Origin of the sequence: Gimesia fumaroli, from assembly GCF_007754425.1 — a bacterium.
Classification (GTDB): Bacteria; Planctomycetota; Planctomycetia; order Planctomycetales; family Planctomycetaceae; genus Gimesia; species Gimesia fumaroli.
The window spans coordinates 5,165,719-5,223,389 of record NZ_CP037452.1 but is presented as its reverse complement, the minus strand read 5'-3'; the positions used below and the strand labels follow the sequence as shown (position 1 = coordinate 5,223,389).

Annotated in this window: 51 protein-coding genes (2 of these 51 only partly in view); 24 read left to right on the top strand and 27 right to left on the bottom strand. The window is 49.5% G+C overall.

All coding sequences use genetic code 11. From position 1 onward, the window contains the following. The 6 genes from Enr17x_RS19795 to Enr17x_RS19770 form a co-directional block, all read right to left on the bottom strand. Window positions 1-465: the 5' portion of a hypothetical protein gene (locus Enr17x_RS19795; RefSeq protein ID WP_145311449.1), read on the bottom strand. The gene continues 195 nt to the left of window position 1, outside the view; the window shows 465 of its 660 coding nt (coding positions 1-465); it begins with the start codon at window positions 463-465; the stop codon falls past the left edge of the window. A 10-nt stretch (window positions 466-475) separates the two neighbouring features. Next, entirely contained in the window at window positions 476-1,456 is a 981-nt protein-coding gene (trpS, locus tag Enr17x_RS19790; protein WP_145311448.1) for a tryptophan--tRNA ligase, read from the bottom strand. Between the two features lie 81 nt (window positions 1,457-1,537). Beyond that, a complete protein-coding gene (locus tag Enr17x_RS19785; RefSeq protein WP_145311447.1) occupies window positions 1,538-2,476 on the bottom strand; it encodes a dihydroorotate dehydrogenase in 939 nt (312 codons plus the stop codon). 332 nt (window positions 2,477-2,808) lie between these two features. Continuing rightward, window positions 2,809-3,027, bottom strand: coding sequence for a hypothetical protein (locus Enr17x_RS19780; RefSeq protein ID WP_081459548.1), 219 nt, complete (start codon window positions 3,025-3,027; stop codon window positions 2,809-2,811). 532 nt (window positions 3,028-3,559) lie between these two features. Next, window positions 3,560-4,018 (bottom strand): HU family DNA-binding protein, encoded by a 459-nt coding sequence (locus Enr17x_RS19775; RefSeq protein ID WP_145311446.1) that lies wholly within the window; start codon window positions 4,016-4,018, stop codon window positions 3,560-3,562. Window positions 4,019-4,636: 618 nt separating this feature from the next. Then, a complete protein-coding gene (locus Enr17x_RS19770; protein WP_145311445.1) occupies window positions 4,637-5,068 on the bottom strand; it encodes a YkgJ family cysteine cluster protein in 432 nt (143 codons plus the stop codon). Between the two features lie 72 nt (window positions 5,069-5,140). Between Enr17x_RS19770 and Enr17x_RS19765 the strand changes: the two genes are divergently transcribed. Further along, on the top strand, window positions 5,141-5,788 hold the full coding sequence (locus Enr17x_RS19765) for a molybdenum cofactor guanylyltransferase (RefSeq protein ID WP_145311444.1): 648 nt from the start codon (window positions 5,141-5,143) through the stop codon (window positions 5,786-5,788). Window positions 5,789-5,802: 14 nt separating this feature from the next. Here the strand turns inward: Enr17x_RS19765 and Enr17x_RS19760 are convergent, their stop codons facing one another. The 4 genes from Enr17x_RS19760 to Enr17x_RS19745 all read right to left on the bottom strand — a co-directional run bounded on the left by Enr17x_RS19760 (window position 5,803) and on the right by Enr17x_RS19745 (window position 12,125). Then, window positions 5,803-7,554 (bottom strand): ArnT family glycosyltransferase, encoded by a 1,752-nt coding sequence (locus Enr17x_RS19760; protein WP_145311443.1) that lies wholly within the window; start codon window positions 7,552-7,554, stop codon window positions 5,803-5,805. A 450-nt stretch (window positions 7,555-8,004) separates the two neighbouring features. Then, window positions 8,005-8,466 (bottom strand): hypothetical protein, encoded by a 462-nt coding sequence (locus tag Enr17x_RS19755; RefSeq protein WP_145311442.1) that lies wholly within the window; start codon window positions 8,464-8,466, stop codon window positions 8,005-8,007. Window positions 8,467-8,498: 32 nt separating this feature from the next. Next, window positions 8,499-10,022: a 2-isopropylmalate synthase gene (locus Enr17x_RS19750; protein WP_145311441.1), complete on the bottom strand. Its 1,524-nt coding sequence runs from the start codon at window positions 10,020-10,022 to the stop codon at window positions 8,499-8,501. Between the two features lie 381 nt (window positions 10,023-10,403). After that, complete coding sequence (locus Enr17x_RS19745; protein ID WP_145311440.1) at window positions 10,404-12,125, bottom strand: NADPH-dependent assimilatory sulfite reductase hemoprotein subunit; 1,722 nt, start codon at window positions 12,123-12,125, stop codon at window positions 10,404-10,406. Between the two features lie 323 nt (window positions 12,126-12,448). Between Enr17x_RS19745 and Enr17x_RS19740 the strand changes: the two genes are divergently transcribed. Continuing rightward, window positions 12,449-12,940, top strand: coding sequence for a phosphatidylglycerophosphatase A family protein (locus Enr17x_RS19740; protein ID WP_145311439.1), 492 nt, complete (start codon window positions 12,449-12,451; stop codon window positions 12,938-12,940). 70 nt (window positions 12,941-13,010) lie between these two features. Continuing rightward, a complete protein-coding gene (folD, locus tag Enr17x_RS19735) occupies window positions 13,011-13,886 on the top strand; it encodes a bifunctional methylenetetrahydrofolate dehydrogenase/methenyltetrahydrofolate cyclohydrolase FolD (protein ID WP_145311438.1) in 876 nt (291 codons plus the stop codon). A gap of 122 nt (window positions 13,887-14,008) precedes the next feature. Here the strand turns inward: folD and Enr17x_RS19730 are convergent, their stop codons facing one another. Further along, complete coding sequence (locus tag Enr17x_RS19730; protein ID WP_145311437.1) at window positions 14,009-14,269, bottom strand: hypothetical protein; 261 nt, start codon at window positions 14,267-14,269, stop codon at window positions 14,009-14,011. Window positions 14,270-14,739: 470 nt separating this feature from the next. Between Enr17x_RS19730 and Enr17x_RS19725 the strand changes: the two genes are divergently transcribed. Further along, window positions 14,740-15,675 (top strand): YybH family protein, encoded by a 936-nt coding sequence (locus Enr17x_RS19725; protein WP_198000684.1) that lies wholly within the window; start codon window positions 14,740-14,742, stop codon window positions 15,673-15,675. Window positions 15,676-15,794: 119 nt separating this feature from the next. On the opposite strand, the gene Enr17x_RS19720 is transcribed toward Enr17x_RS19725, so the two are convergent. Continuing rightward, window positions 15,795-16,157 (bottom strand): hypothetical protein, encoded by a 363-nt coding sequence (locus Enr17x_RS19720; protein WP_145311435.1) that lies wholly within the window; start codon window positions 16,155-16,157, stop codon window positions 15,795-15,797. Between the two features lie 29 nt (window positions 16,158-16,186). Here Enr17x_RS19720 and Enr17x_RS19715 point away from each other — a divergent pair, with 29 nt between their 5' ends. Next, a complete protein-coding gene (locus Enr17x_RS19715; protein ID WP_145311434.1) occupies window positions 16,187-16,387 on the top strand; it encodes a hypothetical protein in 201 nt (66 codons plus the stop codon). Continuing rightward, entirely contained in the window at window positions 16,384-17,388 is a 1,005-nt protein-coding gene (locus tag Enr17x_RS19710; protein ID WP_145311433.1) for a hypothetical protein, read from the top strand. The genes Enr17x_RS19715 and Enr17x_RS19710 overlap by 4 nt, the downstream gene beginning before the upstream one ends. A 741-nt stretch (window positions 17,389-18,129) precedes the next feature. On the opposite strand, the gene Enr17x_RS19705 is transcribed toward Enr17x_RS19710, so the two are convergent. Further along, window positions 18,130-18,969, bottom strand: a complete 840-nt coding sequence (locus tag Enr17x_RS19705; protein ID WP_145311432.1) for a hypothetical protein — start codon at window positions 18,967-18,969, stop codon at window positions 18,130-18,132. A 7-nt stretch (window positions 18,970-18,976) separates the two neighbouring features. Between Enr17x_RS19705 and Enr17x_RS19700 the strand changes: the two genes are divergently transcribed. Continuing rightward, window positions 18,977-20,212: a hypothetical protein gene (locus Enr17x_RS19700; protein ID WP_145311431.1), complete on the top strand. Its 1,236-nt coding sequence runs from the start codon at window positions 18,977-18,979 to the stop codon at window positions 20,210-20,212. Between the two features lie 588 nt (window positions 20,213-20,800). Here Enr17x_RS19700 and Enr17x_RS19695 read toward each other — a convergent pair. Beyond that, window positions 20,801-22,018 (bottom strand): dipeptidase, encoded by a 1,218-nt coding sequence (locus tag Enr17x_RS19695; protein ID WP_145311430.1) that lies wholly within the window; start codon window positions 22,016-22,018, stop codon window positions 20,801-20,803. 307 nt (window positions 22,019-22,325) lie between these two features. Here Enr17x_RS19695 and Enr17x_RS19690 point away from each other — a divergent pair, with 307 nt between their 5' ends. Beyond that, a complete protein-coding gene (locus Enr17x_RS19690; RefSeq protein ID WP_145311429.1) occupies window positions 22,326-22,568 on the top strand; it encodes a putative signal transducing protein in 243 nt (80 codons plus the stop codon). Between the two features lie 10 nt (window positions 22,569-22,578). Here Enr17x_RS19690 and Enr17x_RS19685 read toward each other — a convergent pair whose 3' ends face one another. From Enr17x_RS19685 to Enr17x_RS19665, 5 genes are all read right to left on the bottom strand, one after another. Beyond that, complete coding sequence (locus Enr17x_RS19685; protein ID WP_145311428.1) at window positions 22,579-23,148, bottom strand: class I SAM-dependent methyltransferase; 570 nt, start codon at window positions 23,146-23,148, stop codon at window positions 22,579-22,581. Next, entirely contained in the window at window positions 23,145-24,218 is a 1,074-nt protein-coding gene (locus Enr17x_RS19680) for an NAD(P)/FAD-dependent oxidoreductase (protein WP_198000683.1), read from the bottom strand. The genes Enr17x_RS19685 and Enr17x_RS19680 overlap by 4 nt, the downstream gene beginning before the upstream one ends. Window positions 24,219-24,288: 70 nt before the next feature. Next, window positions 24,289-24,492 carry a hypothetical protein gene (locus Enr17x_RS30105; protein ID WP_145311426.1) on the bottom strand — a complete coding sequence of 68 codons (204 nt, stop codon included), beginning with the start codon at window positions 24,490-24,492 and terminating at the stop codon, window positions 24,289-24,291. 14 nt (window positions 24,493-24,506) lie between these two features. Beyond that, a complete protein-coding gene (locus tag Enr17x_RS19670) occupies window positions 24,507-25,886 on the bottom strand; it encodes a hypothetical protein (RefSeq protein WP_145311425.1) in 1,380 nt (459 codons plus the stop codon). Window positions 25,887-25,928: 42 nt separating this feature from the next. Continuing rightward, a complete protein-coding gene (locus Enr17x_RS19665; protein WP_145311424.1) occupies window positions 25,929-27,185 on the bottom strand; it encodes an outer membrane protein assembly factor BamB family protein in 1,257 nt (418 codons plus the stop codon). Window positions 27,186-27,629: 444 nt separating this feature from the next. Here Enr17x_RS19665 and Enr17x_RS19660 point away from each other — a divergent pair, with 444 nt between their 5' ends. The 3 genes from Enr17x_RS19660 to Enr17x_RS19650 all read left to right on the top strand — a co-directional run bounded on the left by Enr17x_RS19660 (window position 27,630) and on the right by Enr17x_RS19650 (window position 32,337). Further along, the gene (locus Enr17x_RS19660) at window positions 27,630-28,406 is read left to right on the top strand and encodes an ABC transporter ATP-binding protein (RefSeq protein ID WP_145311423.1); all 777 of its coding nucleotides are present in this window, start codon (window positions 27,630-27,632) and stop codon (window positions 28,404-28,406) included. Beyond that, window positions 28,406-30,637: an ABC transporter permease subunit/CPBP intramembrane protease gene (locus tag Enr17x_RS19655; RefSeq protein WP_145311422.1), complete on the top strand. Its 2,232-nt coding sequence runs from the start codon at window positions 28,406-28,408 to the stop codon at window positions 30,635-30,637. Before Enr17x_RS19660 ends, Enr17x_RS19655 begins: the two co-directional genes overlap by 1 nt. A gap of 143 nt (window positions 30,638-30,780) precedes the next feature. After that, on the top strand, window positions 30,781-32,337 hold the full coding sequence (locus tag Enr17x_RS19650; protein ID WP_145311421.1) for a sulfatase family protein: 1,557 nt from the start codon (window positions 30,781-30,783) through the stop codon (window positions 32,335-32,337). 17 nt (window positions 32,338-32,354) lie between these two features. Here the strand turns inward: Enr17x_RS19650 and dinB are convergent, their stop codons facing one another. Further along, the gene (gene dinB, locus Enr17x_RS19645; RefSeq protein ID WP_145311420.1) at window positions 32,355-33,554 is read right to left on the bottom strand and encodes a DNA polymerase IV; all 1,200 of its coding nucleotides are present in this window, start codon (window positions 33,552-33,554) and stop codon (window positions 32,355-32,357) included. Between the two features lie 326 nt (window positions 33,555-33,880). Here dinB and Enr17x_RS19640 point away from each other — a divergent pair, with 326 nt between their 5' ends. Beyond that, window positions 33,881-35,254 (top strand): Gfo/Idh/MocA family oxidoreductase, encoded by a 1,374-nt coding sequence (locus tag Enr17x_RS19640; RefSeq protein ID WP_145311419.1) that lies wholly within the window; start codon window positions 33,881-33,883, stop codon window positions 35,252-35,254. Window positions 35,255-35,378: 124 nt separating this feature from the next. Here the strand turns inward: Enr17x_RS19640 and Enr17x_RS19635 are convergent, their stop codons facing one another. The 4 genes from Enr17x_RS19635 to Enr17x_RS19620 all read right to left on the bottom strand — a co-directional run bounded on the left by Enr17x_RS19635 (window position 35,379) and on the right by Enr17x_RS19620 (window position 39,206). Beyond that, entirely contained in the window at window positions 35,379-35,747 is a 369-nt protein-coding gene (locus Enr17x_RS19635; RefSeq protein ID WP_232100785.1) for a hypothetical protein, read from the bottom strand. Between the two features lie 145 nt (window positions 35,748-35,892). Then, window positions 35,893-36,822, bottom strand: coding sequence for a DUF1559 domain-containing protein (locus Enr17x_RS19630; RefSeq protein ID WP_145311417.1), 930 nt, complete (start codon window positions 36,820-36,822; stop codon window positions 35,893-35,895). Window positions 36,823-37,050: 228 nt separating this feature from the next. Further along, window positions 37,051-37,890, bottom strand: a complete 840-nt coding sequence (locus tag Enr17x_RS19625; RefSeq protein WP_145311416.1) for an MBL fold metallo-hydrolase — start codon at window positions 37,888-37,890, stop codon at window positions 37,051-37,053. 254 nt (window positions 37,891-38,144) lie between these two features. Next, window positions 38,145-39,206, bottom strand: a complete 1,062-nt coding sequence (locus tag Enr17x_RS19620) for a Gfo/Idh/MocA family protein (RefSeq protein ID WP_145311415.1) — start codon at window positions 39,204-39,206, stop codon at window positions 38,145-38,147. A gap of 743 nt (window positions 39,207-39,949) precedes the next feature. Between Enr17x_RS19620 and Enr17x_RS19615 the strand changes: the two genes are divergently transcribed. From Enr17x_RS19615 to Enr17x_RS19590, 6 genes are all read left to right on the top strand, one after another. After that, on the top strand, window positions 39,950-40,153 hold the full coding sequence (locus Enr17x_RS19615; protein WP_145311414.1) for a carbon storage regulator: 204 nt from the start codon (window positions 39,950-39,952) through the stop codon (window positions 40,151-40,153). A gap of 103 nt (window positions 40,154-40,256) precedes the next feature. Further along, window positions 40,257-40,568: an acylphosphatase gene (locus Enr17x_RS19610; protein WP_145311413.1), complete on the top strand. Its 312-nt coding sequence runs from the start codon at window positions 40,257-40,259 to the stop codon at window positions 40,566-40,568. Between the two features lie 335 nt (window positions 40,569-40,903). After that, on the top strand, window positions 40,904-41,818 hold the full coding sequence (locus tag Enr17x_RS19605; RefSeq protein WP_232100784.1) for an ABC transporter permease: 915 nt from the start codon (window positions 40,904-40,906) through the stop codon (window positions 41,816-41,818). A gap of 56 nt (window positions 41,819-41,874) precedes the next feature. Beyond that, window positions 41,875-43,971, top strand: a complete 2,097-nt coding sequence (locus tag Enr17x_RS19600) for an ABC transporter ATP-binding protein (protein ID WP_145311411.1) — start codon at window positions 41,875-41,877, stop codon at window positions 43,969-43,971. A 17-nt stretch (window positions 43,972-43,988) separates the two neighbouring features. Beyond that, window positions 43,989-44,591, top strand: coding sequence for an HD domain-containing protein (locus Enr17x_RS19595; RefSeq protein ID WP_145311410.1), 603 nt, complete (start codon window positions 43,989-43,991; stop codon window positions 44,589-44,591). Window positions 44,592-44,728: 137 nt separating this feature from the next. Beyond that, a complete protein-coding gene (locus Enr17x_RS19590; RefSeq protein ID WP_145311409.1) occupies window positions 44,729-45,367 on the top strand; it encodes a DUF3124 domain-containing protein in 639 nt (212 codons plus the stop codon). A 60-nt stretch (window positions 45,368-45,427) separates the two neighbouring features. On the opposite strand, the gene Enr17x_RS19585 is transcribed toward Enr17x_RS19590, so the two are convergent. Next, window positions 45,428-47,122: a hypothetical protein gene (locus Enr17x_RS19585; protein WP_145311408.1), complete on the bottom strand. Its 1,695-nt coding sequence runs from the start codon at window positions 47,120-47,122 to the stop codon at window positions 45,428-45,430. A 284-nt stretch (window positions 47,123-47,406) separates the two neighbouring features. On the opposite strand from Enr17x_RS19585, the gene Enr17x_RS19580 reads away from it, so the two are divergent. The 3 genes from Enr17x_RS19580 to Enr17x_RS19570 all read left to right on the top strand — a co-directional run bounded on the left by Enr17x_RS19580 (window position 47,407) and on the right by Enr17x_RS19570 (window position 51,044). Further along, window positions 47,407-48,693 (top strand): glycosyltransferase family 2 protein, encoded by a 1,287-nt coding sequence (locus Enr17x_RS19580; RefSeq protein WP_145311407.1) that lies wholly within the window; start codon window positions 47,407-47,409, stop codon window positions 48,691-48,693. Then, window positions 48,690-49,391, top strand: coding sequence for a class I SAM-dependent methyltransferase (locus Enr17x_RS19575; RefSeq protein ID WP_145311406.1), 702 nt, complete (start codon window positions 48,690-48,692; stop codon window positions 49,389-49,391). Before Enr17x_RS19580 ends, Enr17x_RS19575 begins: the two co-directional genes overlap by 4 nt. A gap of 90 nt (window positions 49,392-49,481) precedes the next feature. Further along, on the top strand, window positions 49,482-51,044 hold the full coding sequence (locus Enr17x_RS19570) for a sulfatase family protein (protein ID WP_145311405.1): 1,563 nt from the start codon (window positions 49,482-49,484) through the stop codon (window positions 51,042-51,044). Window positions 51,045-51,052: 8 nt separating this feature from the next. Here Enr17x_RS19570 and Enr17x_RS19565 read toward each other — a convergent pair whose 3' ends face one another. Beyond that, window positions 51,053-52,474: a sulfatase gene (locus Enr17x_RS19565; RefSeq protein ID WP_145311404.1), complete on the bottom strand. Its 1,422-nt coding sequence runs from the start codon at window positions 52,472-52,474 to the stop codon at window positions 51,053-51,055. Between the two features lie 246 nt (window positions 52,475-52,720). On the opposite strand from Enr17x_RS19565, the gene Enr17x_RS19560 reads away from it, so the two are divergent. Beyond that, window positions 52,721-53,578, top strand: coding sequence for a deoxyribonuclease IV (locus tag Enr17x_RS19560; protein WP_145311403.1), 858 nt, complete (start codon window positions 52,721-52,723; stop codon window positions 53,576-53,578). Between the two features lie 110 nt (window positions 53,579-53,688). Next, a complete protein-coding gene (locus tag Enr17x_RS19555) occupies window positions 53,689-55,701 on the top strand; it encodes a hypothetical protein (protein ID WP_145311402.1) in 2,013 nt (670 codons plus the stop codon). Window positions 55,702-55,728: 27 nt separating this feature from the next. On the opposite strand, the gene Enr17x_RS19550 is transcribed toward Enr17x_RS19555, so the two are convergent. Beyond that, window positions 55,729-56,079, bottom strand: coding sequence for a PilZ domain-containing protein (locus tag Enr17x_RS19550; protein ID WP_145311401.1), 351 nt, complete (start codon window positions 56,077-56,079; stop codon window positions 55,729-55,731). Window positions 56,080-56,640: 561 nt separating this feature from the next. Between Enr17x_RS19550 and Enr17x_RS19545 the strand changes: the two genes are divergently transcribed. Further along, on the top strand, window positions 56,641-57,671 hold the start of the coding sequence (locus tag Enr17x_RS19545) for an efflux RND transporter permease subunit (RefSeq protein WP_145311400.1). 1,198 nt of this gene lie beyond the right edge of the window; only the first 1,031 of its 2,229 coding nucleotides appear in the window; the start codon lies at window positions 56,641-56,643; the stop codon falls past the right edge of the window.

Sequence of the window (57,671 nt, the reverse complement as noted above, 5' to 3'; positions counted from 1 at the left end):
CTGTTCTTTCTCTCTACGTTCTTTTTTCGCCTTCTCAAATTGTTCGATGACCTGTTCGTACTCTTTGCGTGCCTCAGGATCTTCCGGCGGTTCGCCACTTCGTAACATACGGTCAATGACAATCGATGTCTTATCTGTTTTAAACTGTTTTAGGGTAGCTTCCTGATAACGCTGATGGGATAAATACAGAATCAGCGATTGTCCCAAAATGGTCAGTAAGACAATGGATAGAATGAGTGTCCGTTTGACAGGCACTCCCAGTTTGATGGCGAGGGTCGTCAATGCACCGCCGGAGATCAGTCCGTACACGACCGCATAAACCAGCAGCAGCTTCAATCGCTCCGGGAGATGGACCGCGAGCAGAGACAGAGCCGTGATCAAAATCAATGAGACGATGAGCCATTGAATGAAGCTGGCATTAGAATGCCGCTGAGCAGGCTGTGATTCTGAAGGCTGATCCGGCATAAGTTGTATTTCATTTTGATATATAAGTTGATCCCAGGCCGCAGGCTGCTTGAACCCGGTCTAAAACTTCCTTGCCTTTTTCCCTGGCTTGTCGGGCTCCCTCAGCCAGAATATCGTTAAGAGTATCCGTATCGGCTGCCAGTTGTTCCCGGCGTTCGCGGGCTTCTCCGAAGTATTCAAGGGCCGCATCATGTACCGACTGTTTGGCATCTCCGTAGCCCATGCCACCCGCTCGATAGCGTTTTGCCAGCTCTGCCTGCTGAGTTTCGTCGGCAAACAGCTTATATAAGGCAAACACAGCGCAGTTGTCCGGGTCCTTCGGATCTTCCAGCGTTGCCGAATCGGTTTTAATCGACATCACTTTTTTACGTTGTTTTTTCGGAGTCTCAAAAATCTCAATCACATTTTTATAGCTTTTGGACATTTTCTCGCCATCGATACCCGGTACTTTGGCCGACGTATCCAGGACACGAGATTCCGGCAGTGTTAGTGTTTCACCAAAGAGAGTATTAAAGCGTTGTGCCAGATCCCGAGTGACTTCGACGTGTTGAATCTGATCCTGTCCGACAGGAACCAGGTCACTGTCATACAGCAGAATGTCGGCTGCCATCAAAACCGGATAAGTAAACAGCCCTGCATCCGCGGCGATCCCTTTTGCCTTCTTATCCTTGTAGGCATGGCATTTTTCCAGCAGACTCATTTGTGTAATCGTCATCAGAATCCAGGTGAGACTGGTGACCTCAGGAACGTCTGACTGGCGGAAGAGTGTTGCCCGCTTGGGGTCCAGACCCAGCGCCAGCAGATCGATGGCAGCCTCTTGGGAATTCTGTCTCAGTCGCTTTGCATCGCGGATTGTCGTCAGTGCGTGTAAATCAGCGATGAAGTAGAATGCCTGCTCATTATCCTGCAGGTCGATGTACTGCTTGATCGCCCCGAAATAATTGCCCCAATGAAAACGGCCCGTTGGCTGGATCCCCGATAACACTCGCATGTACTGTTTCTCTTTATTATTTTTTAAAATCTGTAGGATGTTGAAATTGAGTCTCTGAACGGAGCTGGATTTACTGGTAAACTATCTTTCTGGATACACAAGAGAGCCCACAAGTTCACTCATATGGGCACATTTTTCTTCGAGAACAATCTGCTCCAATTCTCCGACAAGCTGGGTTGCCAGACCGGGATTGTAAAAGTTCGCAGTCCCGATTTGAACAGCAGAAGCACCTGCGACAATGAATTCCATTACGTCGTCGATATTGGAAATACCGCCGACACCGATAATCGGAATTTCAACAGCACGTGCTACCTGGCAGACCACTCGCAAGGCGACCGGTTTAATGGCAGGGCCGCTGAGACCTCCAAAGACGCCTCCCAGAATGGGTTTTCTGCGACGCCAGTCGATAGCGGTTCCCTGTACTGTATTGATCAGCGAGACAGCATCAGCTCCGCCTGCAGCAGCCGCTTGGGCAATGTCCACGACGCTGGTGACATTCGGCGTCAGTTTGGCAATGATCGGTAGCTGGCAGCTTTCAGTGACCTGTTTGAGCATCTTTTCTGTCATCTCGGGTTGAGTGCCATAATCAACACCACCGCTGACATTCGGACAGGAGATATTCAACTCCAGTGCAGCGATTTGATCTCCAAACGCATCCAGCCGGGATGCCATCACTGCCATCTCATCGATGCTGCGTCCTGCGATATTGACGATCAGAGCAGTCTCCAGCGAAGATAGATAATTCAGATGCTTTTCCAGAAACAGATTGATCCCATCATTATCCAGTCCAATCGAATTCAGGAGGCCGGCACTGGTTTCGATCGTGCGTGGCGGAGGGTTTCCGATCCGTGGTTCTGTGGTGATTGTTTTCGGGATAATGCCACCCAACTTTGAGAAGTCGAGAAAGGGCTGCATTTCACGCGCGTAACCAAATGTTCCCGATGCGACCAGAATCGGGTTCTTTAGTGTGAGGCGGTTCAGGGTGACTGATAAGAGATCCGTTTGGGTCGGGGCGTTCATCGTCTGTTTATCCGCGTTGCAGTTTAAGGCTGCATGATCGAGCTTTTGAGTTTGGATAGTGAAGAAGTGCTATGCCAACCATCGTGTCATGAGATTGATGACGAATCACAGCACTGTGAAGGGGGCTAACGACCCACAGAAGCTCATCTTAGCGTTCTCACTGTGAGAGGACCAGTTAGTCTACCCCTGAAAAGAGAATCCTTAAACGCAGAACAGCTGCCAAAAACAATTTTATGGCAGCTGTGAATATTTTATTGGATTATGATTGTTCAATTGATACGGAACCAGGTTGAACAGAGCGGTAATATCATGCGTTTAGCCAGAAGCGTGAATTAAATCACGCCGCCGTGAGTTCGATAAGGTGTTGCCACATCGGGCATATCCAACCCCCAGATCCGTTCCCAGATCTTTGGTATATGTCGCATACTTTCTGACTGGAAAATTAATTGACGAGCACGATCATCTCGTGAGGATGAGTAGATAGGAACCACACATCCGACCTGAGTGAGAGAAACTGCAATTAACATGCTGGCCAATAGGAACTTACGCATTTTTTTCTCCATGATATGGTCGTGCCATATTTGTGCTGGTCTTGATCCCAGGCAACGATCCCTTAATTCAAACCATTGAATGAAAGGCATCAAACCAATATCGAAGGGGTTAAAGTGCTGAAATGTTACTCGAGGAGAGGGGCAGGAATTATAAATACCACCTTTAATTTCCTCTAGTTCGTTTTATCGACAATCAGATCAGGAGACTTTGGTAAAAAATACGGATTATTCCAATTATTGTAGTAAATCGGTTTATCTGGCGAAAAACAGGAGGCGAGAGCTGTAAATCAAAGCAATTTACGGAACAACTATTCATTATTGCCGCTGCATATTTGGTGTAAGTGGAGTCATTTTCGTTTGATAGGACTCACTATGACGGGGAGGGATCGTGAGGTTTTGAGGCAATTCTCGTTGTGAACAATACGGAACTGAAGCAATAAAAAAACCGGACTGTTTCGGTACTTTCAAAACAGGCCGGTTATGAAAAAGCTCATACCAGTTCTTTCAGCAGTAAAGTCTTGAGGATGCAGGCTTAAGGTGTATGCTGAGTTCCCGAAGGGTATGAACCGTTATTATAAGTTCCTACCTGTGGGGTTCCCGGAGCTGAACCTGGAGATTGTGGTGCCGCCGGTGGTGTCTGCTGAGGCTGTGAAGCCGCAGGAGCACTCGCCTGTGGTTGTGAAGCAGCTGCCTTAAGTCTTGCTGCTTCTTCTTCCAGATTCCGCACACGCTTTTCCATTTCCTTGCCAGGTTTAAATGTTACGACGTATTTCTCTTCAACGTCGACACGATCACCTGTGCGAGGATTCCTGGCCTTTCGCGCTGCCCGCTTTTTGACTTCAAATACGCCAAAGTTACGGAGCTCAATGCGCTTGTCGGTGACAAGAGTGTCAACAATCGCATCAAACGTTTTTTGCACGATCTCTTTTGTCTTGAGTTGCGTCAGACCAATCTCTTCCGAAATTACTTTGACTATCTCTTTTTTCGTCACGACTGGGTTCTCCCAATTTTGAGAAGCCGTCGGACAGCTACGCCCTTCCGCTGGGCACTCATGAGCCGTCTCAACTGTAATGGGTTACACGACTTAGTGTCATAATAGATTATTTCCCACAATTGAACAGTAAGTCAAGACCGATCTTTGGCAGGGGAAGGGAATCAGAGCGATATTATACAAAGTATCACTGAGCGGCGGTAATTCTTACACAAGTGTTTTGAGACTGTTCCAGAAGGTTATCAACAGATATGATGTTGTGTAACTCATTTATCAGCAGTTAGATAGGGGGTTTGGTATTCCTCGTATAATGAGTTCATCCAAGTATTCGCAAACTTGTCAGAATCCCCAGTTGTTGCTGCGAGGTTTTTTTTACAAAGTTCTCACTAAATTTGAAAAAAGTGGGATGGAGAGTGACTTTCACAGTAATTGAGAGATACAAAGCCTTTATGAATCGATACTTATTAAATCGCAAATGCTCATCCACTTCCTGTGCCTCAGGAAAGTCAAAACAATCTTTTCGCATCGAAAGCTGAATTTATAGGAAGTAGACGGAGGCTCGTTTAAACGTGTTACCACAAAGTGACTGGTTTGACTGTAAGCATAAAAAGCCAGAGATTATAAGTCTGTTTGTGCGGCACGCTTTTGGATTTCTTCAAAGCTGACAAACGCGCCTTTACCTGCACCCGGACAGCCTGGTGCGAGTGAGTCCCAACTTGCTTTACTCTCAAGGTTTGAGTTCCAGAACGGCCAGGTTCGGCACTGAGTGGGGCGGGCTTCATAAATAGTGCAACCTCGTTTTTCCGGATCGAAGAACGTACAGTCGCCGTTCGCAAATTCCGTTAATGAACGCCGCCCTGCGTAAAGGCGGGTATGCATTAACAATATTTCTCCCTTTGTTTTACCCGTTAGTTCTGCAATTGCCTCTATTTCTGAATCATCGACCCATACAACACCGGGATCTCCTGTGCAACAATTGCCGCATTGCGTACACGTAAATTGTAATCCATCTCGATACCAGGGGGCTTGTTCAGAATTCTGATCACTCATTTTTCAGATCGTTTCTCTGTTTTGTGTTAAACTGCATTTTTCGAATTCTTTTTGTAAGTTACCTGCAAGAATATGTCAAACTCAAACCAGCAAATGAAGATCGGCGGGATCATTCTCTGTGGAGGAGAAAGTTCGCGTATGAATTATCCCAAGGCGTTGTTGCCTGTGGGAAATGAATTCATGTTACAGCGAGTGGTGCGAATCGTTTCTTCCGTTGTTTCCCCAGTGATTGTAATGTCCTCGCAAGCTCAGGAACTTCCTGAGCTGCCTGAGTCCGTGTCGATCGCGCATGATCGGGAACCAGGAGCAGGGCCCTTGTCCGTCATTGGACACGGGCTGGAAGTCCTGAAAGATGAGTGTGATGCCGCCTATGTTTCAGGCTGCGATACTCCCTTGATTCATTCCGAGTTTATTGAAATGATCATTTCCCGTTTGGAAGAAAATCAACTGGCTATGGTTCGTGAAGGAAAATGGTTTCACCCTCTGGCAGCCGTCTATCGGACATCGCTGATCGGACCGATTCACCGCTTGTTAAGCGAAAATAAACGACGCCCCCTCGATCTCGCAGAGACAGAGAAAACCAGTTTTCTGGATGTCGAGGATCTGCGCGAAGTTGACCCGCATTTACAGGGACTGAAAAATATTAATACACGCGAGCAATATCTGAATCTGTTGCGAGAGATGGGGCTGGATACAATCACACGCGTCCCCTTTGTGTAATTTCCTATCACTAATCAGTTGATAGGAAGCCCCCGCTGGACGCGGCTCACCGCTGTTTGCCAGCGAATCACATCTTCCGGCGTCAGTTCATAAACATTGATCGAATATCCCAGACGCGCCTTGGGTTTGAAGAAACGGAGATAACCCAGAGCATCGTTCCCCAGATTATGACGGCTCCCGTCCTGTTTGCGAATGGAATAAGGGCGCCCTTGTAACAGGCTGGCACTAATGGCATAAGTTCCCGGTTCAGGATGAAATTCGGGTGGCAGGCGATAGGGAACGCCCAGAGTAGAGGGAGGAACTGTCCCGAAGTAGGCCAGACCAAGGTCGTTTACTGTGTGCTGTTGCAGGTACTCTTTCAGCCGGTACAGATCCTGCCCCCAATCGAGATTCGAGTCGATCAGATGGATGCCACCGTTTTCCGGTCCGCCAGAAAGTTCATTGAAATAGGCAATATGATCCGGAGCAAATCGGAGCGAGAAAGGCAGTGTCAGCGCAGCGACAATGATCGCATAGGTATAGAGTTTTTTCTTCTCAAGATCCAGTTGTTCCGCTAATGGAGCGATCAATAAAAACAGGAATGGGAAGACGGGGAGAATGTATCTCAGGCCCAGTTGGTTGTTCGACAGACTCGCGATACTAATTAATAAAACGACCGGTGTCAGCAGCATACCCAGCGTGCGGAGTGACATGCAGCCTGGCTGGTTTCGCTGTTTAAACCATTGAAAAGCAGCCAGCAGAAGCAAAAACTGAACGCCGTGAGGCAGCTTATAAACCAGGGTGTAAAAGTAATAGCTGCGAAACCCGGTCAGCGTCCATTCGGAATCCAGAAAGGTGGGATGCGATTGCTGCATGATAAAACGTTGTAAGTCAAAGCCCAGAAGATAATCGCGAGGGAGCGGCAAAGGGATGCTTTGCAGCAGTGAAGGGAACTGATTCAAAACTTTGAGCTCGGAACTCTGAAACTGATAGGCACTGATCGGCTGAAAACTGCCCTGAAACAAGTAGCCGGTGTTCAACACAAAACAACTCGTCAGCAGGATTGCCCCCCATCGGGCGAGGATTATTTTTCGGGGGATGTCACGGTTGACGTCAGTATTTTTCACCCGTAGCAGAAACCATTGGATGATCAGAATCGGCACCAGCAGGATTGCCGTGTATTTGGTGATTTGTGCCAGCCCCAGAATCAAGCCGGTGATCAGAGCCCATTTCCAGGAAACCTGCTTTGCAAACTTCCAGCCGCAGTAAACCGTCGCGAGGAAGAAGCCCGCGATCGCCAGATCCTGTGTCCCTAGTGCTGCGTTGGCCAGAATATTAGGGCTCATCGTCCAGAGCAGAACTGCCAGGCAGGCTGAGGGAGTTCCAAACAGTTCCCGCGCCCATACTGCCAGCAGCAGACCTGATGCGACTGAAAGCAGGAGAATCGGAATCCGTCCCAGCGCATAATACTGATGGTAGTTTTCCGGGTTTGCCTGGAGAAAAGCATCTCCATAATCCGCGGGATCCGAGGAGTGTTCTGGGTTCCCCATTTGGGCTGAAGTGAATAACAGAGGCACTGCAGCCCAGGTTCGAATCAGAGGAGGGTTCAGACGATCGTAGTCAAAACGTCCTGTTTCCCAGCCAAGTAAACCAACGGGCATATGCCAATACTCGTCATGAGTGACCGTCAATTTTTGAGAGGAATACAGACCCAGGCAGAATTGAAATAGCAGGAGAATGCTAACTACAGACCAGAATCCTTTACTTGTTCGTAATTGATTCTGCATGAGATTGATCGCTGTCCGTGCTCAGATTGAAAAAACAGGGTGTCTTGTCTGGTATGCTGATTTGATGATAGCCGGAGTATCTGAGACGCGAAAGAGAGATTTGGAGGGAGAAGTGATCAGTTCGCTGGAAATTGGCACCAGGACGAGCCCGGTTTCAGTGTAAGAGAACTTTCCGGGGGCGGCTATCCCTCCAGCCAATTTAAGACGGGCGTCATCACTTTGGCTGGAGGGAAGCCTACTTGTTCTTTTCAGAACGCATATGATGACAGGCTTGATTTCAATCGCAGCAATGTGTGTGCCAGTGATGACTTAACCGGTGGATTCCTGAAAATTCGCGTCGGGAAACGGGAAAACAGGACCTGAGACAATACAGGAAAGGGCAGGTACAAATTCAAATGAATTACAGGTGTCGTATGAAACGACATGACTGTCGTTGGCTTCGACGCGTGGTCAGCGAGGAATCGAATTCAGAGTTCGTTGATTCAGCCACATTTTGAGATCGCGTTTGACATCCCGCATGATGATAGTTTGTTCTGGAACCGCCTGATAAAAATGGAGCTCTGCCTGCTCATATTGGGTCAGGTCCATGTTCTCTGAGGCAATTTCCAGAATCCGATCAGTCATCTGTTGAATGGCGGCATTATCCTCATTCGGATTAAAGGGAACTGCCAGTGTAACGCGAAAGGTGAGTGGGTTTTCCGGTTTGCCTTTGAGCCGACCCCCTTCCACGCGTGGACGGGCATCGGGGAATTCTCTCGCCAGAGCATTTTGAGTATCTGCAAAATGAAACGTATTCACGGCCTGAAACAGATACAGCGAACCTGACATCAGCAGACCAAAAATCAACAGGCTCAGAACAATCGTTCTGCCGTTGAAGCTTTTGGTCTGTGACTCAGGATCGTCGGTTGTCATTTCTGACTCGTGTTCGCGTGAAGAGATAATTCTCAGTTTTCCAGTTTGGCAGCTGCCTTGTTGATTGCCTGCAGATACGCTTTCGCACTCGACTCAATAATATCAGTGCTCACACTGCGGCCAGTAAACAATTCTCCGTTAATGCGGACTTCCACACGCACTTCCCCTTGTGCATCCTTTCCGCTGGAAACGCTGCCCACATGGTATTGCTCCAGAACAGCGGTGATTCCCGAAATCCGTTCCAGTGCTCGAAACACCGCATCTACCGGGCCATCGCCGGTCGCGGCATCGCAGTGAATTTTTCCGTTTTCATCCGCCAACTCAATCGTCGCTGTGGCGATCGTACCTGTTCCAGCAGAGGTGTGGAAGCGGGCGATTTTCCATTTTTCCGGCGCGTCTGTCACCTGGTTCTCAATCAAAGCGACAATGTCGGAATCATAGATTTCCTTTTTCTTATCCGCGAGAACGATGAATTCTTTGAAGATCCGTTCGAAGGTTTCATCGTCCAATGTGTGTCCCAATGACTGGATCCGGTCACGGAATGCATGACGTCCACTATGTTTGCCGAGTACGAGGTTCGAGCCGACGTAACCGACATCATCCGGATGCATGATTTCGTAAGTCGTTCGTTCCTGAAGGATGCCGTGCTGATGGATACCGGCCTCATGGGCAAACGCATTTTTTCCTACGATGGCTTTATTTCGTTGAACCGTCATTCCGGTGACTGTCGAAACAAGGTGGCTGATCGGATACAGCCGCTTCGTGTTGATATTCGTATGCACGCCGTAATAGTCGGCACGTGTTTTCAATGCCATTACGACTTCTTCCAGTGCACAGTTACCGGCTCGCTCGCCTAATCCATTGATCGTACATTCAATCTGTCGTGCGCCGGCTTCGACAGCGGCCAGACTGTTCGCAACCGCGAGTCCGAGGTCGTTATGACAGTGGGTGCTGATCACAGCCCGATCGATATTCGGCACATTCTTCTTCAGTGTTGTGATCACATCGTGAAAATGAGCCGGCGTTGCGTAGCCAACAGTATCCGGGATATTAACGGTCGTCGCCCCGGCGTCAATTGCTTTTTCGACGACTTCACACAGGAAGTCTTTCTCGGTACGGGCGGCATCTTCAGGTGAGAATTCGATATCAGGGCAATAATCGCGAGCTCGCTTCACCATTTCGACAGCGGTCTCAACGATCTGTTCCTTGTTCATTTTCAATTTATGTTCGCGATGAATAGAGCTGGTCGCGAGAAATACGTGAATACGGGATTTTTCGGCGTCTTTCAAAGCTTCCCAGGCCCGGTCGATATCGTCTTTCCGGCAGCGGGCCAATCCGCAGATCGTTGTCTGGCTGCCGAATTCATTGGCAATTTTACGAACCGCTTCGAAATCGCCTGGCGAGGCAATCGGGAAGCCGGCTTCAATGATATCCACGCCCAGTTTCACGAGTTCCTTAGCCACTTTCATCTTTTCGGCGGTTGTCATACTGCAACCGGGCGATTGTTCACCGTCTCTCAAGGTGGTGTCAAAAATCTTTACTGTGTCATCGGACATTGGTTTTCTCCATGAATCAATTTCTGCTCCCGATCAAGGGAGCTAATGAGAGACCAGAATAGTACCAGTGGGTAAAATAAAAAACCCTGAGGCCAATCTGGTCTCAGGGTTTCGCTGTTTTGATTAACAATCGTACAAAGAACCTAGGACCTGGCTTGGAATAGCAGGTTTAGTAGTAGGTTCAGGTTTAGCAGATTGTGAATTTGCATTTGTTTTCAACTCAATTGATCGTTGGTCTCGGCAGCAGGACTGCCTTCTTGTGCAGATAATCTACCTGCTGAATCACTCATGGTCAACCCGTTCCGGATTGATTTTGTCAAAATGATAGACGAGCCTTGCTCGTATCAGGTTCGGCAAAATCTCCAAAAACGGGGTCGAATGTTACTTCGCTGCCAGACCGGCTTTTTCCTGTAATGCTTCCTTGCCCATGCGATGACAGAAATCGCCAAACAATTCGCCAGCCTCACGCGCTTCTTTGAAGTATTCCAGCAGAGGCGAGAGCCGGCTCGTGATTTCACCCATTGGAACCAGATCGTCATAGATGAATGACAGACGAGTCCCCAGTGAGTTGCCGCCCAGATACAGCGTGTATTTACCAACCGCTTTTCCGACCAGTCCGATATCAGGAACATAAGGGCGGGCACAACCATTCGGGCAGCCGGTCATATTGACTGAAATTTGTTCATCCTGCAGTCCCAGCCGTGTTAGTTCTTCTTCGAACTCGGTAATCAGATCGGGAAGGACTCGTTCTGATTCGGTAATCGACAAGCCACACATCGGCAGGGCAGGGCACGCCATTGAGAGGCGGCGAATTACCGAGAGTTCATCGGCGCGTTTCATGCCATGGTCTGACAGAATCTTTTCAATGTCCTCTTTATCCGCAGGATCAATATCACAGAAGATGACACTCTGTTTCGCAGTGATACGTGAGTTGAACCTGTAAGTCTCCAGAATCTTGCGGAGACCGGTTTTGATCTTGAGGTCTCCATCATCTTTGATCCGGCCGTTTTCAATATTTACGCCGAGGAACAGTTTGCCATCCCCCTGTTCATGCCAGCCCATGTGGTCGTCGATTCCGGTGACTTCAACATCACGGGGGGCTGTGATCGCTGAACCCAGATATTCGGCCACTTTTTCCCGGAACTTTTCGATACCCAGATTGTCGACCAGATATTTCATGCGTGCCTGTTTGCGGTCTTCCCGGTTTCCAAAATCACGTTGGACTTTGACGACCGCTTCCGCAACGGCGAGCACCTGATCATTTTCAACAAAGCCCAGAGGCTTACCGAGAGCAGGGTAGGTTTTCTTGTTACTGGGTGTGACTCCCATACCGCCACCGACATAGAAGTTGTATCCGATAATTGCATCGTCTTCGACAATCGCCAGCAGGCCAATGTCCTGTGTAAAAATATCGACACAGTTGTCTTCAGGTAGAGCGATGCCAATTTTGAATTTACGCGGCAGATAGGTTTTACCGTAAATCGGTTCTTCTACCGGCTGGAACTCTGCTTCGTTGGTTTTGTTGCCATCTTCGTCTGTAATCCACAAATCGAAGTACGATGTGGTTTTCGGCCGCAAATGTTCTGCGAGTGCGTACGACATTTCCTGCATGGAGTCGAAGATCGCATTGTTTTTGTAAGGGGCTGGGCACGCCATCACGTTTCGGTTCACGTCACCACAGGCAGCCAGTGTGGTCAGCTTGGAATCATTGATTCCTTTAATGGCTGCACGCAGGTTGCCTTTAATCACGCCGTGCAACTGGAATGCTTGACGTGTAGTCAAACGCACGGTGCCATCGCCGTATTGATCGCATAAATCCAACTCGGCCAGAAATTGTTCCGGGGTGACTTTACCGCCGGGAACCCGGGTGCGGATCATGCAGCTATACGCTTTTCCCTTGCGGGTTCCATCCGGATTCTTGGCTTTTCTGAGATCACGGTTATCCTGCTGATAAGTGCCGTGGTGTTTCAAAAGCTGAGTCGAATCGCCAGTGAATTCATCGCTGTCATTCAATAATTCTTCAGCAATGGTTCCACGAAGCTGGTGGCTGCCAGCTTTGAGGTGTTCCAGTTTGGAAAGCTTGGGGCCTTCTTGGGATGTCATGTCTTCAATCCTGGTTGGTATGGTCGTAATGGCATTCAGAATTCCGCTTCACAGGAAGAGTTTCTAAATGGCTGGGTAGGTTTAGTTTGAATCCAATTGGCAATCTCTGGTCGTTCAGGTACGATTCATGACTTTGAAAGACTGGATCACTCAGAATTGTAGAGATTTACCTCTACAGGAACAGCTCACTTCAGAAAAGTGAATTGTTCATTTGTACCCGGAAAATTGCTTCCGAGTAGAGTATAAACGACTTCGATTATCTTGAATAGTGACTTTTCTCTTCCTGCATAGCAGAGAAATTGCAGCTTGAAACTTTATCATTAATGAGAAACCTCAAAAATCAAACGATTCTGCTGTTTGCGACAGGGCTCGGAATGGGCCTGATTCCCAAGGCCCCCGGCACATTCGGCAGCCTGTTAGGACCCCCGCTGGTTTTGGGGATGTTGTGGCTCAATCTCTCTTTGCCCGTTTATCTTCTGGTCTCCGTTGTACTGTTTCTGGTGGGCGTTTATTTCTGTGATCGGGGGGCAAAAATTCTGGGACTGGACGACCCCGGCTGTATCGTTTTTGATGAAATTGGTGCATTTACGGTCGTGATGCTGCCTGTGTTTGATCGGGCCATCGATCTGCGCTTCTTATGTTATTCGGTGATTGCTTTTCTCTGGTTCCGTCTGTTTGACATCTGGAAGCCGTGGCCGGTTCGATATTTTGATCGGATTCATGGCGGTTGGGGCATTATGGCGGATGACTATGTGGCCGCCATTTACGCTGCGATTTGCCTTTACCTCACATTAATTCTGTTGGGGTGGTTTTAGATTTTCGGCTGATGCGTTATGTTGTGGACGAACTGATAATCACGGAAGTTTTATTCAAGGATTTGACAGCGTGTCTGCAGAAATTATTGATGGCAAAGCACTCTCTGCTTCGTTTCGTGAACAGATTGCTCAGGAGGTAGCCGAGTTCAATACGGCATCACAGGTGGTTCCGCATCTGACGGCAATTCTGGTCGGTGACGATCCGGCAAGTGCCGTCTATGTTCGGAATAAAGAGCGTGCCTGTGAAAAAGCGGGCATTCAAAGTACGCTAATACGGCTACCCGTTGAAACAACCCAAGCCGAATTGATCGATCTGGTGCAGCGATTAAATGCCGACTCGAGTGTGCATGGTATTCTCGTTCAGCTTCCGCTACCGAAACATATCAACGAAACGGCGATTCTGGATATCGTGAATCCGTTGAAAGACGTCGATGCCTTTCATCCTGAAAACGTGGGGTTAATAGTACAGGGACGTCCCCGTTATCTGCCTTGTACGCCTTATGGAATTCAGCAGATGATCCTCTCCACCAAAATGGAGACAGGAGGCAAGCACGCGGTTATTTTGGGACGTAGTGAGATTGTAGGAAAACCAATGGCCATGCTGCTGATTCAGCGTGGTGTGGGTGCAGATGCCACCGTCACCATCTGCCACAGTCGTACACAGAATCTAAAAGAGATCGTACGCTCGGCTGATATCATTATCGCCGCCATTGGTCAGCCCGAATTTGTGACCGCAGACATGGTCAAGCCTGGTGCGATTGTCATTGATGTCGGCATCAATCGCGTAGATGGAAAGCTCGTCGGTGATGTCGCGTTTGAATCCGTGAAAGAAGTTGCCTCAGCGATTACGCCTGTTCCCGGCGGAGTAGGGCCGATGACGATTGCCATGCTTTTGAAAAATACATTAGCGGCTGCCCGGATTCTGACCGGAAATCTCTCCAATTGATTCAGGTTTTGTCCAGAAATATAAAACCTAATCGTTTCTCTGGTACGATCATTAAAAAAAGCTCTCCCGAAAGATTCAGGAGAGCTTTTGGGTTTCATACCCTGAAAGCAGGGAGAAGCAGATTACTCAGGCTTCTTTTCTTCTGGCTTGGCTTCAGGTTTTGCTGCTTCTGGCTTAGCAGCATCGCCTTCTGGTTTCGCAGCGTCAGCTTCTGGTGCGGCGGCATCGCCTTCTGGTTTAGCGGCATCACCTTCTGGTGCGGCTGGTGTTTCAGGTGTTTCGGCAGCAGGGGTCTCGGCAGGTTTTGGCTCAGTAGGCTTGGTGCAACCAGTTGCGAACAGTGTCAGACCCAACAGTGTGAAAAGTGTCGACAGTAATTTCATCTCAGTTCTCCGTTTTCTCAATGGAATATCTGATCTGCAAGTATGAGAAACTCACAAACCGGGTTTGATTCAGTACCTATTGAAGGAAACCCTGTTTTCAGGCCTGTTCTCAAAAATCAAACAAGACCTCCCTATCGCCTATAAGAGGCTCGATCTCACAACTTTATTCCATAGAATTCTGAAGAATTCATAAATAATTCAAAAACCTGAAATTCGATTTAGCCACTTGAAATTCTTCATATCAAGAACATCCGATTCAAGGCAATCAATGCAGGAAGGGGGAGACGCCTGATTGTTTGTCTATTTTCGCCGTCTTACTTACTTTTTGTTGACATCCACAAAATACAGACCTATCTTGACTAAGTAGACCGGACAATGATTGTTCGCGCGGATTTGAAAGGAGGCTCCCATCGTATTCATCTGCAATTCAGGCATTTAGGAACTGGATGTCTGTGTTGGGGAGCAAAGTTATGAAGCTGTCTGTGTCTCTCGCGCTGATTCTCTCTCTTTCAGTCGCTGCCAATATATTTTCCGAGGACTCCGCTCCGCCGACGATCTCTGGTGGCTCCACTTCTGAACTGGTGGCTCTTAAAGCAGCGAATCAGGCATTTGTGAAAGCCTTCAATCACCGCGATGCGAGTGCGATCGCTGAAATGTGGGATGAAGACGGCGATTACATCGATGAAACCGGCACGCATTACGTGGGCCGCGATGCGATTCATGATGAGTTTGAAAACTACTTCCATTCCAGTTGCGGACGCAAAATAAAAGTGCATGCGAATTCCATTCGCTTTCTCCGTCCTGATATTGTGCTGATTGACGGCACCTCGGAAGTTGATCCTGCACCAGAAGGAAAACCGGTCGTCGGCCGTTTCTCCGCGATTCGTATTAAAAAAGATGGAAAGTGGTTACTCACTTCCGTACGTGAGTCAGCGGAAGAAGTTCCTTCAAATTACGAACATTTAAAACCTCTGGAATGGATGATTGGAGAGTGGGTGGATCGGGAAGATTCTTCCAGCATTTATACATCAGCCGTCTGGAGTAAAAATAAAAACTTCATTCTCCGCAAATTTAAAGTTAATCTGAAGGGGCGTATTGTTCTATCTGGGACGCAACGCGTTGGTTGGGATCCGATCCGAAAACAGATCAAAAGCTGGACCTTCGATACGGATGGTGGAGTGGCTGAAGGATACTGGTCGCGACACGGCTCTAACTGGGTAGTTCAAAAAGTCGGCGTACTCCAGGATGGCACTCGTGCTACCGCAACAAATACCTATATTTTCAACGAAAACGACGAAGACAGTTTTCTCTGGAAATCGGAAAACCGAATAGTCGGAAACATACACGAACCAGATATCGATCAAGTAAAAGTGGTCCGCTTACCACCTGCACTTGACTCTAAATAACTCAATTGATGACATGCCTCCTCTTTCGTGATTGAACAGGCTGAACTGATGAAAAAGATTACTGCTGTAACGATGACTTTCCTCGCAATGATGTTTATCTGCGAGCTCGATTGTTTTGCTCAGAGAGGAGGTCGCGGCGGTGGACGAGGTGGCGGCGCTTCCCGTGGCGGCAGCCGAGGTGGCGCATCACGTTCGGCGCGTCCGGCTCCCTCCAGAGGTTCGTCATCAAGACGTAGTCCATCGATGAGTCGTCCCAGTTCTTCACGTTCATTCAGCAGGCCGTCTTCAAGTAGGCCTTCATCACGACCTTCGAAACCAGCTTCAAAGCCAGGAAAAACGCTCGATTTTTCAAATCGTAAGCCCGGTTCTTCAAGGCCATCAACACGACCATCAACAAGACCGGGAAGTGGATCGGGAAATCCCGGATTACGACCTGGAAGTGGAAGTCGTCCGGGAAGCGGAAGCCGGCCAGGATCAGGCATACCAGGCACAAAACCAGGCAACAAGCCCGGTGGAAGTAACCCGGGCTTATCTCCCGGCAGTGGAAACCGTCCGGGCAGTGGAAACCGCCCTGGGAGTGGAAATCGACCCGGTGGTGGAAAACCCGGACTCAAGCCAGGCGATCGTCCTGGCAGTGGTCCCGGAAATCGACCAGGGAACGGTAATCGTCCTGGAAATGGAAATCGACCAGGAGGCGGAAAACCCGGTTTGAAACCAGGTGGTGGCAAGCCACCCGGAAACAGGCCGCCGGGAAATCGTCCCCCTGGAAACCGACCCGGTTATGGAAACAAACCTTATTACCCGCCCGGATACTGGCACGGCCATCGTCCCGGGTACAGATACAATCCGTACCAGCATTATCACAGATATGGCTACCGACCCTGGGCCTGGGCTACCTTTGGTGGCGTCGCAGCCTGGATTGGTTATAGCGCGGCAACACCTGTGATTTACAACTACTCGGTCAATGATGGCTACGTTTATAATGACGGCGTACAGGTCGCTTCCGTGAGTGAATACGAAACGCAGGCCGACCAGATCGCAGAGAGTGTACCACCGCCCGATGATGCATCGGAATGGATGTCTGTTGGCGTGTTCGCGATCCTTCCTGAAGGAGTTGAAGAAGTCGATGTGACCGTACAACTGGCTGTCGGAAAAAATGGTGCGGTCGCGGGAACCTATTACAAGAAAGACGGCGACATCACGCTGCCTCTCAAAGGTGCCATCGATGAAAAGAATCAACGCGTCGCCTGGAAAGTTGGCGAAGAAGATGCCATCACCATGGAAACCGGACTGGACAGTCTCACCAAAGATCAATCCAAAGTGATTATCTACTTTAGTGAAGGCGTTTCAGAAACCTGGAACATGCAGCGGATTGATGAAGAAACCGCCAAGCTGGCACAGCAGGAAATTCACAACGAAGACCTAAAGGGCCAGCTAGTGACTTCTTATCAGGAACTCGAGAGTAATCTGGATGATTCCTGGAAGGATTATCTGGCTTTACCCGATAGTATTTATTCTGAAACGGCGATTCCTACGAAAGCCGAACTGGAAACCGTGATCAAACACTATCAGCAGATTCAGACGGATTCCAAATATCAGGTTTTGACAAAACGTCCGGAATTCCAGAAAACTTATCAACTGCTCAATGATTATCTCAAAGATCTGGAACAGCAACCCGAAGTACCGGCACCGCCACCGGCTGCGACCAGTTAGTCTACCGCAAGGCAGCCGCTGATCGGAAATTGCAAACCTCAAATGAATGCCCTGGCAACAGGGCATTTTTTTATTCAGGCTTCTAAAATCCTTGAATCTAAAGGTGTCTGATACAAAATGCACTTTTCCGATAATTTCAAAAACCTCTGGGAATCAGGGTTTTTGCCTTTTTTGAGGCAGTTTCTGGGTGAAATAATCTGACATCTTAATGGGTACAGCTTTCGATATACTGTCTTCACATTGACTTTCACGATTTTCCTACCTATCGTGATTACAGAAGGCGGGCAAGGATTGTTCGCTGGTTCAGCAGGACGCGACCCACGTTGAAAACGACAAGTCAATCAGAGTCAGAATGCTGTCTGTGATTGAGAGCCAAAACAAAAGCTGCGAAATATTTTCGAAGCGGATTGTTATAATCTCTCACCTGTAACGTCGTTTAAAAGATACCCCATACACAAGCCGCCTGTCTTTGCATGTGCGGTTCACCTTGCCCCACAAGGTTGATTGTTGAAAGACGGAGTTTCGCCTGCGAGGCTGCTCCTGTTGTTTTCTGTGTCCCCGATACGGGTCTGCCAACTGGAATTGAATTTCAGATATGTGGCTGAGGCCGGTAGTGTGAAGGTGATGACATCACATAAAAGTGGGACTCAAACAGTGGGAGAGTATTTTTCAAAAGCGATTCCACTCTCGGCAGCAACGACTCTGCTTTTGGCAGACACCCGTTAGAATTGATAGCGATTTTCATTTGGAACTCTCAATCTCAAATAAGAATTGTTGAACACAATTATTCTTGCGGACCTCGAGCAGGTGAACCCTCTCTTTACCCCTCTCGTGGCCAGCACAATATAGGTCGATCAGATTTCTCTCACTGATCGAAAAGGTATGAGAAATGAAACAGTTTACAGTTTTTACTTTAACATTACTCTCGGTAATGTTTATCAGCGAGCTCGACAGCTTCGCCCAGCGAGGTGGTCGGGGTGGAGGAAGCCGCGGTGGTGGCAGTCGCGGCGGAAGTATGTCCCGCGGTGGAGGCAGCCACTCCAGTGGACGTTCATCAAGAGGAAGTTCCTCGGGGCGAATGTCGCGTAGCAGTGGCAGTCGGTCCAGCGGATTTTCACGTTCCCGATCTTCCGGGGGAAGTTCCTTCTCGCGAGGCAGTTTTTCTTCAAGACGAAGTGCTCCCTCGCATAACAACAATCGCCCACGGAACGCAGGTTCGTCACGCTCATTCGGCTCAGGTTCGAGCCGGATCAATCGGTCCACCCTGCGTCCATCAAGTCCGGGGAATTCATCTCGAAGCAGTCGATCAGGCTCTTCGCGAAATTCGTTTTCTTCACGACCACGAAGCAGTAGCAGCAACAGGAATCCCGGATTACGTCCCGGCAGCAGTACGCGGTCTCGTTCCGGATCATCCGGTTTCAGTTCGAGTTCCCGAAATCGAGATCGTACTCCCGGTTTAAGTCCTGGAAGTAGTCGCCGTGGATCGGCCAGCCGAAACGGGAGTCGAAATCCCGGCTTAAGCCCTGGAATTAATCGCGGAAATAATCGTAGCGGATCGATAAGTCGAAACCGGGGAAGCAACCCTGGTTTGAGTCCCCGTTATAGTCGCAGTGGGTCGGGAAGTCGAACGTTCGATCGATCTTCGGGCGCCAGCTCGCGAAGTGGTCGCAGTGGAGATCGTAGCTCCGGTTTCAATTCGCGCGGGAACAACTTTGCGTCGGGAAGCCGAAATGGTCATCACCACCATGGTCTCCGGCCTGGCGGTAACCGTCGAGGAAACGGCCCTCGTACCGGAAAAGGAAATCGACCCTATCATTATCGACCTGGTTACTGGACCGGCTACCGTCCCCGGTATGGTTATGGATTCAGTAGCTTCTACGGACCCCGTTATGGACGATACGGCCGCTATGGATACTACCCTTATTATCATTATCGCCGCTATGCTTACCGACCCTGGGTCTGGGCCACGTTTGGTGGTTTGACCTCGTGGATTGGATATAACAATCTGAATCCTGTGGTTTATAACTACACCGTCAGCGACGGTTACATCTACAACGATGGCACGCAGGTCGCTCCGGTCACCGTGTATGAGTCTGAGGCGGATCAGATTGCAGAGAGTGTGCAGCCACCCGAAGAGGCGGATCAATGGATGCCCGTGGGCGTGTTCGCGATTGTTCCTCAGGGAACAAGTGACGTCGATGTGACCGTGCAACTGGCGGTGGGAAAAAATGGTGCGATTGCCGGGACTTATTTCAATAAGGACGGCAATGTCACGCTGCCACTGCACGGAGCCATTGATCAATCCAAACAACGGGTTGCGTGGAAAGTGGGAGAGGAAGATCCCATCACGATGGAGACCGGACTGGATAGTCTGACTCGAGATAAATCGACCGTGATTATCTACTTCGAAAATGGCGTTTCGGAAACGTGGAATATGCTCCGCGTGGATGAAGAGACCGCCAAGCTGGCGCAGCAGGAATTGAATCAGGACGATTTGAAATACGCCCTGCTGAGTGCGCACCAGCAACTGGATGAAATCCTCACCGAGGTCTGGCAGGATTACCTGGAGTTGCCCCAAGGGCTTTCCGAAAACGGTGCGGCTCCTTCGATTGTCGAACTGGAAACCGTGATCCAGAATTATCAGCAGATTCAGCTGGATTCGAAATATCACATGATTACCAATCGTGAAGAGTTCCAGAATACGTACCAGTTGTTGCAGGACTATCTGAAAGAACTGCAGCAGCAAAGTCAGCAGTCTGCTCAGAAATCGCTGCCGGGTCCGCCGGTGACGTCGCAACCTGTGCTGACTGCACCAAAGCCGTAGCAGCGTCAACCGCGGTCTGTGCATACTGAAAAAATGGTATGAATGACCGCGGTTTGATTTTCTGAAAACCACCAGATGCCCTGGAAACAGGGCATTTTTTTTCTGTCTTGACCCACGTGCGGCGGTGTTGAGAATGCGGAGATAACGTCGCGTGCGCGAGACGAGCACAAAAAATACTTGGCATATCGACAGCCTGTCGAAAACAACACCATCAAAAAGCCCTTGTTTGAGCCACATTTTGCTCGACCGGCTCTGACTGCTTCGCTATGTGCACCGACGCTTCGTGACGCTTCGCACGACATCATCACACTATCCCAGGCGTACCTAGCGATATGATAAGCGATCAAAGGCGAAACATTGGTGCAATCCAGCTTGACCCGGTTCCGCCAAATCATAGGATGCCTGTCACTACCGACGGTGGTAGAAAGGAAAGCAAAGGAGAGCAGTTGATACATGGGTTTCTGTCGTCTCATCGGAATACCTCAATCGAGAACGGTTTTGGTTTGCGCACGCGCTGATTTCTTTCACGCGTGTATTTTACAAAACCGTCGCGCCGGCACTCAGATGAAAATTGAGCAGTACTTCCTGTTATTCCTCCGGCTGCTGTTGCAGTGTTTTCGAAACCTGTTCTGCCTGGCGCAACACACGCATCAGATTCTGTCCCATAATCTGCTTGATCTGCTGATCCGTGTATCCCCGATCTAGTAACGCCTGGGTGATCAGCGGGTAGGTGGAGACATCTTCCAGTTGTTGGGGCAGGGTTGAGACGCCATCAAAGTCAGAGCCGATGCCCACGTGTTCCACGCCCGCGACTTTGGCGATGTGATCAATGTGATCGACGACGTCGTGGATCGTGCCCGGTTTCATTTTGTGGCTGCTTTTCCAGCGATTGTATTCCCGGTTGAATTCCGTTTCGTTCGGATATTTCTGTTTCAGCTCGCGGCGGACATTGAACATTTCCGTCATCTGCCGGGCCGATTCGGGAACCACGAAACCAGAGAAGTAATTCACCATCACCACACCGCCGTTCTGTTTCATTTTCTTGAGAATCTCATCGGGAACATTCCGGGCATGATCGGCGATCGCGCGGGCAGAAGAATGTGAGGCGATGATGGGGGCTTTGCTTACACGCAAAACGTCTTCCATTGTTTCCGGAGAAACGTGTGAAATGTCAACCAGCATTCCCAGTCGGTTCATCGTCAGCACAACTTCTTCACCGAATGGAGAGAGTCCTTTGTTTTTGGCATCATCGGTGGCTGAATCGGCCCAGTCGAGTGAGTCCGAATGCGTCAACGTCATGTAGCGGACGCCGAGTCCGTAAAACACTCGCAGCAGAGACAACGAATTTTCAATCGAATGCCCGCCTTCCACGCCGATCATCGAGGCAATTTTTCCCGACTTGTGAATTCGTTCAATATCATCGGCCGTCGATGCCATTTCGAAGGTTTCAGGATAGCGTTTGATCATCCGGTGAATCAGATCAATCTGCTCCAGCGTCTCATGGGCGGCACGCCGTTCGAGTCGGGTTTCAGAGGGAACATAGGCAGACCAGAACTGGGCACCAACATTTCCTTGTTTGAGTCGCGGAATGTCCGTATGAAACTTTGGCTGAGGCTTTGAGATGTCGGCCTGTTTGAATGAAGAAGCCGCTTTTTGACGCATGGTCCAGGGAAGATCATTGTGCCCGTCAATCACCAGGCATTGTTGATGCAACTTCCGTGCACGCTCTGTCAGGACGACCGGCTTGCGGGGGGAATCCTCAGCCGATAACGAACCGGGGGCAAGGATCAGGGGCAAGACAAGCATCAGCAGCACACGTTTTGCCCTGATTGTAACGGATGAGGAGTGAAATTTCATAACGTCCCTTTATTCTCCGGGAAAATTCGGAATGGCGCCGTCTTTCAGAGTATCGCCGAGCTATATTAGATTACAAGCATCAAATGAGACTCTGTCTCTTTGTCAGGGATCTGACCTCAAGTGTGGAAAACAGTATTGAAGTAAATTGCGTTTCCAGTTAGCTTGATCAGATGCAAAACAAATAACTGACTGACTGTTGAGCGCTCCATGTATCGAATCAGATAACATGGACGGTTTGTCTTAAGGAAAATTAGCGATGAGCGAAAGCCTCGAAACTGTGTATTCTACCACAAACGTCATGGAAGCGGAATTTATTAAAATGACGCTGGAAGGGGAAGGGATACGCTGCATGCTCGAAAATGAACTTCAGGCAGGTTACACCGGGGTCTTTGAAGTCAAAGTTGATGTCATGTCAAACGATGTGGACCGTGCCCGCCAGATCATTGAAGAGATTCGCGAGTCATCCGAATCCGCAGACGATTCATCTGAAGAAGAATAGCCTGACGCTGTTAGCACTCCCGCTTTCGTGCCACAAAAAGTCGTGGTGCGCTCGTTGATTCCGAACGCGCCAGTATGACCTCGGTTTTAAAATGACTCTCATCCAACAGGCGGAAACGTTCCGCGACCACCGTCATTTCTGAATCACCTCCTTCATGACCGGGATATGCCATTACGGTCAGGATGCCACCAGCTCGTAATAATAACAGCGCCGCTTCGATCGCGGCCAGAGTCGAATCCGTTTGTGTGATTTGACTATGGTCTCCGCCGGGCAGATATCCCAGGTTGAACATGATCGCACCAATGCGTCCCTGGGCATCTTCAGGAATCAGGTTTTTGAGCTGACTATGATCGGAGCAAATCAATTCACAGTTTGAAAAACCGGACTGGTGCAGCAATTCCGCCGCCTGTTTCAGTGCCACTTGTTGAATGTCGAAAGCATAAACCTGGCCCGCTGGCCCCACCCTCTGGCACAGAAACAGCGTGTCGTGTCCATTGCCCGCCGTCGCATCGACAGCGGTTTCCCCAGCCTGTAGCTCTGCAGCAATCAGTTGATGAGCTCGGTCGGTTAAGCGTGTCATTGAGAGAGATTGACTTTTCGGCTAAGGTCCAGATGTTTGTCCAAAGTCTGTTTGCCTTCCAGTACTTCGACGAAATAATTCGCCATCCACGGGGTTTGCAGGCTGCCCTTCGATGCAAAGCCGTTAAAAAATCCGACTTTGTTCTGCGCAGGATGCAGGCCCATAATTGGTAAGCGACCACGAATCACCGGTCGAACGGCTGCCCGATGGTCAACCACTTCGAAAGGGAGCTTGAGAAACTCGGAAAGTCGCGCACAGATTTCCTCGCGACCGGCGGTTGTTGGATCACAATCAAGATGTTCGCGATCATAGGTCGAACCGGCACGATACAGATCGTCCTGCCAATGCGCCAGCCAGACACCCCGATGTACTACGCGTCGTTCTGTCAGCCCCGGTATTTTCAAGGTGAGGATTTCTCCTTTAGCTCCTTCAAACGGGATGGATTGAAACCAGGGATTCTGTTGACCATGAATGCCTTCACAAAAAATGATTTTGTCAGCCGACAGATTCCAGCGCGGCAGAATCACTCGCTCTGGTTCAAACTTGACATCACTGACAGGATCGAGGTCTGCTTCCAGAAAACAATTCTGTGTGGAAAAGTGCGTGCGGGAGACACTCAGATAAGTTGGCACATCCAGTTGCCCTCCCTGCGTCATTTCAAAACCGCCCCGGCTCATCTCAAACGCACTTTCATCAGCAAGTGGCTCTGGCAGCGAAACCAGTTCGGGGAAATGCGTCTCAGAACGCTTTCGGTATTGTTCCTGCTCCTGTTCCGAAGAAAACAGCCGCAACATCGGTTTGAGTTCAAAAAAAGATGACGCGGTTTTCTGTTCGATCTTTCGGTAGAACCCGGTCGAGAAGGGCAGGAATTCCTCCAGCCGCCAGGAGACCACCAGCCGCAAACCGGTGATCGGCGTAATCAGCCCCGCAGCGATTTTCGACGATGTCGTCGTCTCACAGCGATCGATGAGCAATATACGATACCCGCGGTCTTGTAACGTCCAGCCCAGCGCGGTTCCCGCCAGACCCTGCCCCACCAGGATTATATCGAATTCAGTTTGCTGAGGCATATCGCACAAAAGTATAAAGAGAACAGGTACAGGGATCGTCATCAGAATCATCAAAGTGAATTCTTACACTTCATTCATCTTCACCGGGAAAGAGAGTAACAACTATAATCGGTAACGCAACCCCTCCCAGAAAACAGGCAATCATAATCGTCCCCTTGAATGGCCATCGATCGAAGCTCATCAGCTTAAAAAAGGAGTAAACAATCATCGCCAGGGAAACGATGAGAGTGAAAACAAAGACACTCCAACGTAAAAGGTGTTTGCTGGTTTTCAATAACGGGACTCCTGTTAGACTTCACTTGCTGGTAACGAGTTCCGTTTGAGACGCCTCCAGATCAGAAATCCGATCAGGCAGACGATGAACGTTCCACCAATGAATATCGCCGCGTTCCGTTTCAGTGTACCCCAGAGCATGCGTCCCAACAGACGCGTCATGAAACGATCGGCTGCTTTCACGGGCGTGTCATCCGTAATCGTGTTATTGGCGGTATCGAGATCGAGGATGATCGTGTTGGGAGGGAGTTTCAAAGGCTCTACAGGCGAGACATCATCGTTCACCGCGATTGACTTGACCTGCATAGTTTTGATGCTGCCGATACCGAATGGCGTCTCGCGCCAATCCAGTTTCTTCTGGTATGTTTCTGTGGTCGTATGCTGCGCGATCGTGTTATGGATGAGCCGCAAAGGGTACCAGCCGGCAGTGTCGAATTTCTGGTACTTTTCGTAGTAGATAATATAAAACGGGCCTGCCGCCAGGTGGACATCGGTGGTGGATTGGTCCTTGAGAGAGCCGACCTGTTGTGCGAGTTTCGTGACCTGTTCCTGCGTCAAAGTCTCCACGCGATGGTCGTCAATACAGCGCATGACCGCAGTCCAGCGAGGCATGGTCCCCTTCGCAATATCAAGGGCGACGAACTGAAATTGAAGTTCGTCGATCGGCTTGATCAACAGTTGAAGTGAATCACCGCTTTCTGAAGTCCAACTGCCGAATAATTTGATTTGATTACGATCGTCCCAGAACGTATCCCAATGCGTTGTTGAGTCTGATTTGAGTAGCCCTGATTCGAAGAACAGCGGCAGAGGCGAATGGCGGGTGTCCCAGATGGTTTTCTTGAGAGCCACTGGGACGGTGCTGTTGGGATAAGGTTCCAGGCACAACCATTCTCCGATGGTCTTCCGTTGTGCTTGTTGAAAGTCGCCGCCGGTGAAGGAAGTTAAGCCACGGGCGAGGGCCGCTTTCTGGCGCGAATTCGACATTTTCGGATTGAGATAGAGACGCAGATCCCAAAGTTTCGGCGTCATGCAAAAGGTAATATGCTCGTATTGGAGAATCCCACGCAGCTCCAGCGTTCGCATCATGGCGCGGTGTGCAATAAATTCTTGCTTTGCTTCCTCGAAACTGGCGTTGGGAGAGGCTTTGGCTTTGATCCGCTGAATGACGGCCCTGGGTAAGTCCTCTGACTGCAGTTGGATTTTTAAATTCTCGATTTCCGCGTCAATGCTGATGGCAAGTTCTTCTGAATGGCTCCAGTCGTAGACACAATCAAGTTCCAGTGATTGAAAGGAGTTGCGATTCTGTTCGTATTGTTCGAATAACTGGTCGACGGAGAAATCGGACTGACTCGGCGTCGCAAAAACAAGCATCAGCAGTAACCAGTTGGCAGCCATGTTTTCGCCTTATTCATTCTCCCGCTGCCGGGAGTGGGAAATTCACTCTCCGATGCAGTACAGAAATTCCTGCCGTTTCCCAGACGCGCTGGTTGCCGCGCGATGAAAGATCTGATCGCCGCAGAACGCCGGGGTGGCAAAACCTTCATCGCCGAGTTGATTTTCAGCCACGAGTTCGAACTTGTCGGGATTAGCGCGAAAGACGAAGGTTGTTCCCCGCTCATTCGTCAGATAGAGATTCCCGTTGGCGAGTACGGGTGAGGAAGAGACTTTTCCGCCCAGGCGGCTTTTCCATTGCTCTTTCCCCGTTTGTGCGTTCCAGCAATAGGCGATGCCGTTATCGTCGACCGCGTAGAGATAACCTGCGTGCGCCAGCATCGATTGCTCGTAACATTTCACACGGTTCGTCCAGACCACTTTGCCGGAACCGTCGGCTTTGACGGCCATGGTCCCTTTTAAAGGGAACCCGCCACTGGTGAAGACCAGATCATTGTCCCAGACCATCGTCCCGCAACTGACGAGCCACATTGCCGGGGCGGACCAGAGATCACGTCCCGTTTGGGGATCAAAGCTGGCGACTTTGGCGTTGCCGCTCAGCAGCATCTGATCGCGGCCCGCGATTCGAGTGACGATCGGGGTGGAAAAATTCATTTTTTCCGGGCGTTTGATCCGCCAGACTTCGCGGCCCGTCTGCTGATCGAAGGCGGCGATAAAGCCGTTCTTTTCGTATTCGGACGTGACGATGACGTTCCCTTCATAGAGCAGAGGGGAAGGGGCGTAACCAAACTGATATGCCTGTGGCAGATAACCGCCGGCCTTGATCTGCCATTTTTGTTTACCATCCAGGCCGAGGGCCGTCAATTGAATCCGGTCGAACTGCGGAAAGACGGCGAAGACCATTTTCCCATTCGAAGCCAGCGTAGGAGAAGCATGCGTATTTTTCTGATGTATTTTGGGAGCAAAATCACCCTGGCTCACATCGGTTTTCCAGAGCTGCCGCCCCGAAGCACGATCAAAACAGACTACCGATTGAATTTGCTTTGCTTCATCAGCAGTGGAAATCAGAACACGATCATTGACGACAATGGGCGAGGAATGTCCTCGACCGGGAAGAGCCGCCTTCCAGCGGATATTTTCCGATTCGCCCCATTTGGTAGGAGGTGTTTCACCCTCAGTCGCGATGTTGTTCGCGTTCGGTCCCCGCCAGACGCGCCAGTCATCTGCTGCGACGGCAAAATTCGTGATCAGGCAGAGGACTAGAATGCCGTTGAGACAGTAGCGGGGGATCAGTAATCTCATCGTATGACCTTTGATCTCAGGAATTAGCGCAGAGCTTGCGGAGGACTTAAGAATCGTTTTTGTGTATTGTGGTCGCGCCAACAGCCGGGTGCAAGGGGATTCAACACGGTTCTTGGACTGCTGGAAAAATAAGAGCCTGGTACAAAAATGTACAAGTAATTCAGAGGGGGGCATTCTTGTATTCCAACTGACATTTTTATTTAGTACGTGACAGATTGGCATTGAGTTTGTTAGAATGACCCAGTTCCAAATCTCGTTGAGTATGCGCCAGCATTTCTGATCACGGTTCTTTGTGATATCAACGGATTTGTAGCAGGCAAATCCTTTCCATTCTATTTTTTTGTCGAGACGAGACCTGTCTTTTCAGGAACGAAATGTTTCGTGAAAATTCCGGGCGCAGGGATTGCGCTTCACTTGTCAGGAGAGAGCAGGGGGCGGGCCAGCATGATTCTTGTTAAAGAACTCACACGGATTTTTGAGGCGGGAACTCAAGATGTTCTGGCCGTCGATCATATCTCATTCGAGGTACAGCAGGGAGAAGTCTATGGATTGCTGGGACCCAACGGTGCCGGCAAAACGACGACACTCCGCATGATCCTCGGACTGCTAAAACCAACCAGCGGCGATGCCGAAGTGGAAGGCTTTCTGGTTTCGAGTCATCCCGATGAAATCAAACGGCGGGTTGGTCTGGTTTCGACCAGTGCCGGCCTGTATCAATGGCTGACGCCGCGCGAAATTCTTTCTTTTTTTGCAGACGTCTATGGTGTTCCCCGCGTTCAGGCAGAAGACCAGATTGAAAAACTGTCGCGTCTGTTCGAGATCAGCCCCTTTCTGGATCGTCGTTCTGCCACCCTGAGTACCGGTCAAAAACAACGTATCAATCTGGCACGCTCACTAATCCACGATCCCCCTGTGATGCTGATGGACGAACCGACGCGCGGTCTGGATGTCGTGGGCAGTAAAGTCATTTTCGATTACATCGATCTTTTGCGCGATGAAGGCAAAGCCGTGATTGTCTGCACGCATCGACTGGACGAAGCAGAACAGCTCTGTGACCGGTTCGGGTTGTTACACAATGGTAAAATATGTTACGAAGGAACCCTGGCAGAACTGCAGCAGTGCACGTCCTGCCAAACGCTAACTCAAATCTTCCTGCAACTGCTCGATGCGCCCGTTGAGCCTGCTGAATCGATTCCCATTGCGCAACGGGAGTTTATTTAATGGCGTCTCCGTATGACCAGGATTCTGATCACCGCATCTATACACCCACTCCCACGTTTCGGTTTTCAGGCTTACTGAAAAAAGAGCTGCGCGAAATTCTGCGCGATCGTCGGACGGTCATCACTCTGATTTTAATGCCTTTGCTGGTTTATCCGCTACTCGGACTCATGCTGCAGAAGTTTTTGCTGAAGCAAGTGACGCAAATCAGTGAAGTTGAATATCGCATCGTACTTCCCAACGATTCGGAAGCACAATTGTTTCGTGCCCTGTTTAATCAGGGTGATGCGATGCTGGACGAGAAAGAAAAAACAAAATCGGCAAAGTTGAACAAAGCAGCCCCCGATCAGGAAACAAAGAGTAATGTGCTGTCCGTTTTCCAGCAGGAGAAGCCGATCATCAAATTTATGATCGCTGATGAAAGCGGCGAACACTCCAGCCTCTCCAAGTTGATCAGTGAAGGGTCGGTCGATGTGGGGGTACGCTATATTCCGCTGGAATTCGAGAATAATAAAACAAAACAGAAGCAGACCAGCGGCCGATTCGAAATCATTTACGGTGCCCAATCGCCACACAGTCGGCGTGCAGCGGAATATGTTGAGGAACGTTTACAGGCAGTTCGTTGGAATTACCGGGATCAATTGCTCAAAAATATGGGAGAGAGCAGGCTAGTTCCCTTTGAAACCACTGTTTCGACTGTGGATTCCGAAATGGGACAGGCTTATTCACTGGTGACGATCGTCCCCTTGATATTAATCCTGATGACCATGACCGGCGCTGTCTATCCGGCCATTGATCTGACTGCCGGTGAACGCGAACGCGGTACACTGGAAACATTGATAGCAGCGCCACTTCCGCGTATGTGGATTCTGTCAGCCAAGTTTTTTGCAGTGCTCGTTGTGGCGATTCTGACCGCGCTTGTGAACATAACAGCGATGCTGGCAACCGCGTATGCTAACGGGCTGGAAACGGTTTTGTTTGGTGAGGGAATGACGCCGTTAATTTTGGTGGAAATTCTGTTTTTGCTGGTGATCTTTGCTGCATTCTTTTCTGCGGTATTGTTGTGTATTACCAGCTTTGCCCGTAGTTTTAAAGAAGCGCAGGCTTATCTGATTCCATTGATGCTGATTTCGATGGCGCCCGGCATTTTGGGAATGGTGCCCAATTTAAAAATGACATTGATCTGGGCGGTGGTGCCTTTAGCGAATATTGTGCTGCTCAGCCGTGATTTTCTGCTGCATGAAGCCCGGCCGCTGCTGTTTTTTGTGTCCGTCTTTTCTACGCTGTTTTACGCCGTGGTGGCGCTGAGTCTCGCGGCACGCATTTTTGGCACCGATACAATTTTGTATCAAAGCGAAACCTCCTGGTCTGATTTTTTCAAGCGGGCAAAAAAAACGCATCTCGTACCTGCTTTGAATAATGCGATGCTCTGTCTCGCCGTCATGTTTCCCGCATTTATTCTTTCTGCTGCATTCATCAGCCATTTAGCGGGAATCACATTCTCGCAACGCCTGCTGGTTTCAGGCACTCTCACGTTTTGCCTGTTTCTTTTGATCCCGCTCCTGTTTGCCTGGCTGGGAGGCGTGAAACTGAAAAGCGGATTTCGCTGGTATCGACCGAAGGTGCTTTCCTGTTTCGCCGCGATATTGCTTGGTTTTACGCTCTGGCCGTTCGCTTACGAAATTGAAATCATGGCGCTCTCCGATGCCCGGGTCGAGTCACTTTCCAAATTATTCGAATCCATGAAAGTGGAACTGGCGTCTATTCCCTTATGGGTCAAACTGGTCTCACTGGCTGTCTTACCGGCTGTGTGTGAAGAGCTGTTTTTCCGTGGCTATCTGTTAAGTTCGCTCCTGAATCGCTTTTCATCGAACAGTGCCATTCTGGCCTCGTCCTTTCTGTTTGCACTGTTTCATGTCATCGTGCGCGATTCGTTGTTTATCGAACGTTTCTTTCCCAGCTTCTTCATGGGGCTGTGTCTGGGATACGTGAATGTGATCTCACGTAGTGTGATTCCCGGCATCCTGCTGCACATGATTCACAATGGGTTGTTAATTACGATTGCCAGTTATCAGGAATCATTGTCCCGTTGGGAAATCAATCTGGAGAATCAGAAGCATCTTCCGATTTCCTGGCTTGGAGGCTCACTGTTGATTGTGGTTGCCGGCTTTGTGCTGATTTATATCAGCAATCGACGCGCACCAGAGCCTGCGACTGATCCTTCCGCGGCTTAATGGTCTCTCGCTGGGACGCGTTCAACGGTTCTACAGATTCCTGCCGCGTTTGAAAAAACGTCTGAAATATCGTTTCTTTCACTTACGGTTCCCTTTACGATGAAAGTCTCTGATTCGAAGTTAATGACACACCGGAGAGATCCATGCCTCTGAAAATGCACTTGTTAATCCTGTTCTTTATCTGTCCCGTTTCGCTTTACGCAGATCAGCAGGAACGTCCGAATATTGTCGTCATTCTGGCCGATGATTTTGGCGTAGGCGACATCCAGGCACACTATCCGAACAACAAAATTGCCACGCCTTATCTCGATCGACTGGTGCGTGAGGGAATGAGCTTCACTGATGCGCATAGTGGGTCTGCGGTCTGCACTCCCACCCGCTACGGATTATTAACGGGCCGCTACAGTTGGCGAACCCGCATGCAGGAATGGGTCATCGCCGCTTATGAACCGCCGTTGATTACGGAAGAACGTTTGACCCTCCCCGGATTGCTAAAGAAACAGGGATACCGGACGGCCTGCATCGGGAAGTGGCATCTGGGATGGAACTGGCCTGGACCACAGCCAAGTCAGATGATGGAGAAAAAAAACGGACAGTGGAACCTGGAGTGGGATTTTACAAAACCGATCAAAGGAGGACCCATCGATCGGGGATTCGATTACTATTTCGGCGTCGATTTGCCGAATATGCCTCCGTTCACCTTTATCGAAAATGATCGTGTGCTGACACAACCCACCGTACGCTATCAGTTGGATGCCAGTGAAGGCATCGTCTTACCGAAAAATTTTGTGGGAGCGCCCGCGGCTCCCGGGTGGCGAATGCAGAAGATTCTGCCGGAGATCACAAATCGCGCTGTGGACTATATCAAAGAGCAATCACAACAGGACTCTCCCTTCTTCCTTTATTTTTCCATGACGTCCCCTCATGAACCGGTGGTTCCTTCAGAACCATTTCGAGGTAAAAGTGGAATCGCACCTATTGCCGACTTTGTCATGGAAACCGACTGGTCTGCGGGGCAGATTATCGATGCTATCGATAAAGCAGGGATCGCAGAAAACACGGTTGTGATTTTCACCGCTGACAACGGACACTCTCATTACACTGGTTGGAAAGATCTGATCAACGCCGGCCATCTTCCCAGCGGCCCTTATCGCGGTCATAAAGGAGATGTCTGGGAAGGCGGTCATCGTGTGCCGCTGGTAGTGCGCTGGCCAAAACAGATCGAATCGGGAGCCAGCAGTCAGCAAATGGTTTGCCTGACCGATTTGCTGGCGACGGGGGCTGAATTGGCGGGAACAGAATTACCGCAAAGCGGAGCAGAAGACAGTATCAGTTTTCTATCGGCGTTACAGGGAAAACCGAACGAAGCCGCCCGGCGTTCGCTGGTGAATCATTCTAATCACGGCGAATTTGCTTATCGCGATGGACCCTGGAAACTCGTGTTCAAAATGAGTGGAAAAAATCTACAGCAGTTGCGCGGGAAACCAACGATTCCCCAACTTTATAATTTAGACAACGATATCAGCGAACAGCATGATCTCGCAAAGCAACGTCCACAAAAAGTCGCGCAGATGAAAGCGGACTTCAAGCGGTTAATCGACCAGGGTACGAGCCGACCCGGCCAGAAAGCGTCCAACGACACGCACGTTCGTTTCGACATCACTCAGAAAGTACGCTGGGCGCCTCCGCTTAATGATTAAGTTGTAACGGGTTGGTTTTAATCCGATTCCGATGCGGTTGGCTCGTCCGGTTCATCCGCCTCAATCCGGTTCGCGCGTTTGATGGATTCCGTTCCGAAACGATTGGCGATCTGATCTTTGACCTGATCCAGCCGCGAGTGTTTCTGCTGATCTTCTTCATCAAACAGGGAACGCTGTTGTCGAGTTCCCGTATCAAAACCGGTCACGCCCACGCCGATCAGCCGAATGGTTAAAGGTCGCTCGGGAAGTCTCTGTTCCAGCAGTAGAATTGCGGCTTCTTCGATTTCTCTGGTGATGTTAGTCGGTTGATTGACCGTCAGGGCGCGGGTAAAGGTCGAGAAATCATCGTAGCGAATTTTGAGCTGAATGGTTCTGCCCCGCAGTTCATTTTTACGGAGTCGGCGGGCGACGTCTTCCACCAGTTCAATCAGAACGCTTTTCAGAATTTCCAGATCAGTTACATCCAGAGAAAACGTTGTCTCGCGCGAGATCGATTTGGCCTGCCGTTCGGGTACGACCGGACGCTCATCGATTCCCTGTGAGAGTTCCCATAGATGCTGCCCCTGTTCGCCGAACAGTTCTGTTAATAATCCCGGATCAAGTGCCCGCAGTTGAGATATAGTATTGATTCCCAGTTTGGAAAAACGTCGGGTGGCCACCTTGCCGATCCCCCAGACTCGGGAAATTGGCAGGGGATCAAGGAAGTCGTGGATTTTATCAGATTCAACAATTACCAGGCCGTCCGGCTTGTCTGCATCGCTGGCAATTTTCGCCAGAAATTTATTGGGAGCCACGCCGACAGACGCAATCAGGTTGAGTGACTCTTTAATCTCGCTTTTAATTGTTGTCGCGATTTCTTTTCCGGTGCCGAATAAGAGACGACTGCCGGTCACATCCAGAAACGCTTCATCCAGCGACAGTGGTTCTACCAACGGCGTGTACTTTCGAAAAATCTGCTGAATCGAACGTGAGACCTCCGCGTAGTCGTGCATGCGAACCGCAAAATAGTGCGCCTGCGGGCAAAGTTGCCTCGCGGTTTTCATCGGCATGGCGCTGTGCACGCCGAACTCGCGCGCTTTGTAATTCGCTGCGGAAACCACACCCCGATGATCTGCACGACCGCCAACAATGATTGGCTGTCCTTTCAATTCCGGGTGGTCCCGCTCTTCAATTGACGCATAAAACGCGTCCATGTCTACGTGCAGGATCGTGCGCATGAGAGCAATCGTTGGCCTGATCTGTTTATTAACTTCACTTATAAAGAGGTCGCTTTGGTTTTTACGCTGTTTTAAGCGGATTCAATCATGTTCCCGTCCAGTGAATTACAGTGTTGAGTTTACTTTTTCTGCTTTCAGTTTAGCAGGAAATACTTGAGAGACGTACAAAAAAGAATAGAGTGCAAACCAGATATAAAGACCGCTTGATCTTTGCAAAGCGGTTTCCCAGTTCATTATAATAACTGATCACGATTAATCTTCCTGCAACTATGCGATTCGTTGATCCGGGTCGTCCTGCACCATTTTTTGTTGATAAGGAGTCTTCAGTGAGTAATCAAAAGCAGAATCGTCGCGACTTTTTGAAAACATCTGCCGCCGTTGTCGCTGGTAGCAGTGTTCCTTTCTGGTTCGATATCGACCCCGCCAGTGCTTACAAATTCAAAGCAGCCAATGACCGTCCGGTTGTGGGATGTATTGGAACCGGCAGTCGCTGGAACGCCGTTGGTCCCAACGCCATGAAATACGGCGATGTGATTGCCGTTTGCGATGTTGATGCCGCGCATGCTGACAAAGCCCGAAACCGTGTGAAAGATATTCAAGGCAAAAAAGGCAACAATAAAGAAGTCGCTGTTTTTGAAGACTATCAGAAGATTCTTGAAAACCCCGAAATCGATATCGTGACGATCGTTACCACCGATCACTGGCATACGAAAATCGCCATCGAAGCCATGAAAGCCGGCAAGGATGTTTACTGTGAAAAACCGCTGACTTTGACGATTGATGAAGGCAAAAAAATCATTAAAACGTTGAAAGAAACCGGCCGTGTCTTTCAGGTGGGCACACAACAGCGAAGTGAAATGGGACAGCGTTTCCTGAATGCGTTGGGAGTGATTAAGGAAGGGCGACTGGGAGAGATCACCGAAGTCGAATGTGTGATTGGTGGGATCGCTCCCAGCGGACCGATTCCTGTTGCGGACGTTCCTAAAACATTGAACTGGGAAAAATGGCTCGGACAGGCACCAATGACGGACTATCGCTGGAAAGCCAACGATGGCAGAGCAAAAACACGCTGCCATTATGAATTCCGCTGGTGGTACGAGTATTCCGGTGGCAAAATGACCGACTGGGGCGCACACCATGTTGATATCGCCCAGTGGGGAATTGGCATGGATCACTCAGGACCGACTCAGGTAGTGCCGATTTCTGCAGAACATCCGGTTCCATTGAAAGACGGCATGCCTACGAAGGACGATGCTTATAACGTCGCTTCCAAATTCGAAGTGCATTGCACTTTCCCGAACGATGTGAAAATGAAAATTAAAAGCGATGGCCGTAACGGAATTCTCTTTACCGGTACAAAAGGTCGGATGTTCGTCAGCCGTGGCGATCTGACCGGAAAACCAGTCGAAGATCTGAAAAATAATCCGCTTTCCAGTGATACCATCAAGAAGCTCTACAAAGGGCGACAACCAGGCGATCACATGCGCAACTTCTATGAGTGCGTTGATGCCCGGGAACAACCGATTTCGGATGTGATGACACACCATCGTGCCATTACAACCTGTCACCTGGCAAATATTGCTATTCGGTTGAACCGCTCACTGGAATGGGATCCCAAAACAGAGCAGATTATCGGCGACGATGATGCCAATCAGTGGCAGTCACGCGAACAGCGAAAAGGCTACGAAATCAACGCGTAGTTTTTCCGTTTTCACGATCCAAAGCGCTCTGCCTGAAGGAAGCAGTTTCCTTCAGGCATTTTTGCGCAGAGATATTGGGACCAACCTGATTTGATAGAAGAAAAACTCTCTGAGTGGCGCTCGGCTACTTGCTTTTTAATTCGAAGGAAAATTGATTTTCATTACCGGCAACGACGTCTATTTCGAGAGTGCTTTTTTCGTTATATTCTGCCGGGAGGTATTGTTCCATGGCTGGTTCTTTTCCGGTTCCTTCTGCATTCATAACCATTTTATCCTTGGACGGGCGGTTTGCTGTAATGAGGACCTTTCTTTTTCCGGCTTCAATTTTTGTACTGTAAGCGCCGTCTTTCACTCCTGCAAAATAGGATTTGTTTTTACCGGACGGATCTTTAAAGAGGATACTTGCCTCAGGAATCGGCTGGCCGTCGAGGGTGACGGTTCCAGTAACAGTAAATTGTTTCGGGCCTTCTTCGCCGCCGCCACATCCCATCATGAGTGTGGCCAGGGTGATGATGATGGAGAGAGAGAGCAGCTGTGACTTTATCATAATGAATTTCCGATTGTTTGTGCGTAACAGAAAACGCCACCTCCCAGGAGAACTGCCGGAGGCGGCGTCGTTTGTCTGTCAGATGATGTGATTAGAATTCGCCAAGAACCTCTTCGCCACTGCGGGTGGCAAGACCCTGCCACGTGCCGAGGTCAATATTTTCAGAGACAAAACGGACTGCGCCGTCAGCCATTAGAACATGGACGCCTCCCACATGATAACTGCGTGCATAGGTTCGCGCGGATCCAGTACATGAGACTGTCCCGGTATAGTAACCGGCACAGGGGAATTGCCCCAACTCATAATTGGCACAGGTGTAGTTGCAGTCGGGGACCGGACTGTTTGGTGGTTCTGCATTGTTGAATGCAGCGCCGTGATGACTACAACCGCCACCCCAATAGTTCCCCACTTCTCCCCAGGGAGTATGCGCTACCGGACCACTGGGGCGTGCAACTCCTTCGCCTCCCATGATGGTGTTGGATGTGCCGTCAGTCACGTCTCGGAATTTTGTCTTCGAACGATAATGAAACATCCCATTGCCGGTTGTGCTTCTCCAGCTTGCATCCGTTGAGCCAGCGCACATCCCGTAATTTCCTCTAAAGGCGAATCCTGATGTGCCGGGATTAGAAGGACAGACCAGAACGGGGATGACAGTATTCCGGTGAGTAGAACCGTGAACATACGAAGCATTTTCGTCCATATAAGCATTAAACAAAGGTGCTTGATCAATGTAAGGCAGTAGCTGTTGCATCCAGGTTTCACGGCTGCGTGATAAAGGGCCAGCCCCGTCATCCCAGGCCCAGCCATAAGGAAGCACGCTGTGAGTATCAAGATAATTGTGGAGTGCCAGACCGATTTGTTTCAGATTGTTTTTGCAGGTACTGCGACGAGCTGCTTCGCGCGCCTGTTGTACGGCTGGAAGTAGCAAGGCAATCAGAATGGCAATGATTGCAATGACCACTAAGAGTTCAATTAAAGTAAAGCCTTGTTTTCGCTTAGAATGATGAGTGAATTGCCTCATAATAACGCCGCCTCTTAATAAGGTAATTTAATTAATGAAACGCTCCCCTATTTTTAAACGGCAATGTGGTGTAAGTCAAGAGGTTTGATGGTCGAATGTATCTTTATTGTGGTGGACGTGCGATGAAGCGTATGAGGGGGACTGAGATCAGCTTTTGGTGAGGGAGATTCGCGAGCGGGAAATCCCTGGGGGTACCGGGCCAGGGGGATTGGGTTGGATTGAGCCGTCCTACATCCAGAGTTTTAATCGTTCCTGCAAGTCAGTGGGTAATCGTTTTTTGACGGCGTTCATCACTTGGTTATCGTGATAACGCGTACTGAAGTGCGCGAGAATGATTAATTCGTTCTGGAATCGTTCCGCACGTTCGACGATGTCGTCCAGATGCATGTGTCCGAACTTATGAATTTTTTCCCGCCGATGTTCCGGGCGATAAAACGTCATTTCTGTAATCAGGACTTTCGATTCATAAGCAGTCTCGAAATGATCCAGGCCCGCGGGGGCCGTATCGCCCGTGTAACACACCAGGGGCACGCGGATCTCTTCACTGACATCAATTCCGGACATGCGGGCATCGCGGATTTCCGTTTCTGGTTTACCCTGGTATTCGGCTTTCAGTTTTTTACGGCAGTCCCATACCTGAAAGCCCAGAGAAGGAACCGTATGTTTGGTGCGAAATGCCGTTACCGCGTGTTCGCGGGAAAGCTGGACCTCTTCTCCATCTTTCAAGCCGACGAGATCACATTCCATCCGTCCGCGATCCAGTTTCTGCCAGCTTTTAAGCATATTCCACACCGGGTCGATTACTTCTTCGGGCATATAGATGGTGGGAGGGCTCATTTTCATCATCCGCCGCCGGGCGACATAAGCGGGTAGCGCTGCCATGTGATCCAGATGCGCATGTGAAATAAAATAGACGGCGGTTCCCATGAACGACCAGGGGCTGCCCCCCATGTCAAAGCCCAATTTGAGTTCGGGAACTCTCCAATAGCTCTGAACGGCAGCGCGCGAATAACCCTCGATCGTCAGCCCTTTATATTTCACAGATTGGAGAGGTAAGTTTTCAAGCATGGTCATAACGTTGTCAGCAAGTCAAGGAATTTTATTGTGGTCCCGAATTCAAGGTTTGAATCGTGTTTCAAAGCCGGGGAGCCCTTCTGCGATTGAATATGAGCGGTTCCGGTATCGACGAATGTGCTCTCAAAGGACGCCAGATTACCCCAATTCTTTCAGCAGACCAATAAACAGACCGCCGTATTTCGAGAACCATTCGAGATTCGGCGGCCTGATCGTTGAAATGATCACATTACAAAGTCAAAGGACACTTATTTGACTGGAATGGATCGCCCGGTTTCGATACTTTTTGCTTCAGCATAGCAGATTTTCAGGGCATCTCTTGCCAGGGCGCCTGAAAGTGCCTCTGGTTCGACTCCCGATTCCAGGGCGTTGACTGCCGCCTGCAGCTCAAGGGTAAATGCGGCACACCAGGCATCGCCTCCCTTGAGTTTGGGGTGTTTCAGCTGGCCTTTTTTCGTAATCAAAGTCAAAGGCTGGCTGACGACCCATTCTTTATTCTTGCCTACTCCCATTGTGCCGGCACCGAACAGCACGGTTGCATCTTCAAAGTAAAGTTCGTAACCATGCGCAAATTCCAGTCCCCGCGTTGCGATGCCACCGCTTACACAGCTAACCGCCAGATTCGGGTCTTCAAAGTCGTAGACCGTATGAACATGATTAATGTAGCCTTTATTTTCGATTCCGCGCGAGGTTACTTTTCGAGGCACACCACACATCAGACTGATTAAATGGTTATCGTGGATGTGAAGGTCGATTCCCCAGCCCCCCAGTTTCTGGAAGTCTTCGATGTTTTCAGACCATTTGGGAGGCGCCATGACACGACGGAAATGGGCGGCCAGGAGCTTTCCATATTTATTACTCTGCACACATTCTACAGCAAACTGAAATTCCGGGAAAAAGGGGAGTACCTGAGCCACCATAAACTGAACTCCTGCCTTTTCCGCGGCCTTCACCATTTTGTTGGCGGCTTTCAGGTCGATGGCAATCGGCTTTTCGACCAGAGTGTGCTTGCCTGCCTTGATGGAATCGAGAGCCACCTGTTCGTGCATTTGGGTCGGCAGGCAGATGTCCACCAGATCAATATCCGGGTCAGCCAGCAAGTCGTGGTAGTCGCTATATTGCTTGACTTTGGAGAGGTCTTCCTGGCCTCCGCGCGGACCAAAATTTCCTTCAATGCTGCTCCAGTCGCCCGACAGCTTCTTGGTGTCACGAGTGGAAATGGCTGTGACCTTGGCTCCCTTGAGTTTTTTGGCTCCTTCAAAATGAGCCATTCCCATAAAACCAATACCGATAATCCCAATACGAATCATGATGTTCCCCTGCTGTTGAGGCAGAAATTCTGTGTGAGCCCGAGTTCGGGTTTTCTGTAACGTGCTTCGGACCTTTTCGGCCCTGTGATTGTGTTGATTGCGTGTTATTGTCTTTGAGCCTCGCCCATTAATTAACACTGTTGCTAAAGACTGACGATCAGGATCGAAATCGTCAAGCGCTTGCCCGTCGGTTTTCAAGCTTCTTTTTTGATCTCGCTGAAAATCAAATCCTGATGGTCATACTTGAGCGATGTAAAACAATTGCCGCTGTGTGTAGAAAATGAAATTTCATCCCTGTGTTCGGCCCTCTGGTTGGCTTCCGGTATACTGGAAACCGCTGCTCTGCTTCGAGTATCGAGACTGGTTCTAGCCAGATATTCCTCGCGATGCCTCTAATTGCGGCCAAAAACTGCTGATGGGCTGCCTTGTTTTTGTGCAGTTGGCGGCTTGCCTGTTTTTTGTGCATGTATATGGGTTTTGTGGGTAGGATAGGGGCTGACTTTGACGTTTTTGACGGTTGGTTTGATATTTTCAGGTCTGGGGTAGACACGTTTGGCGAGAAGGTGTTATCATACTGATGTCGACATCGTAGTGATGGCAGTTTGCGGAAATACACAGGTTGTTTTCAACAGACTGGTGAGATGAGTACTCTTGAATGACCCTCATCCTGCAATTTGCTTCAACCTTTGAAAGAAGGTTACAGGGAAGTATGAGGGAACAGAAAACGAAGGATTCGAAAAGAAATGCTTGTATTATCACGTAAGCCCGGTGAGCGAATTCGGATTGGCGATGATGTAACTCTGACAATCGTTCGCATTGGACCTAATTCCGTCCGACTGGGCATTGATGCCCCACGAAGCATGAGTATTGTTCGCGAAGAGTTGTGTATCGACTTTTCCGAGTTGCCTGAGATTGAGCAGCTCCCGAAAGAGACGACTTCTCATTAGAGTGAACTGCTTGTAAGCTTCCCTTCTCAAGACGCAAGTCTTTCTTGATCGTCGATCAAAGTGGCATTAATCATTTCCTGTTTCTCGAATATGAGTAGAGCCCATGTGTGCTGGTTCTCAGCAACCTGATTCATCGGCTGAAGCAGTTTGTCTGCGCGCCATTTTTCAGGGGCGCGTTCAGGGGGTTGGTTTTCGCTATCGTACTTCCAAGCTTGCCAGCCAGTATCCCATCGCCGGTTATGTAAAGAATTTGTCGGATGGAACTGTCGAACTGGTGGCCCAGGCCGGCAGTAAGTCGATTCTCGATCAGTTTTTCGACGACATGATGCTGATGTTTGCAACAAATGTAACAGATGTATCGATTCAGAAATCTTCGCCCGACCCCAGCTGTTCCCAGTTCGAGATCAAACGCTAACCCTATGCAGTTGAGCAGGTTCAGGTTGGCATGGAACCAATTTGGCAAGTTATAGCGAACGTTCATCCCAGATTAGGGAAAACGGTGACCGGAGTGCCTTGCTTTCTTTACTTTGACCACCGTTTCTCGGTAAAGTAGCGTTTGCTTGATCAAAGTTGGTTTAAAATCCTGAACTCCGCATAATTTCAGAAATAAAACCAACGTTCGAGGCACTTAGATTCGTAAGAGGCAGGTCTGACTCTGCGCCTGGAATCGCCCGAGGATGAGCAAGAATTTAATTTTCTCTATTCATATAGTTTTGTTATTTGATTGGTGAATGAACGATGGAAAGCCTGTTGGTTTTTTCTGCTGAAAACGCGGACCTGACTGTGCAATGGTGGATTACCGGTGCCGGAGTTTTGGTCTACCTGATTCTTTTGTTTGGTGTCAGTGCCTCAACGCAGGCAGGGGTGATCGCCCGAGCGACTACAAAAGAAGCCATTCGCCAGCCGGTCTTTCTGCTTCTGATGGCAATGGGGTTGATCCTGTTGTTATTAAATACGTTTCTTCCGTTCTTTTCCATGGGCGACGATGTCAAAATGTTAATGGACTGCGGTCTGGCAACAATTTTGATTTGTAGTCTGTTGCTGGCAGTCTGGTCGGCCAGTACCAGTGTTGCCGATGAAATTGAAGGCAAGACGGCAATGACTTTGTTGTCCAAACCGATCAATCGGCGTCAGTTTATCGTGGGCAAATATCTGGGCATTCTGAAGGCGGTCATCTGGCTGATGTTGCCGCTGGTGATTACCTTCCTGTTACTGGTCTATTTCAAGGTTGGCTATGATGCACGGGAAGCCTCGAAAGAAGTTCCCAGCCATGCAGAAAAAATGGCCGCCGTCTGGCTGATCCTGCCGGGAATTCTGTTGATCTATATGGAAGTCGCCATTTTAGCCGCAATCAGTGTCGCCATTTCAACACGATTGCCGATGATGGTAAACATGATTATTTGCTTTGGTGTCTACATCATCGGTCACCTGACACCAAATCTGGTTCAGGCGAAAGCAGAAGGTCTGGAGTTTGTGAAATTTACGGGGCAATTGATCGCCACAATTCTGCCCAACCTGGATAACTTTAATATGTCACCCGCAGTCGCAACGGGAACAGTGGTTCCACCAGTTTATCTCGGCCATTCCGCTTTAAGCTGCCTGCTTTACTCCGGAATCGCCATTCTGGTTGCCTTTATCCTTTTTGAAGACCGTGACCTTGCCTGACGCATGGGAAGCAGTCTTCGTTTCTCAATAATTTAAAAACAGATTCGGTGGATCCTGTGTCAAATCGTCAGCCCAACGCATTCCACCGCGCGTTTCCTGCGCGGGAATTCTTTCGGGGTTCCGCCAGATCCGTCTTGTTCTGGTCTTTGTTCAATGGACTGCTACTGGCCTGTTTGCTGGTCGACTTGTTTCTGATTGTTGACTTACTCAATCATCGTGGCAGGATCACAGTCCGAGGTGAGCAGAATGTTCAACTGCTCCAGGAAATTAGAAACGAACCCGCGCTGGTGAATCCGCCCGCGGAAGAACCGACAGAACAACCAGCGCCCCCACCTGCAGAGGCGGAAGCAGAAAAAAAGCAGGAAGCGCCGGCTGAGAAACCAGCCGAGCCGGAGCCGCCAGCAGAACCGGCGCCTGTCGTTTCCAAGTTGATGATATTGACCGATACGGGAATTCTACCCTCTGTCTGGTGGTTACATTCAAAATATCAGATGGGAATCATGCCACAGCTTTATCAGCGCTTTCCCATTCTACATGAAAATCAGAAGGCGTTATTCGCACTGATCCTGACAGCATTAGTTCTCGCCAGTATCCGGGTCCTGATCCGTTGGAGATTACGACAGCGCAGTCTGAAAATTTCGCATCACGTGTCCATGACCTTGCGCAATATGATTCATCGACAAGCGCTGCGCATGGGGCCGGGCGATCTGTCGGGCAAAGAAACAGAGCAGGCGTTTCACTTATTCATTAAGGATGTCGGAACGGTTCAGAATGGTGTCTTCGAGTGGGTCTATCAACTCGCACGTCATCCACTGGCACTGATCATCATGTTGCTGTTTGCGATCTCAATCGACTGGAGACTGACGTTACAGTGTCTGATTCCCCTGGCGGCGGCCTGGTACTTTTTGCTGCAGCATCGAAAAGAATATGAACTTCAACACGCGAAAACGCTGGTGAATATTGAAACCGAACTCTCTCTGCTCGCAGAAAATTTGCGTAGCACGCGGCTGGTTCGCGGGTATGGCATGGAAACCGCCGAGCATGAACAGTTCCAGAAGCATCTCGATAAATACACGGAGAATCTGGATAACTTAAAACGCGTAGAAGGTTGGGGGCATCGAATTGCTCGCGGTCTGGCGGTCTTCTGTTCCTGTCTGGTCTTGTTTCTGGTTGGTTATAAGGTGTTGGTCAACCCGGATAGCCTGCCGCTCTCGGCGGCAATTTTAATCGTCGGGATTTTTGCTTTCTTCTATCTGCCTGTTAACGGAATGTATCAACTGATGCATCTTCGCAATGATGCCAGTATTGCCGCCAGTTCCATCTATCGCTATCTGAATCAGATTCCGGAAGTCAGTCAGGCCGTTGGTGCCAAGTTTCAGGAACCCTTGTCGCAATCGCTCCAGTTCGAAAATGTCAGCTATACTCAGTCAGCCAATAGTCCGAAAATCCTGAACGGTTTTGATTTGAAAATTCCAGCAGGAACCAGCACGGCACTCGTCTCATTGGAAGCGTTGGCACCGCGGGCAGTCAGTTATCTTGTTCCCCGATTTATCGAACCGAAATCGGGACGGGTCTTAATCGACGGCGAAGACACTGCCTGGGTCACCTTGGAATCCCTTAGAGCGGAAGCCATCTATGTCAGCGGAAATGACCCCTGTTTAACGGGAACCGTCAAAGAGAATATCCGTTGCGGCGATGAACGTTATTCACTGCAGGAAATTATCGCTGCTTCAAAAGAGGCACACGCGCATCAGTTTATTCAGAATCTGCCACAAGGTTATGAAACCGCGCTGGGGCAGCATGGTGAAGAGTTAACTGCAGGCGAATGCTTTCGCTTAGGCCTGGCACGGGCTCTTTTGCGAAAACCGGCATTGATGATCATTGAAGAACCCGAAGACACGCTCGACGACGATACCAAAACACTTTTGGAAGATGCCTACACGCGAATTTTTCAGAATCGCACCGTTCTCATTATTCCTTCTCGGATCAACACGCTCCGACGCGTGGATCAGGTCGTATTGATTCACGAAGGAAAAGTTGAAGCAGTTGACAGTCAGTCGAATCTGTTGAAGAAATCGGCCCTCTATCGGCATTGGGAGTACACGCGTTTCAATCAATTCCGACACGTCCAGGAATCTTCGACAGAACGTTGAACCTCAAAGAAACAGGCATGGAACCACTTCACTCCCCCATAGTCGAACATGCGGTCCGGCTGGCCGCTGTGGCGCATAAGTCTCAAAAACGCAAATCATCCGGAATTCCTTATATCGCACATCCACTGAGTGTCTGCCTGATCCTCACGAAAGCCGGCTTTCATGAGGAATCGATCCTGGCAGCGGCTGTTCTGCATGATGTCGTTGAGGATACGGATTTGACCATCGAAGAACTGGCAGAACTTTTCTCTGAAGATGTGGTTCAGTACGTCAAAGAGATGACGGAAGAAAAAGAGACTCGAGAAGGGAAAAAGCGGAGCTGGCAGGATCGCAAGCAGGATCATATCCAGGTGATGCGCCAGGCGACGCTGGGGGCTCGTGCGATTGAGTTGGCAGACAAACTGCATAATCTGGAAGCGATGTTATTCGATCTGCAAACAGAAGACAAAGCGGAATTCTGGACACACTTCGGCGCCAGTCCGGAAGAAATCGTGCAGTACTATCGCTCCATGATCGACGCCGCCGGTCAATCCGATCCGCAATTGAAATCGCTGGTCAGGAACTGTAATGAAAAGCTTGAGGAATTAAAAAAAAATCTGCCGGAGTCTTCTGATCTGTGAATCGCGCTTTCAAAAATGTTCTCACTGTAGTTTAATACATTCCGGAAAACGGGCGTATCATCTGGCTCCCCTGGGAAAACAGAACCCGCGCTTATCGACAGTCGGAAATAGTTGTTTGAAGGGAAAGTGAGTGCACGATGCAACAAAATAAAAGCGAGTATCCCAACTGGTTCCTCTGGTTTTGTGAAAACTGGATCGGTCTGTTTTTCCTGTTGTGTGTAATCAGCCTGATCATGATCAGCGCGGTTGTTTATCTGGATAACCGGTTTACTACAATTGAAGACCGTATCAGATATGTGCCACCGCGCAGCTATACACCGCCGGACCTCAGTCTCTACCCGGCAGGTAAGATCGATCGGGAGAAGTTTTCCCGCCGCCGTTCGATGTATGTTCCCAGCTACTCACACATCTATTATCACGGGGGTTCTCCCTTGCTTCTGGAAACCACATTGAGTATCCGTAACATCGATTCAGACCAACCCATCTATCTGGATTCCGTGGAATACTTTGATACGGACGGCAAGCTGGTTGAGTCGTATCTGGATCGCACGCTCAAACTGGAACCACTTCAGACGATCGATTTTCTGGTGGAAGAACGCGACAGTAGTGGCGGGGCAGGGGCAAACTTCCTTGTGTCCTGGACTTCAGAAGAGGCAGCAGACAAGCCGTTGATGGAAACGGTTATGGTTGGGGCTTCCGGTTCGCGGGCCATTGCTTTTAGTCGGTCCGGAGTCGAGATGACTCCCGTAAAGAAGACAGCGGCCGGGAAACCATAACGATTCGAAAGCCATTTGAATTCACCAGGTGTTTTCGAAGAACTATGAATCGGAAGATGGTTAACGATTTATCTTGGACGGAATGGGATTCGCAGGCATGCTTTCTATCGGTTTCAGCTCAATCACATCCTCGTCCGCATTGATCCACCAGACCTGTCGGTCGGCAAAGTGCTTGATCAGTCGCTGGTTTTCTTTTTCATCCAAAATGTGCGCCCAGACCACGTCAGCGTTGTCGATATCAGCCCGATTGTAAATCCATTCAAAATGAGGATCATGATCAGAGTCATATTGAACAAATACGAGATCTTTTCCAGGATCTCGCTGTAATTGTTCCAGTAACTTTGATCGTTGGGACGCGATCTCATACTGCGCAGGCAGGCGAGGATCAGTGGTGAAGAGCCAGACGCGCGTCAAGCTCATGGCGACAAAAATCAGACATAAGCCAGCGACGAAGACGGGGCCCCGGTGACGATCTTTCCATTTGGCAACACGCCAGTGCCGGGCACCTTGAATGAAAATGAAAAAGAATAGAGGAATTACGGGCGCGAGATAGTGAGGTTGAAAAAACGTCGTCAGTAGCAGATTTACCAGACAGATCAGCAGCACAATTGAGAGCGCCACTCGTCCCCAGCGCTCTTTGATGACCCAGGGAACCATCAGTAACAAAATGCCCAGGGGAAAGACAATCAGATTCCCCGCCAGTCTGGTTAGCTTGAGCAATACCATATCAAGGTAGCCACTCAACTCCTGCTGTTTCTGCCAGGCATCGAATGACCAGCCGGTATGAAACTGTTCCAGATGCGGATTTATTATGTCTACTTCACGGGGCATTCCCCAAATGAATAACGGTGTGATCGAATATGTTTCTTCATGCACCTGATAGGGAAACCGTGTTGTATCTCCAGTCAGACTCCAATTATAAAACAAAAGTGCGCCTCCGATACAGAGACCTGAAGCGGCCAATGGTAAGAGTATCGAGCGAAGTAAAACCGGTTTGGGAAATTGGGTTTGTCGTATCATCCAGATTAACAGCAGGCCTGTGGCTGAGACTGCGGCTAGAAATCCTTCAAAGGGTCGACTGATTGCTAGTAGAAACAGACCCAGTCCAAAGATCAACGTTGTACTTAGTTGTGGTAGTTTGATCAGACGACGCAAGGCCCCAAATAAAAGCGCCCCGCCAAGAACGGCTACTGCGCCACCCCAGTAATTCTGTCCCCAGAGTATCATGAGTGGGTGGAGCGCAGATAACAGTCCTCCGGCGAAGGCCCATCGCAAGGGTACCCAGGCTTGCAGCATCCAGCAGATCGCCGCACACGCCAGCGCAACACTCAACCAGGCGCCGACAATGGGTCGTCCCGTCAATACCTGACCTGTCGCCAGAAACAGACCCTGTCCGGGGGGATATTTGGAGGTGTAAGAGGGGTGATGGATGATATGAAACGATTCAAAGTGTTTCCAAAATGGATGTGTTGGGTTCGTCAGCCTGCCTTGAGAAAATGTATCAGAGGCTAACAGATAACTGAACTCGTCATGAATTCGGGGCACCGGTTTTTTCAACTGAGAAATACCAGCTGAGAGCACAAAACTGAGAAGAAATACAGTCAGCAAAGCCAGTCGGGGAGACCGCAGGAATGGTAGCTTATCCCGTAGTGGCTTGAGGATTTTGAAACGAACGAATTGCGTGGGCACCACACGTGTGAGCAACACCAGGGCGGCGAAGACATAACAGGTTAAGAGAATCAGAGTTGTTTTCATGAATCAATCGTTCATCAGACAAGCCGAATGTGTCAGGGTGATGCCTGTTGGCAGCAGTTCGGTCCAACTCGGATGAGCTGTAAAATTGGTATTTCTATCTTATCGACCATCGTTCGCATGCCAGGAGTGGCAAAATTTCGTTGACCATTCCCCGTAAAGTCCCTTATTATGCATTGTTCACTATTTTGTTAGACGAGCCGTCTCTCACTGCTGCTGTCGTCTGAACTCTTCAGTTGATCCTGTGGAATCCGCACATTCAAGTCGATAGGAATGGGTCGTAAAGTATGGATTATAAATGGCTTACAATTGTCATTCCAGCTTTAAACGAGCAGGCCGCGATTGGAGACACCATCGCGCGTTGTCTGGACGCGCGGGCAGAGATAATCCATTCATCAGGCTTAGAAGGTGTAGAAATCATTGTGGTCAGCGATGGATCGACCGACGGGACGGTTGAAATCGCGCAAAGCTATGATGAGATTCAAGTTATCGTTTTTGAAAAAAATCAGGGTTATGGAGCAGCTATCAAAGAGGGCTGGCGGCAGGGGCGCGGTGATCTGGTTGGGTTTCTAGATGCGGACGGGACTTGTGACCCACGTTTCTTTTCTCAACTCTGTCAGACCACGATTTCCGAACATGCCGATGTGACACTGGGCTCGCGCCTGGGCCCCGACTCACAAATGCCGATGATCCGCAGAACAGGCAACCGTATCTTCGCGTTTCTGCTGGGTCTGTTATGTGGACGAAAAGTGACCGATACCGCCAGTGGTATGCGGGTTGTGCGGCGGCAAGCACTCAAACATCTTTATCCGCTGCCGGATGGATTGCATTTCACGCCGGCCATGAGTGCACGGGCTTTGATGAATCATCTGCGCATTATTGAGATCCCCATGAAATACGAGGAACGTATTGGGGAAAGTAAACTGAGTGCGCTCTGGGATGGGTTTCGGTTTCTCAAAGTCATCGGAGAAGGCGTGCTCTGTTATCGGCCGGAAAAAATCTTTCTGGCTGGCTTTACGTTATGTGTTTTATTCATCCTGTTGCTGGCGGCCTATCCGGCGGAGTTCTACTTTCAGCACCGCAGACTGGACGAGTGGATGATCTATCGATTTGTCGTCTGCCAGCTGGTTGGTTCCTTTGGCATGATGTTACTGCTGGCTTCGGCATTGACCAACCGGATGGCACAACTTAGTTCGCGGCGCGAAGAGTCGGTTGGATTCTGGTCGTCAATCGTGGTCAGCCTGTTTAGCGGGAAATCTCTTATCTTCATCACCGGCCTGTTTACCTTACTCGGAATGGGATTCCTCTGGCCGGGTATTGTCGAATATGCTTCGACCCGCACAATTACGCTGCACTGGTCACGTTTGATTGCAGGTGCATTCACGCTCTTCACCGTGATGCAGACATCCATTTTCTTTATCCTGATGAAGGTTGTCGAAATCTGGAGCTATGAGCAAACTTCTCTGAAAAATAATAGAGGTGAGTCGGCATCGGCTGAGTCTTTTGAATCCCGGAGCACCCACTATCAGAAACGCACGACTTCCGCTGATCTCTCACCACGTATCATCAAATGAAATCACAGCAAAAAAAAACATCTCAGATCGATTATTGGCAGCCGGGAATGGAATGCTGTGATGAAATCTGGGAAGCCGCCTATCGTCGCTTTGAAACTCCTGCGCAGGAATTGAAAAAATTTATATACAGACTTCAGAAGCTCGGTATTAATGAGTGGGACAAAGATTTAAGTGTCGTCGAATTATTTTGTGGTCAGGGAACTGGATTACATGCCCTTCAACAACTGGGTTTTCATTCGACAGAAGGCGTCGATCTGTCTCCACATCTACTGGAGCAATACCAGGGGCCAGCACAATTGTACGTCGGTGACTGCAGGGAGTTAAAATTTGAAACGCAGAGCCGTGACGTCTTAATCGTGCAGGGTGGACTACATCACCTGCCTGTTCTCCCCGCAGATTTAGATCAGACTTTAAGCGAAATACACCGCGTGCTTCGTCCGGGAGGGAACATCGTCATTGTAGAACCCTGGCAGACGCCGTTTCTGCGATTTGTACATTCTGTCAGCAGAATTCGGTTGTTAAGAAAACTTTGGTCGAAGTTGGATGCGTTTGCTATCATGACTGAGCAGGAAATTGTAACTTACGAACAATGGCTCAGTCAGCCAGAGAAGATTCTCACTCTGTTAAACACATATTTTCAGACGAAACAGCAGATCATCGCTTATGGCAAACTGATGTATGTAGGACACAGAGTCTGATTTAATTACCGTACTCAATAAGCTAGAGGACGATGATTTATTGTCATTTTCTCTCTTTTTTCTATTCACTTAATCACTAAGAGAATCACCATGCGCCGCTACCTCCTGATGCTGTTTCTGATTATGCTAGTGGGATTGTCAAACCGACAGACATCTGCCGAAACGCCGAATGTCATCGTGATTATGGCTGATGATCTGGGCTACGGCGATGTCTCCTGTTACGGTGCCACGGAACTCAAAACGCCGCACATTGATCAGTTGGCGGCCGAGGGCCTGCGATTCACCAAAGGCTATTGTTCAGCTTCGACCTGCACGCCAACGCGCTACTCACTGCTGACGGGCACTTATGCCTTTCGCGGCGAACGGACGGGAATCGCACCGCCGAACGCACCGGCGATTATCAAGCCGGGCACGGAAACAGTCGCCTCTATTCTAAATCGCGCCGGTTATACCACGGCAGTGATTGGAAAATGGCACTTGGGACTGGGCGGAAATGGGGGGCCGGACTGGAATGGACAGTTGAAGCCCGGGCCGCTGGAAATCGGCTTTGATACCTGTTTCCTGTTGCCGACGACCAACGATCGTGTACCACAGGTTTATGTGCAGGACCATCGGGTGCTCAATCTCGATCCCGCCGATCCGTTGTGGGTGGGCAACAAAAAACCAAGCCCCGATCACCCCACCGGCTTAACCCACCGTGATAGTCTGAAAATGGACTGGTCGCACGGGCACAACTCCACCATTCACAACGGCATCAGCCGCATCGGTTTTTATACGGGAGGGCATGCCGCCCGATTCCGCGATGAAGATCTGGCTGATAAGTGGGTTGAGAAATCCAGGGAATTTATCGAGCAGCACAAAGACAAACCCTTCTTTCTGTTTTTCTCATCACATGATATTCATGTCCCCCGCATGCCGCACGAACGATTTCAGGGAAAGACATCACTCGGATTTCGCGGCGATTCCATCGTGCAGCTTGATTGGTGCGTGGGTGAGTTGATGAAAACTCTCGATCGACTGCAGTTGGCGGAAAATACATTGGTCGTGTTCTGTTCCGATAACGGTCCAGTGCTCGATGATGGCTACCAGGACGGTGCACTGGAAAAAATTGGAAAACACCGCGCTGCCGGCCCCTATTCCGGCGGCAAATACAGCGTCTACGAAGGGGGAACGCGAACACCCTTCATTACCCGCTGGAAAGGCCACATCCAGCCCGGAGTGAGCGATGAACTCGTCTGTACAATCGATTTGCCCGCCAGTCTGGCTGCGCTCACAAAACAGACGCTTCCCCAAAACAGTTGCCGCGACAGTTTTAATGTGCTGGATGCCCTGTCAGGGAAAGACAAGGCACAAGGTCGTGATCACCTCGTACAACAGAATAACGGCAATAATGGTACCTATGCTTTGCGGGTCGGCGAATGGAAACTGCACCGCTATGACAAAAAGGCGGCCCGCAACGTCGTCGTGGAGCAGCAGTTGGCAAATTCGAAAGTGCCACAGTACCAGCTCTTTAATCTGACAAACGATCCTGCAGAGAAAACGGACGTTTCTGCAGAGCATCCCGCAGTCACAAAGCGACTGAAGCAGCAGCTTGCCCAAATCATCAAGCAGGGCAGCAGCAGACCTGGTGCAGACGCGGCACGGCAAGACTAAACGCACTGTTATTGAAAAATCGGCGGTTTCATTTGTGCGTTGAGTTCATTCCAGCGCGCTTTCAACTCGTTCATCTTTTCTGGCTGCTGTGAAGCAAGGTCCTGTTCCTCGGACAGATCCTCGGCGATGTTGAACAGTTCCCAGACTGGTGTTTTTCGATGTCGGCGATGATTGACAATTTTCCAGTTCCCTTTTCGGAGAGCGGCTCTGTTTCCCTGACGCCAGAATAGTTCTTCATGCGGCGCGCCCGTTTTCTGTTGCAACAGATAAGGCATCAGATCGCGACCATCCAGATTTGCCGGAACCTCTACGCCAGCCAACACGGCTGAAGTGCTGAAGATGTCCATGCTGCTGATCGGTTGAGAAAATGTCTGCTTTGGTTTCAAAGTACCCGTCCAGCGCATCATAAAGGGAATCCGCAAGCCTCCCTCATACATGGAGCCTTTTCCACCACGCAGGGGAAGATTACTTGAAGTCAGTTCGCGTGTGGGGCCGCCGTTATCACTCAGAAAAATGACCAGCGTTTTCTGATCAAGCTGCGACTTGTGTAATTGCTTGAGAATTTTTCCAACGCTGTCATCCAGAGAGACCAGCATCGACGCAAAGATTCTCCGGTGTACGTCTTCAATGTGTTTTAATCGATGCATGTCTTCCAATTTGCCTTGTAGAGGACTGTGCACCGCATTGTAGGCCAGGTAAAGAAAGAACGGTTTGTCCTGATGACGATCAATAAAACTGACTGCTTCGCGCGTAAACGCATCGGTCAAATATTCAGTTTCCTCAACCGGCTGCCCGCCACGAATGATCGGATTATTAGCGTCGTAGTCAGGTTCATCGTGTCCCATATGAGTAGAGTAAATCAGATTGTCGCTCACCCAACGTCCTTTGCTACCGCCGGGAATCGCCTTACGACGCAGCATCGTGGTCACACCCGGATATGGGGGCGGGACGAAGTAATGCCCTTCGTGGACGAAGCCGAAGAATTCATCAAAGCCATGTCGATAAGGATGATAGTCGGCAGCGCCACCCAGGTGCCATTTACCAATCAATCCCGTGGTATAACCCTGATCGTGTAACAGTTCGGCTAGCGTTTGCTCAGAAGGGGGCAGGCCGGTTCCCGGATCTTCATTCCGTGCGCCGATAGGGTTGAACTCGTAACCGAAGCGAGTAGGAATCTTTCCCGTCAACAGGCCGGCACGCGATGGGCTGCAATTCGGGGCGGTGACATATGCTTGGGTGAAGCGGATTCCGTCTGCTGCAATTGAGTCGATATGCGGCGTCGGTATTTGTGGGTTTCCCTGGCATCCGAGTTCACCATAGCCCAGGTCATCGGCCAGCAGCACAATGATATTCGGCTGGTCAGCCGCCCGGAGTAGATTTGTTGTCAAAAATAAAGAGAGCAGTAGTGAGCAGCATTTGAGGGATTGCATGATTTGTCCGGTCTCATTCAGAAAAGAAAGCAGAGAAAACCCGTGTTCGCAAGTGATAGGGAATGGCATTGAGAAATCAGATTGATTGTAACGGTTCCCGCGAAAACTTCCCACGAAATTCAATCCAATCTGCGGTGATTTTCCGGCTGATGGGAGTGGCTGGAGGGGGCAGGGCAGACACCCTATAATGATTCGTGACGTCAGAACTCATCAAGAAAATTCGTTACCGTTTACTGGATTTGAGACATGCCTTTGTTGGGAGCACACCAGTCGATTGCTGGTGGATATTATAAAGCCGTTGATACTGCCGCCAAATTTGAGATGGATTGTGTGCAGATCTTTACCAAAAATAATAATCAATGGCGAGCCAAGCCGCTGACGGATAAAGATGTGGATCTGTTTCGGGAGCGACTGGAAGCGACGGGGGTGACTCATCCCTGTTCGCATATGAGCTATTTAATCAATCTGGCGAGTCCCAAAGATGAGTTATGGAATAAGTCTATCGACGCTGTGGTGATCGAACTGCAGCGAGCTGAGGCACTGGGACTGGAAGGCGCAGTCATGCATCCCGGGAGCTATGTGACGTCGAGTGAAGAAGAAGGACTCGACCGGATTGTGGCCGCCATTGACCGCATTCATCAGCAGACTGAAGGGTTTGCCACACAAATCTGGCTGGAGACGACGGCGGGGCAGGGGTCGAATCTCGGATTTCGGTTTGAACAATTGGCTTACCTGCTGCAGCAGGTGCAGGATGGGCAGCGATTGGGGATCTGTGTCGATACCTGTCATATCTTTGCTGCTGGCTATCCACTGATTAAAAAATCGGAATATAAAGCGACGATGGCCGAGCTGGATGAAGTGATTGGCTATGATCGCATTCGCGCCTTTCATCTGAACGACAGTAAATGCGAATTTGGCAGCCGCAAAGATCGGCATGAAAATATCGGCCGGGGCTTTCTGGGACTGGAACCGTTTCGGCATTTGATGAATGATCCGACATTTCAAGATCGGCCTATGTATCTGGAGACTCCGAAAGACGAAGAAGACGGCGTCCCGCTGGATCAGATCAATATGGAAAGGTTACGAACGCTCTGCAAGAAATAAGCTATTTTCTCAAAGACGATCAAAATCCAAAATACCCTCTCATGCCATCAATTCAGCCTAGTCGATAAAAGATCACAGGCATTTCGTCGGGTGCGGTTGCGCGCCTGCGTATGATGCTTCCTGAACCTCAAGTCCCCATTGAGGTTAGTTCCCGCGACCCAGGCAGAGAGTCGAATCCCCGTTTTGATCTCTGGATGCAGATGACAGGAATTGTCGTTGTGAAGACCGGTCTAGTAAAACGAAAACTGACAACGGTTTATTTGCTGTTGATTGTGAGCTGTTATTTCACAGTGGGGTGTTTACGCCAATCCTCTGACGTGATTTCGCAATCCGGTAATCAGTCTGAAGATGCATTGGTTGCTTCCCAGAACAGTTCCAGCTTTAGCTTTTTTAATTCGAATAAGAAAAAAACAGATAAAGAATCTGCCGCCAAAGTTAAAGTCAAAGGATATTTCCCCAATGCAAGTCAGATTAAATTTGGGGAAGAAGCGCAGCCTCCTCGGACTGAGATCGCTGAAAAATCATTGAAAAAGGACCGCGATACTTCAGGCGGTTTGAAGAAACCATCCCAGAAAGCTGTAGAAGCACCGCTGGAGAACTGGCGATCCAAATCTCTAGTCGAATCGGCTAAGAAATATCCAGCCAAGGTTGCGGAAACATATCATCGAAAAATCGACCGTATCAAACAGGCGTCAAATTCCGTCAATCAGGAAATCTCGAATGGCATCCAGCGGGTTTCCAATGCGATTCCCACTACAGAATCAAAGCAGGAGAAAACCAAGACGTCCGATCCTGCTACACAGTCTGATGTGGCAGAGACAACTCCGTTCCGGACCGAAGAACTCGCCCGTTCTTTAGATCAGATATCGGATCCGAAAATTCAGTCTCAGTTTTCGAAAATGGGCAAAGATATCAAGCGGGATCTGAAGGAGATACAGCCTGCGATTGACGATGTCACTCCGGAAATGCGGCGTTTACAGATTGATTCTTTCATGGTGCGTGCAAAACGTGAATTGAAACAAAAGAACTATGAATATGCTGAGTTCTTAGCAGAGCAGGCATTGGATGCCAGTTACCGCGGGCACGTTGCTTTCGGGATTGAGGAGCTGTCTCCTCAAATGTTGCTGCAACAGATTCAGAGTTCGAAGCCTGCTCAGCAAGCTTCACCCACGATGGAGTCTTCACAAGTTCAAGCCGTAGAACATGCGCAGCCGAAAGTGCAGACCAATAGTGGCCAGGCGGTTCATAATTTTCAGTTTCAACCATCACGCGTTCATCCACTTAAACGACGTGCGGTCCCAACGACGACTTCACCAGAACCCCCAAAAGTACAGCCACGACGTTCAACAGGGGGCTCAGAAGAACTGCCGCTCATCGTGCCGCGCAATATGGGGAACCAACCACAGACGATCACAATTCAACCCCGACAGCGACAGCGTGATGTCTGGGGAGACAAAAAACGGTCTGGCGGAATCGGACTGGAACCCCCCTCATTTGAAGAGCAGACAGAAGAACCGTTAGAGATTCCATTCCCAAAGAAAACAGTGACACCTGAAACCAGTTCTGTTCCTTCACCCTCTCTCGGTTTAGAAGAAGTGACCGATGAACCACCGGCCAGAATCAGATTAAGTGGACCAGAGTCCGCACAGCAGGAATCGATTCAACAGAAGTCGGTTCCCGTGCAGCAAGAACCGCTCAAGGCAGTGGAGAAAGCAGATTCACCTACCGCACCCGGGCCGAAATTGATGCTGCCTAAACTGCCGTCGGTGCCTGGGGATCTGACATCCCAGGCCGATCAGGCTCAGGGACAGTCGGCGAGGATGTTGAATCATTCCGGTGGGAAGCAAGGGGTACAGACGGCGCCAGTGAAGTTCCGATCGCAGATTCAGGAACGTCGCGAGAATGGACATGTATTAAACGGGGAGAATCGAAACGGTCCTCTCGCCGAAACCAGCTTGACACTGGATGATATCGAATGGGATCTGGAAGAGAAGAAACGTCCCCAACTGAGAAACGCATGGTCGGGAATGACGACACTGTTGCTGATAGTGGGGGGAGTGATCATCGTCTTATTACTGATGATCATCGTGATCCTGCTGCGTCGGGGCAATCCCTCGCCCTGATCCCATTGTTTGCGTTTTCAGGCAGCCTTAGTCTTCTGGCTTGGTCAAAAATTCACCACCGCTGATAAACATGCCGTTGTCGCAAGGCGTGCACCACATGATTTTGACTCGGTATTCGAATTCTCGCGTTTCGCTGGCCAGCTTGACGGTGACTTCACCCGGGTTCAACATCCCTTTGTGCAGCATACCCAGCCCTTGACGGCTGATTTCCCGGGTCATTGCGGGAATGATATTTCCACGAGATGTCTTGATCTCGGCGGGAACAGACAGCTCCAGACGGTCAACTTCTCTCACGTTAACCGCATCGCTGTTTCCGAAACTCTCTAGTACGTGTTTGAGATCCTCAATCGAGGGACGGCTCCATGGGGTCTCTTCCATTGAATTTACTCCTGAAATTGGAAGTCATATCTGAAACTCTGCCAAGTCTCTTATCGCTGGCTGATATTGAAATATAGGCTATAAAAATAAGGCAGGGCTGGCTTTCGTTTCAAATTGCGATAAGAGCGATGCCTCCAATGGTGTTTGCAGGACAATTGAGTCATTTCACGCTTAGACAACGCTTATGTCTGTTAAACATTAACAGTTATAACACCCGCCAAAACAGCAGAAACAGATCGATTTCTGCGCGTTATGCGGGTTATCAAGGCCTCGATGGCGCGTGTTGTATCAATCATTCCAAAGACTCCTGCAAATTCCGCTATAACGTTTGTTGTTTATAAAATCCTCATGACGCCTCTCTCGAAATTGGTTCGATACCAAATTGGGGTGGTCCCAACAAAAAACGGGAAATACCTCCAGTACTACATAGTTCAAGAACAATTCAATAGACGGTTCATTCAGAGCGGCCGTCTGGAGATGACAATTCTCTCAATGAATTTCTTTATTGAGGGGACTTGAGCTGGCTCAAACAAGAGAAAGCAGATTGATCTACCAATACTTATGATGATCTCTTCTTTTTACAAAAAATATAGCAGGCAACTCATCTGGGGCGTTTTTTGTACGCTTCCAATTCTGACATTTCTGGCGGAATTGCTGCCTTCGAATAACGACATCGAAACCTGGTTACCCAAAGATTCTGATGTGCGAATCGTCTATGATCGATTCAAGTCTGAATTTGGTGCAGAGGAAGTCGTCCTGGTCGCGGTACAGCAAGGTCTGGACCAGCCTCAGTTGATCGAAGCTACTGCCAGCAGAATTGAAACTTTGCCGACGGTCAGGCAGTGTTGGACTCCGGGACGGCTCAAAAAGATTCTCAATGAATTCCAGGTTGAAAAAGAAGAAATCAATCACAGGTTGAACGGCCTGTTAATCAATTCGGAAAAAAATGTTGCCGGTATTGTTGTCTTGTTGTCTGATGCAGGCATTAAAAACCGCGCCGGCACGGTCGAAGGCATCCGTGCGAAACTGGATTACAGTCAGTTGACGGGCAAAGAAGTTCAACTGGCAGGAGCGCCGGTGGTGATCGCCGAACTGGATCGTCTTGGCAGTCAGAAAAGCAATAAGAAGTTCTTTATTATCACCCTGCTGATTAGCCTGGGCCTGTTGTATTACTCCTTCCGCGAATGGAAAAAAACACTGGCGACGCTTGGCTTGACCGTCTGGGCGATCAACCTGACAACCGCCTTGATCTATCTGGGGGGCGGGGAAATGAACTTCATTCTCGGTGCCCTGTCGGTGATGGTCATGGTCTTCACCCTGGCGATTTCGATTCACGTACATCATTACGTTTCCAGCTGTATTGACGAAGCAGATCCCATTACAGCCGCTTTGAAAATTGCCTGGAAACCCTGTTTTCTGGCAACTTTGACCACGACGATTGGTCTGTTTTCGCTCACGGTCAGTCAAATTGGTCCGGTCGTTCAATTTGGCTATGCTGCCTCGATCGGTACATTCGTGTCGTTGATTACCGGCCTGGGACTGACGCCAGCGGTCTTAACACTCTGGCCCATTGATCCAAAAATGGTCCATGC

What these genes read in the sequence shown, in the direction of transcription:
- trpS (WP_145311448.1), bottom strand. Translation starts at nt 1,456, where the DNA reads ATGCGAGTGTTATCGGGGATCCAGCCAACGGGCCGTTTTCATTGGGGC.
- Enr17x_RS19785 (WP_145311447.1), bottom strand. Translation starts at nt 2,476, where the DNA reads ATGAACGCCCCGACCCAAACGGATCTCTTATCAGTCACCCTGAACCGC.
- Enr17x_RS19780 (WP_081459548.1), bottom strand. Translation starts at nt 3,027, where the DNA reads ATGCGTAAGTTCCTATTGGCCAGCATGTTAATTGCAGTTTCTCTCACT.
- Enr17x_RS19770 (WP_145311445.1), bottom strand. Translation starts at nt 5,068, where the DNA reads ATGAGTGATCAGAATTCTGAACAAGCCCCCTGGTATCGAGATGGATTA.
- Enr17x_RS19765 (WP_145311444.1), top strand. Translation starts at nt 5,141, where the DNA reads ATGTCAAACTCAAACCAGCAAATGAAGATCGGCGGGATCATTCTCTGT.
- Enr17x_RS19760 (WP_145311443.1), bottom strand. Translation starts at nt 7,554, where the DNA reads ATGCAGAATCAATTACGAACAAGTAAAGGATTCTGGTCTGTAGTTAGC.
- Enr17x_RS19755 (WP_145311442.1), bottom strand. Translation starts at nt 8,466, where the DNA reads ATGACAACCGACGATCCTGAGTCACAGACCAAAAGCTTCAACGGCAGA.
- Enr17x_RS19750 (WP_145311441.1), bottom strand. Translation starts at nt 10,022, where the DNA reads ATGTCCGATGACACAGTAAAGATTTTTGACACCACCTTGAGAGACGGT.
- Enr17x_RS19745 (WP_145311440.1), bottom strand. Translation starts at nt 12,125, where the DNA reads ATGACATCCCAAGAAGGCCCCAAGCTTTCCAAACTGGAACACCTCAAA.
- Enr17x_RS19740 (WP_145311439.1), top strand. Translation starts at nt 12,449, where the DNA reads ATGAGAAACCTCAAAAATCAAACGATTCTGCTGTTTGCGACAGGGCTC.
- Enr17x_RS19730 (WP_145311437.1), bottom strand. Translation starts at nt 14,269, where the DNA reads ATGAAATTACTGTCGACACTTTTCACACTGTTGGGTCTGACACTGTTC.
- Enr17x_RS19725 (WP_198000684.1), top strand. Translation starts at nt 14,740, where the DNA reads ATGAAGCTGTCTGTGTCTCTCGCGCTGATTCTCTCTCTTTCAGTCGCT.
- Enr17x_RS19720 (WP_145311435.1), bottom strand. Translation starts at nt 16,157, where the DNA reads ATGCCTGATCCTGGCCGGCTTCCGCTTCCCGGACGACTTCCACTTCCA.
- Enr17x_RS19695 (WP_145311430.1), bottom strand. Translation starts at nt 22,018, where the DNA reads ATGCTTGTCTTGCCCCTGATCCTTGCCCCCGGTTCGTTATCGGCTGAG.
- Enr17x_RS19690 (WP_145311429.1), top strand. Translation starts at nt 22,326, where the DNA reads ATGAGCGAAAGCCTCGAAACTGTGTATTCTACCACAAACGTCATGGAA.
- Enr17x_RS19685 (WP_145311428.1), bottom strand. Translation starts at nt 23,148, where the DNA reads ATGACACGCTTAACCGACCGAGCTCATCAACTGATTGCTGCAGAGCTA.
- Enr17x_RS19680 (WP_198000683.1), bottom strand. Translation starts at nt 24,218, where the DNA reads ATGCCTCAGCAAACTGAATTCGATATAATCCTGGTGGGGCAGGGTCTG.
- Enr17x_RS19670 (WP_145311425.1), bottom strand. Translation starts at nt 25,886, where the DNA reads ATGGCTGCCAACTGGTTACTGCTGATGCTTGTTTTTGCGACGCCGAGT.
- Enr17x_RS19665 (WP_145311424.1), bottom strand. Translation starts at nt 27,185, where the DNA reads ATGAGATTACTGATCCCCCGCTACTGTCTCAACGGCATTCTAGTCCTC.
- Enr17x_RS19660 (WP_145311423.1), top strand. Translation starts at nt 27,630, where the DNA reads ATGATTCTTGTTAAAGAACTCACACGGATTTTTGAGGCGGGAACTCAA.
- Enr17x_RS19655 (WP_145311422.1), top strand. Translation starts at nt 28,406, where the DNA reads ATGGCGTCTCCGTATGACCAGGATTCTGATCACCGCATCTATACACCC.
- Enr17x_RS19650 (WP_145311421.1), top strand. Translation starts at nt 30,781, where the DNA reads ATGCCTCTGAAAATGCACTTGTTAATCCTGTTCTTTATCTGTCCCGTT.
- dinB (WP_145311420.1), bottom strand. Translation starts at nt 33,554, where the DNA reads ATGCGCACGATCCTGCACGTAGACATGGACGCGTTTTATGCGTCAATT.
- Enr17x_RS19635 (WP_232100785.1), bottom strand. Translation starts at nt 35,747, where the DNA reads ATGATGGGATGTGGCGGCGGCGAAGAAGGCCCGAAACAATTTACTGTT.
- Enr17x_RS19630 (WP_145311417.1), bottom strand. Translation starts at nt 36,822, where the DNA reads ATGAGGCAATTCACTCATCATTCTAAGCGAAAACAAGGCTTTACTTTA.
- Enr17x_RS19625 (WP_145311416.1), bottom strand. Translation starts at nt 37,890, where the DNA reads ATGCTTGAAAACTTACCTCTCCAATCTGTGAAATATAAAGGGCTGACG.
- Enr17x_RS19620 (WP_145311415.1), bottom strand. Translation starts at nt 39,206, where the DNA reads ATGATTCGTATTGGGATTATCGGTATTGGTTTTATGGGAATGGCTCAT.
- Enr17x_RS19615 (WP_145311414.1), top strand. Translation starts at nt 39,950, where the DNA reads ATGCTTGTATTATCACGTAAGCCCGGTGAGCGAATTCGGATTGGCGAT.
- Enr17x_RS19610 (WP_145311413.1), top strand. Translation starts at nt 40,257, where the DNA reads ATGTGTGCTGGTTCTCAGCAACCTGATTCATCGGCTGAAGCAGTTTGT.
- Enr17x_RS19595 (WP_145311410.1), top strand. Translation starts at nt 43,989, where the DNA reads ATGGAACCACTTCACTCCCCCATAGTCGAACATGCGGTCCGGCTGGCC.
- Enr17x_RS19590 (WP_145311409.1), top strand. Translation starts at nt 44,729, where the DNA reads ATGCAACAAAATAAAAGCGAGTATCCCAACTGGTTCCTCTGGTTTTGT.
- Enr17x_RS19585 (WP_145311408.1), bottom strand. Translation starts at nt 47,122, where the DNA reads ATGAAAACAACTCTGATTCTCTTAACCTGTTATGTCTTCGCCGCCCTG.
- Enr17x_RS19580 (WP_145311407.1), top strand. Translation starts at nt 47,407, where the DNA reads ATGGATTATAAATGGCTTACAATTGTCATTCCAGCTTTAAACGAGCAG.
- Enr17x_RS19575 (WP_145311406.1), top strand. Translation starts at nt 48,690, where the DNA reads ATGAAATCACAGCAAAAAAAAACATCTCAGATCGATTATTGGCAGCCG.
- Enr17x_RS19570 (WP_145311405.1), top strand. Translation starts at nt 49,482, where the DNA reads ATGCGCCGCTACCTCCTGATGCTGTTTCTGATTATGCTAGTGGGATTG.
- Enr17x_RS19565 (WP_145311404.1), bottom strand. Translation starts at nt 52,474, where the DNA reads ATGCAATCCCTCAAATGCTGCTCACTACTGCTCTCTTTATTTTTGACA.
- Enr17x_RS19560 (WP_145311403.1), top strand. Translation starts at nt 52,721, where the DNA reads ATGCCTTTGTTGGGAGCACACCAGTCGATTGCTGGTGGATATTATAAA.
- Enr17x_RS19555 (WP_145311402.1), top strand. Translation starts at nt 53,689, where the DNA reads ATGATGCTTCCTGAACCTCAAGTCCCCATTGAGGTTAGTTCCCGCGAC.
- Enr17x_RS19550 (WP_145311401.1), bottom strand. Translation starts at nt 56,079, where the DNA reads ATGGAAGAGACCCCATGGAGCCGTCCCTCGATTGAGGATCTCAAACAC.